Origin of the sequence: Cyanobium sp. CH-040 (assembly GCF_024346135.1) — a bacterium.
In the GTDB taxonomy this organism is placed as follows: domain Bacteria; phylum Cyanobacteriota; class Cyanobacteriia; order PCC-6307; family Cyanobiaceae; genus NIES-981.
Genome location: NZ_JAGQCJ010000007.1, coordinates 111,906 through 159,190, shown reverse-complemented (window position 1 = coordinate 159,190; position 47,285 = coordinate 111,906). Strand labels below are relative to the sequence as shown.

The window sequence follows — 47,285 nt, the reverse complement described above, 5'->3', positions numbered from 1 at the left end:
ACCTCTTCAGGGAAGACGAAGTTTTCGTGCGGCTGGTCAGCCGGTGCCATCCAGGCCCGGATGCCTTCGTTGAGAAGGATGTTCTTGGTGTAGAAGGTCTCGAACTCCGGGTCCTCGGCGGCGCGGATCTCCTGCGACACGAAGTCGTAGGCGCGCAGGTTGAGGGCCAGGCCGATGATGCCGATGCTGCTGGTCCACAGACCCATCACCGGCACGAACAGCATGAAGAAGTGCAGCCAGCGCTTGTTGGAGAAGGCGATCCCGAAGATCTGGCTCCAGAAGCGGTTGGCCGTCACCATCGAGTAGGTCTCCTCCTCCTGGGTGGGTTCGAAGGCCTTGAAGGTGTTGGCCTGCTCGCCGTCCTCGAACAGGGTGTTCTCCACCGTGGCGCCGTGGATGGCGCACAGCAGCGCACCGCCCAGGATCCCCGCCACACCCATCATATGGAAGGGGTTGAGGGTCCAGTTGTGGAAGCCCTGCAGGAAGAGCAGGAAGCGGAAGATGGCGGCCACCCCGAAGCTGGGTGCGAAGAACCAGCTGCTCTGGCCCAGCGGGTACATCAGGAAGACGCTGACGAAGACCGCGATCGGACCGGAGAAGGCGATGGCGTTGTAGGGGCGGATGCCCACCAGCCGGGCGATCTCGAACTGACGCAGCATGAAGCCGATCAGGGCGAAGGCGCCGTGCAGGGCCACGAAGGGCCAGAGACCGCCGAGCTGAACCCAGCGCACGAAGTCGCCCTGGGCCTCGGGGCCCCAGAGCAGCAGCAGGCTGTGGCCCATGGCGTCAGCGGGGGTGCTGACGGCGGCAGTGAGGAAGTTGCAGCCCTCCAGGTAGGAGCTGGCGATGCCGTGGGTGTACCAGGAGGTGGCGAAGGTGGTGCCGGTGAGCCAGCCGCCCAGCGCCAGGTAGGCGGTGGGGAACAGGAGCAGACCGGACCACCCCACGAAAACGAAACGGTCGCGCTTGAGCCAGTCGTCGAGGACGTCAAACCATCCCCGGCCCGCCGGCGCGCGCCCTACTGCGATCGTCATGGAGAGAGCGGGATACCGGGCGATGGTAACAACGTTCCCGGGCACTGCGAGCTGCTCTGACACGGGCTGAAATCCCTTGCTGGATCTGGCTTCTGCAGCCCGCCCCCGCTCCTGGAGTCGGCCCCCGCCCCCACCGGCGGGCCCCGCGCCAAGATGGCCCCCACCTGTTCAGCTCCGCCGGATGCCCCCCACCGACCTCACCGACGTGCTGGAGCAGCCGGTGCTCGGCTCCCGCCGCCCGTCCAACCTGCTCGTGGCCCTGGTGGTGAGCCTGGGCGGCGTTGGCTTCCTGCTCACCAGCCTCTCCAGCTACCTGCACCGCGACCTGCTGCCCGTCGGCCACCCGGCCGAGCTGGTGTGGCTGCCCCAGGGGGCGGTGATGGGGCTCTACGGCCTGGCCGCCGTGCTGCTCGCCACCTACCTGTGGTCGGTGATCGGCATCGATGTGGGTGCCGGCAGCAACCGTTTCGACCGCGGTGCCGGCAAGGCCACGATCACGCGGCGCGGCTTCCGCCGCCGCATCGACGTGGAGATCCCCCTGCGCGAGATCCAGGCGGTGAAGGTGGAGGTGCGCGACGGCCTCAACCCCCGCCGCCGACTGGCGCTGCGGGTGCAGGGCCGCCGCGATCTGCCGCTCACCCGGGTGGGAGAGCCGATGCCCCTGGCCGACCTGGAGCTGGCCGGGGCTCAGCTGGCCCGCTTCCTGGGCGTGCCCCTGGAGGGCGTATGAGGCGCCAGGCCTGGCGGCTGGCCGCGGTTCTGGTGGCGGCCCTCACCCTGGGCGGCTGCGCGGGCGATGGTCTGAAGAGCGGTGAGAACGCCTGCGCCACCGCCCGGACCCCCTGTCTCGACGGCAAGGCCACCGTGGCCCTCACCACCAGCCGGGGGGAGGTGCGCATCGAGCTGGACGGCGACGCCGCGCCGCTCACGGCCGGCAACTTCCTCGATCTGGTGCGCCGGGGCGCCTACGACGGCACGGTGTTCCACCGGGTGGTGCGCCAGCCCAGCCCGTTCGTGGTGCAGGGGGGCGATCCGCTCTCCGCCAACCCGGTGGTGCCCACCAGCCAGTACGGCAGCGGCAGCTTCATCGATCCAAAGAGCGGCGAGGAACGGCTGATTCCCCTGGAGGTGAAGCTCAGCGCCGAGGAGTCCCCCCGCTACGGCCAGGAACTGCTCACCCCCGGCGTGACCAGCCAGCTGGCGCTGCCCCACCAGCGCGGTGCCGTGGCCATGGCCCGCTCCGCCGATCCCGACTCCGCCAGTGCCCAGTTCTATGTGGCGCTGCAGGCGCTGCCCGAACTGGACGGCCGCTATGCCGTCTTCGGCCGGGTGAGCCAGGGCATGGAGGTGGTCGACCGGATCCAGCAGGGCGACCGGATCGTCAGGGCCACCGTGGTGAAGGGTGGCGGCTAGGCGGGAACGCGTTTCTCGGAGGCGGTGACCTTGAGGAACTCGGTGTTCACACCCGAGGCCCGCTCCAGGGCCACCTTGCCGGTGCGGGCGATCTCGAGGATTCCGTAGGGCTCGAGCAGCTGCTCGAGGGCCACCAGCTTGCCTGGGTCGCCCACCACCTCCAGGGTGAGGGCATCGTCGGCCACATCCACCACCCGGGCGCGGAACACCTGCACCAGTTCGAGGATCTCGCCGCGCTGGCGGGGCGGGGCCGACACCTTGAGCAGCATCAGCTCGCGCTCCACGGCCGGAACGGTGGAGAGGTCGATCACGCCGAGCACGTTGATCAGCTTGTCCAGCTGCTTGGTCATCTGCTGGAGGGTGCGGTCGTCGCCCTCCACCACCATGGTCAGCCGCGACATGCCGTTCTTCTCGGCCGGGCCCACCGCCAGGCTCTCGATGTTGAAGCCGCGGCGGGCGAACAGCCCCGAGATCCGGCTGAGGGCGCCGGACTCGTCCTCCACCAGCACCGAGAGGGTGTGCTTCATGACACCAGGGCAGAACCGGCAGGTTACCGCCCCGCCTCCAGCACCGGCTCGGCCGCCGGCAGACGGCTGAGCCAGCCCAGCAGGGTGCGGTTGAAGTGCTCCGGGGCCTCGTCATGGGGGCAGTGGCCGCAGTGCTCCAGCACCTCCAGCGGCAGCCCCGGCCGCTGGGAGAGCACCTGGGCGGCCAGGCGCGCCGGCACCAGCTGGTCGCGCTGACCCCAGAGCAGCAGCATCGGCCGCTGCAGGCGGCGCAGCAGCGCCGGGGCGGTGGCCCCATGGGGCCGCAGGGCCATGGCGATGCTCATCGCCCGCAGGGCGCGCACCGCCCCCGGCCGCCGCGCCGGCCGCGCGATCAGGCGGTGCAGCTCCTGGTCGCCGATCACCGGTGTGGCATAGGCCGACTGGATGCCCAGATCCAGCAGCGGCGAGTGGGCGAGCAGCGGCACCAGCAGCTCCAGCGGCAGCAGCCGGCAGAGGCCGATCACCAGCCAGCGCTTCAGCCGCCGCCGCCAGGGGGGCCGCCGCGGCGGCCGCGCCTGGGGGGCGGTGAGCAGGGTGGGGTCGGGCAGCGGCGCCGCCACCACCGCCCGCACCCAGGCCGGGAAGAACACGGCGCAGCTGAGCGCCACCAGACCGCCGAGGGAGTGGCCCACCAGCACGGCCGGCGCGCCCACCACCTCGGCCAGGAACGCCTGCAGCTGGCGGGCCCAGAGGCGGTTGTCGAGCCGCAGGGCTGGCTGACTGGAGGCGCCGAAGCCGATCAGATCGATGCCGTACACCCGCCAGCCGGCGGCCGCCAGGGCGGCGGCGTTGCGGCGCCAGTGGCCGCAGGCCGCCCCGAAGCCGTGCACCAGCAGCAGCGGCGGATGGCCGGGATCGCCGAGCACGCGCCAGTGGCAGCTCTGGCCGCGCCAGATCCACTGGCTGTGCTCACCCCACTCGGCGTTGGCAGGCTGGGGCTTGGCTCGCAAGGCGGCTGGTTCCTGGATACCCGCGCAGGCTCTCACTATTGCGAAGGCGCGGCCCGGCTGCAGCTCGGCGGCGGCTTCTTCCGTCCGGAGTCACGGCCCAGCCGCGATCTGGGGGTGCTGCTGGCCCGCGCGCTGGCCTCCACCGGGCCGCTGCGGCTGCTGGATGTGATGGCCGGCTGCGGCATCCGCGGCCTGCGGGTGGGGCTCGAGGCCGGGGCCACGGCCGTGTGGGCCAACGACGCCGATCCCGATCGCCTGCCGCTGCTGAGCGCCAACCTGGCGCCGCTGTCCGCCGCCGGCTGCGCGCTGCGCACCACCGCCCTCACCGCCCAGCAGCTGCTGGCGGGATGCCTGCAGCGGCGCGAGCGCTTCGAGCTGGTGGATCTGGATGCCTTCGGCTGCCCCACCGCCCTGCTGCCCCTGGCGCTGGAGGCGGTGAGCCTGGACGGGGTGCTCTACCTGGCCAGCAGCGACGGCCGTTCGCCCACCGGCCACGACCGGCCGGCGGCCGTGCGCCGCTTCGGGGCGGCGGCGCGGGCCCATCCCGCCTCCTGGGAGCTGGCCCTGCGCCTGCAGCTCGGCAGCGTTGCCCGCTGCGCCTGGGCCCTCGGCCGGGGCGTCGAGCCGCTGCTGGCCTTCAGCGAGGGCCGCACCTTCCGCACCGCCGTGCGTCTGCGCCGCCGCCCCGCCCGCGGCGAGGAGGGTCAGCTGGGGCTGATCGCCCTCTGCCACGGCTGCGGCGACCAGCAGGTGCAGTCGCTGCTCAGCCTGCGCCAGTGGCAGCCCTGCGCCTGTGCGCCCGGGACGGCGCCGCCGCTGGCGATCAGCGGGCCGCTCTGGATCGGCCCCCTGCAGCACCCGCCGACCCTGGAGGCCGTCCTCCGCCAGGCAGAGGCGGAGGCAGAGGCAGAGGCGGTGCCCCGCAGCGTCGCGGCCGCCAGCCGCCGGCTGCTGGCGGCGCTGCACGCCGATCCCGGGCTGCCCGCCCGCTGCTGGCCCCTGGCCGAGATCGCCCGCCGCATGGGCCGCGGCGGTCCCCCGAAGCTCACGGCCCTGGTGGAGGCCCTGCGCCGGCTGGGCCACGGCGCCTGGGCCAGCGGCGTGATGGCGGGGCAGCTGCGCAGCGACGCCCCCTGGCCGCTGATCCTGGAGCTGGCGGCCCGGCTGGGAGGTGCCGGTGCCGCAGACGCTGCTAAATAGGAGGGCCTCCCACTGCATCGGCCATGGCCTCGGAAATCTTCGGCATCGCTGCCCTCTTCTGGGTGCTGATTCCCGTGGGCCTGGTGGGTGGCGTGCTGCTGCTGCGCTTCGCCGACGCCGACTGAGCCCCCGCGCAGGTCGAGCGGATGGCGCTCTCGGCCCGACGGGCGCACCCCTAGGCTCAGTCCCGCTTGAGCGTGGTGCATGCAGGTTCTGGTCGTTGGCGGAACGGGCACCCTGGGTCGGCAGATCGCCCGGCAGGCCCTCGATGCCGGCCATCAGGTGCGCTGCATGGTGCGCTCCCCCCGCAAGGCCGCCTTCCTGCAGGAGTGGGGCTGTGAGCTCACCCGCGGCGACCTGCTCGATCCCGACAGCCTTGACTACGCCCTGGAGGGCCAGGAGGCGGTGATCGACGCGGCCACGGCCCGCGCCACCGATCCCGGCAGCGCCTACGACATCGACTGGACGGGCAAGCAGAACCTGTTCGCCGCCTGCCAGCGGGCGGGCGTGAGGCGGCTGGTGTTCGTGTCGCTGCTGAACGCCGCCCAGCACCGCGACGTGCCGCTGATGGACATCAAGGCCTGCACCGAGCAGTGGCTGGAGGCCTCGGATTTCGACTACACGATCCTGCAGGGAGCGGCCTTCATGCAGGGGCTGATCAGCCAGTTCGCCATTCCCGTGCTGGAGGGCCAGACGGTGTGGGTGAGCGGCACGCCCACCCCCATCGCCTACATGAACACCCAGGACATGGCCCGCTTCGCGGTGGCGGCCCTGAGCCATCCCGACACCACGGTGCGCCGCTCCTTCCCGGTGGTGGGTCCGAGGGCCTGGACCACCGGTGAGATCACCCAGCTGTGCGAGCGCTACACCGGCAAGGACGCCCGGGTGTTCCGCGTGCCGCCAGTGCTGCTGGGGCTGATGCGCGCGGTGACGGGGTTCTTCGAGGCCAGCCTGAACGTGGCCGAGCGCCTGGCGTTCGAGTCGGTCACCGGCGGCGGTGCGCGCCTGGATGCGCCGATGGAGGAGAGCTACGCCGCCTTCGGCCTCGACCCGGCCGACACCACCACCCTGGAGGCCTACCTCAAGGAGTACTACGACACGATCCTCAGGCGGCTGCGGGAGATGGAGGCCGACCTGGACAAGGACGCCAGGAAGAAGCTGCCGTTCTGAACCGCCCCGACGGAGAGGGGAACGGACACGGGGACAGACACGGGCACTGGTTCACCTGTACTATTGCGGTATTGATGCCTGCCGCCGATGTCGGTCGCCCAGATCAAGAACCTGCAGCGTCGTCTCGCCAACCTGGAGAGCGAGGCCACCGAGGTGCTCAATCAGGCCTGCGGCCATGAGCTCTGGCAGAGCCTGGGCTTCGACGCTCTCGACAGCATCGACGATCCCGAGCGCCGCGCCCGCGCCAACTATTACTACGGCCAGCTGCAGACGGTCCGCGAGCTCCGGGATGTGCTGGCCTGAGGGCGGCAAGCCCCCCTACCCACCGGCCCCGCCCCGGCCGGACTTCCCGCCGCCGGCCCGCCCGCCGCGGCCCGGGGAGTTCCGCTTCAGGCGCTCCAGCCTGGTGCGCTCGGCGGGCGTCACGTCACGCCAGGCGCCGGCGGCCAGGCCCTCCAGGCTGAGCGGCGGCTGGCCGTCCATCAGGTCGATCGCCACCCGCAGCAGCCGCAGGGTGGGATAGCCCACCGCGGCCGTCATGCGCCGCACCTGACGGTTGCGGCCCTCGCGCAACTCCAGCTGCAGCCAGCTGGTGGGGATGGCCCGGCGCATGCGGATGGGCGGATCGCGCTCCGGGATCGCCGCAGCCGTCACCTCCGCGGCCGGCAGGGCCTGGGCCCGGGCCGGCAGGGTGCGGCGGCCCTGCACCGCCACGCCAGCGGCCAGCTGAGCCAGGGCCTGGGGATCGGCGCCGATGTCGCCCTCCACCTGGGCCCAGTAACGCCGCCAGTGCCCGCAGGCCGGGTCGGTGAGGCGGCGCTGCAGCGGGCCGTCGCTGGTGAGCAGCAGCAGGCCCTCGCTGTCGGCGTCGAGCCGGCCGGCGGCGTAGACATCCGGTACGGGGATGAAGTCGGCCAGGCAACGCCAGCGGCTGTTCGCTTCGGGCGTGAACTGGCTGAGCACCCCGTAGGGCTTGTGGAACAGGAGCGTGCGCGCTTCAGGAGCGGCGGGCATTCCAGAGATTCACCGCACCGATCGAGATCAGCAGCAGACCCAGGTCCATCGAGAGGGGTGGCAGCACCATGGAGGACCGGACCCGCAGGATCCGCAGTGGGGAGGCCCGACCCTACCGCCCGTGCGGCGGGGGTGAGGGGGCCACCTAAGCTGGCGTCAGCCGTTACCTGGATCGAGCGCTTCGCTGCATGATTGAGACCTCTGGTGTGATCGAGAAGGAACAGGGCAATGGGTTCTACCTGGTGACCCTGGAGCAGCCCGCCGGTCACCAGTGCCTCTGCCGCGCCGCGGGCAAGCTCACCAAGTTCCGGATCAAGCTGCTCGCCGGCGACAAGGTGCTGGTGGAGATCAGCCCCTACGACCTCACCCGCGGCCGCATCACCTACCGGGAGCGCAACGCCAGCACCGGGCCCCGCCCCGGCGGCAACCGGCCGGGGGGGCCCAGGCGCCGCTGAGCGCACCTCCCGGTGCGACGGCGCCGCTGAGGTCCGCTTGTCTCAGGCGTGCACGCCCAGCAGGCTCTCAATGGCAGCCTTGAATTCGCTGCGCTGCTTCACGCCCTTGAACTGCTGCTTGAGCTCCTTGCGGTGGAACAGCTGCACGGTGGGGGTGCCGGTGACCCCGGCCTGCTGGGCGATCGCCTGATCGGCCTCGATGTCGATCTCCACGCCCTGGGCGGCGCCGCCGAGCTCATCGAGCACCCGCTTGAGCTGGGGCTTGAGCACGTGGCAGGGGCCGCAGGTGGGTGAGGTGTACACCACCAGCAGGGGCCTCTCGCTGTCGTGGTACAGCTTGCGCAGGGCGTAGCCGCCCTTCTGCCAGAGCGCATCGGCGTCGTAGTTGGCCTCGTCGCTCTCGGCGGTGCGCTTCGGTTCGCCCACCTCCTGGGGCTCCACCGCCTCACGCTTCACCTCCACCGCCAGGTTGTGGTGGCTGAGCCAGCGCTCGGCGGCCAGGGCCGCCTGGCAGCCGCTGCCGGCGGCGGTGACGCCCTGGCGCCACTCGGCGTCGGCCACGTCGCCGGCGGCGAACACGCCCTCGATGCTGGTTTCGGGCCGTCCGGGCTGGGTCACCAGGTAGCCGTGGCTGTCCACCTCCAGCTGGCCGCGCACCAGGCGGGTGTTGGGGGTGTGGCCGATGGCATAGAAGAGGCCCCTCACGGGCAGCTCCTCGGTGGCGCCGCTGATGGCGTCCCGCAGGCTGATCGCCTCCAGCCAGTCGCTGCCGCTGCAGTCCACCACCTGGCGGTGCCAGTGCAAGGTGATGGCGGGGTTGGCCAGCACCCGGTCGGCCATGGCCTTGCTGGCGCGCAGCTTGTCGGAGCGCACGATCAGGTGCACGTGGTCGCCGTACTTGGTGAGGTACACGGCCTCCTCGCAGGCGGAGTCGCCGCCGCCCACCACGGCCACGGCCTGGTTGCGGAACTGGGGGGTGGCGCCGTCGCAGATGGCGCAGGCGCTGATGCCGCTGCTCCAGAAGCGCTCCTCCTGGGGCAGGCCGAGGCGGTTGGCGCTGGCGCCGGTGGCCAGGATCACGCTCTGGGCCTGGTAGGTGACTCCGTCGGCGGTGATCCGGAAGGGCCGCTGCGAGAGATCGATGGCGGTGGCGTCGGCCAGCACCAGGGTGGTGCCCCAGCGCTCGGCCTGGGCCTTCATCCGGTCCATCAGATCCGGCCCCAGGATGCCGTCGGGGAAGCCCGGGAAATTCTCCACGTGGGTGGTGGTCATCAGCTGGCCACCGGGGATGCCGCCATCCTGGAAGCCGGTGATCAGCAGCGGATTGAGGTTGGCGCGGGCGGCGTAGATGGCGGCGGTGTAGCCGGCGGGGCCCGAGCCCACGATCACCAGGTTTTCGACCTCAGGTCGAGGTGCGTCAGGACGCGCTGCGGTCACGGCTTAAGCGGAGCGACTATGAGTTGACCCTAGGCGATCGCCGTGACCAGCCGCGGCCGGCGGCCGCCGTGAAGGGATGTGTCCGGCTCCGGCAGAGGATCGGGCGGACTCCTTTAGATTTTGTTCAGATTTCCAGGAGGCCGTCCGTCTCCAGGTCGCTGGACGGGTTGATCTGCCCAGGGCCTCCGCCGCACCCGCCCAGGTCGCGGGGCACCATCAACACGTTGGCGGCCATCAGCTCGGGGTGGTCCTCCAGGCAGAGCAGCCACTCCCGGAACTCCTCGGTGAGGGCGTAGCTCTCCTCGTACTGCTCAAGGCAGTCGAGGGTGGCCTGACGGGCAAGTGCCCAGCTCACGGCGACGGTGAGGCGGCGATTCCCGATGGGGTCCATGGTCCGCGTCTCCGCGAGTGGCACCACGTTGCCTGGCGATCCGCCGAACTGACGTAGTGGTTGACACAACGTTGTTAACGCTTGAGGGGATTTCGTTTGTGACCTGTGCATCCGGTGCGCTGTGTGCTAAGCACTGCGCCTGGCTTGGGGCAGGAACGGCGGCAGCTCGGGCCCCCGCACCCGCAGCAGGGGGCCCGCCCGTTCGTCGATGGCCTGCAGCGGCAGCTGGCCGCTGGCGCTGCCTCCGGCAAGGGGCTGCGCCTCCGTGGCCGGCCGCGGCCTGAGCAGATAGGGCTCGCTCAGCGACCAGCCGCGGGCATGGCCGATCAGCAGCGGGTCGGCCGGAGCATGCACATAGGAGGGTTCGCGGGGAATGCTCTCCAGGCGCGCCCGTTCGCCATCCATGCGCACCGCCCGGGTGATGGCCTGCAGAAACCGGCTGCGGGTCACCACCGTGGTGAGATAGGCCACCACCCGCACCCGCGGCGCGTCGAAGCCCTCGGCGCACATGTCCACGCTCACCAGCCAGTCGGCCGTGCCGGCGCGGAAGTCGGCCAGCCGCTCGGCGGCGTCTGGGTGCTGGGAGTGCACCAGCAGCACCGCGTCGCCCTGCTCCTCCAGCAGCTGCCCCAGGGCCCGGGCGTGGGCGATGTCGCGCGCGATCACCAGGCCTCCGGCGCCGGGGTGTCCCGGGCGCAGCCGCTCAAGGCGCCGCCTGGCGCCGAGCAGCACCCGCAGGGCGATGCTGCCGCCATCCCCGAGCCGGATGGCCCGCCGCAGGTTGCGCGCCCGCCAGCTCTCGCGGGTCTCGGCGGAGAGCGGTGAGGTTTCCGTGTCGCCGCAGCCCTCGCCATCGGGGCCGGGCCGGCCATGGTCCACCCAGCCGTCCTGGAAGCGGAACTCCAGCGGCCGCACGTCCCCGGCGGCGATCAGCTGGCGCGGCTCCACGCTGAGGTCGGGAACGATGTGCTCGACCACCTGATCCCCGTCCCGCACCAGCTGGCGGCGGGCGGCGCAGAAGGCCAGGTTGTCGGCCCGGAAGGGGGTGCCGGTGAGACCCAGCCGCAGGGTGGCGCCGGCGCACAGACGGCTGAAGGCATGGCCCCAGACCGCCGCTTCCGGTTCCTCCGGATCGAGTCCCAGGTGGTGCACCTCATCGGCGATCGCCAGCCAGGGGCCCGAGCCCGCGCCGGCCCAGCGCTCCTGCAGGGTCTCCAGGTGGCGGGTGGCGGCCTGGTAGCTGAGCAGCAGCCCGTGGCCGCCGGTGCCGTCGCCCAGCTGGGGGTCCCAGCAGCGCAGCTCCAGCCCCAGGCCGGCGGCGGCCAGCTGCCACTGGCGGGCGATGGAGCTGCGGTGGCAGAGCACCAGGAACCGCTCCAGGCGCCCCTCCTGCCGCAGCTGCCGGAAGCTCAGCAGGGCGCCGAGGGTCTTGCCGGCCCCGGGGCCGGCGTGGATCAGCACGTCGTGGCCGCCGCCCGCCGGGCGCACCAGGCGGGCACGCAGCAGCTGGATCAGCTGGCGCTGCCACTGGCGCGGCTCGATCCGCGGGCCGGGCTCCGGTGCGCCCGCCGGGGGCTGGAGCTGGAAGGAAAGCGGCGGATCCATGGCTGTGGCCGGGGAGGCTGGGCCCCGGCTGGCCATTGTGCGCCCGGCGGGCCGATGCGTGTTCTCACCCATGGCCCCGCCGGCTGTGCTGCCTACCGTCGGGCCAGGCGGGCCTGGGGGCCAGCGCCCACCCGCTGCCCGTCGCGGCTGCTTCTCGCCGCTGCCTCTCGCCATGGCCCGCCCGCCCGACCAGCCGCACCGCCAGCCAGGCCCGCCTGCGGAGCGCCGGCGGCGGCACCTCGAGCGCAGCTGGCGCCGGGACTGTGACATCGACCCGATGATCCTGCGCGCCCGCCAGCTGCGCCGCCAGGGGTCGCTGCCCCAGGCCGTCAGCGTGGAGCAGGAGCTGCTGCCCCTGTTCTGAGGGCGGCCTGGTCTGAGGGTGGTTCGGTGGGTAAGTGCCCACATTGGCGCCCGAACCGTTGCCGGCACCGCGTCGGCTGCCGCCTAATGAAGGGTTGACCCGTGCATGCGCCTGCGTTGACCCATCTGCTCATCCCCAGGGAATGGCGTCCTGGGGAGGCCCGCGTGGCGGCCACCCCGGAAACGGTGCAGCGCCTCAGCGCCCGGGGGCTCACGTTTTCTGTGGAGGCGGGCGCCGGGGAGGCCTCCGGCTTCAGCGACGACGACTTCGCCTGCTCGGGAGCCAGGGTCACCGAGCCCGGCAACGGTGTGTGGAGCGAGGTGGACGGCGTGCTCTGCGTGCAGCCGCCGCCAGCGGAGCTGCTGGAGCGGCTGCGCAGCGGCGCCCTGCTGGCCGGCCTGCTCTCCCCCTACCGGGCCGAGGAGCTGGTGGACCTGCTCAACCGCCGCCAGGTGTCGGCCCTGGCCCTGGAGCTGCTGCCGCGCATCAGCCGCGCCCAGTCCATGGACGTGCTCTCCTCCCAGGCCAACATCGCCGGCTACAAGGCGGTGCTGCTGGCGGCGGCCGCCCTGGACCGCTACGTGCCGATGCTGATGACCGCCGCCGGCACGATCCAGCCCGCCCGCGCCCTGGTGCTCGGGGCCGGGGTGGCGGGGCTGCAGGCCCTGGCCACGGCCCGTCGGCTCGGCGCCGTGGTGGTGGTGAGCGACGTGCGGGCCGCCGCCCGCGAGCAGGTTGAATCGCTGGGCGGGCGCTTCCTGGCGCCGCCGGAGCAGGAGCCGGCCCCGGCCGAGCAGGGCGGCTACGCCCAGGCCGCCAGCGAGTCCTTCCTGGCGGCCCAGCGGGAGCAGCTGGCCGAGCAGCTGGCCCAGGCCGACATGGTGATCTGCACCGCCCAGGTGCCGGGCCGGCCGGCGCCGCGGCTGATCAGCGAGGCGATGCTCGACCGGATGCGGCCCGGCTCGGTGCTGGTGGATCTGGCCGTGGCCCAGGGCGGCAACTGCGCCGGCACCGTGGCCGGGCAGACGGTGCTGCGCAGGGGGGTGACCCTGATCGGCGCCGATGCCCTGCCCAGCAGCGTGCCCCACCACGCCAGCGCGCTCTACGCCCGCAACCTGGCGGCGCTGCTGGAGCACCTGATGAGCCTCGGCGAGCAGGCCGAGGGACCGCCGCTGGCGCTGGATCCCCAGGATCCGATCGTGGCCGGCTGTCTCGTCACCCACGCCGGCCGCTGCCGCCGGCCGGATGTGGTGGTGGGAGCCGAGGCGCTCGTGGGGGCCGGATCATGAGCGGCTTCTCCCAGGCGCTGTGGGTGCTGCTGCTGGGCAGCCTGCTGGGGCTGGAACTGATCGGCAAGGTGCCGCCCACCCTGCACACGCCGCTGATGAGCGGCGCCAACGCCATCAGCGGCATCACCGTGCTGGCCTCGCTGACGCTGCTGGCGCGGGCCGATGGCAACCCGGCGCTGCTGCTGCTGGGGGCGCTGTCGCTGGGCTTCGCCCTGTTCAACGTGGTGGGCGGCTTCCTGGTCACCGACCGGATGCTGGCCATGTTCCGCCGTCCCGGCGGCCGCACCCCGGGAGGCCGCTGAGATGGACCCAACCCTGATGGAGTCGATGCTGAACCTGCTGCCCTACGCGGTGGACCTGGTGGCGGTGCTGCTGCTGGCCCTGGGCATCAAGGGCCTGGCCAAGGTGCGCTCGGCCCGCAGCGCCAACGGCCTGGCGGCCCTGGCCCTGGGCCTGGCGGTGCTGGGCCTGCTGATCGAGCTGCAGCCGCCGCCCCTGGCCTGGGCGGCCATCGCCGCCGGCGCCGCCGCCGGCGGCCTGCCCGGACTGCTGATGGCGCGGCGGGTGCCGATGACGGCCATGCCCCAGACCGTGGCCCTCTTCAACGGCTGCGGCGGCCTCGCCTCGCTGCTGGTGGCGGTGGGCGTGGCCCTGTTCGGCGCAGGTGGCGGCGCTGAGGCCGGTGCGGCGCTGGTGGAGCGCCTCTCGATCGCCATCTCGGTGTTCGTGGGCGCCATCACCTTCACTGGCTCGCTGGTGGCGATGGCCAAGCTGGAGGGCTGGATCGACACCCCCGCCTGGACCCAGAGCCGTCTCCGGCACGGCGTGAACATCGCCCTGGCGGTGGCCGCGCTGGTGGGGGTGGTGGCCCTGCCGGCCGACCCCGGCGGGGCGCCGCTGTGGCTGCTGCTGGTGGCCTCCAGCCTGCTGGGGGTGGGCGTGACCCTGCCCATCGGCGGCGCCGACATGCCGGTGGTGATCTCGCTGCTGAACAGCTACTCGGGCGTGGCCGCGGCGGCGGCGGGCTTCGTGGTGGGCAGCCAGCTGCTGATCGTGGCCGGCGCCATGGTGGGGGCCGCGGGCCTGATCCTCACCCAGGTGATGTGCACGGCGATGAACCGTTCGCTGCTGAGCGTGCTCTTCGGCGGTGCCCTCGGCGCCTCCGCGGGTGGCGGGGCCAAGGCTGGCGGCGAGGACGGCGGCTACAGCCGCATCACCAGCTGCAGCCCCGAGGAGTGCGCCCTGGCCCTGGAGTGCGCCGAGCGGGTGGTGTTCGTGCCGGGCTACGGCCTGGCGGTGGCCCAGGCCCAGCACGCCCTCAGCGAGCTGGCCAAGCTGCTGCAGGCCAACGGCACCGAGGTGAGCTACGCCATCCACCCGGTGGCCGGGCGCATGCCGGGCCACATGAACGTGCTGCTGGCCGAGGCCGACGTGCCCTACGAGCAGCTGGTGGAGATGGATGCCATCAACCCCGAGTTCCCCCGCACCGATGTGGTGATCGTGCTGGGGGCCAACGACGTCGTGAACCCCGACGCCAAGACCGACAGCACCAGTCCCCTCTTCGGCATGCCCGTGCTGGAGGTGGACCAGGCGCGGCAGGTGTTCGTCGTGAAGCGCAGCCTGGGGGCGGGCTATGCCGGCATCCGCAACGCCCTGTTCGAGCTGCCCCAGACGGCGATGCTGTTCGGCGACGCCAAGGCGGTGCTCAACGGGCTGCTCAGCGAACTGCGCGAGCTGGGGGTGGGCCGGGTGAAGACGGCCGCCTGAGCCCGAGGGGGCGTCGCGATGATGCTCCGATGGAGCCGTCGTGATGCCCCCGTTCCGCCAGCGCTGGCCCTGGATCGGCCCCGACCTCCAGACCCTGCGCGACACCCTGCGCCCGCCGCGGCTGGGCCCGGATGCCGGCCAGCCGCTGGCGGTGCCCCTGGACGGCACCGGGACGGGGGAGGCTGCGCCTGGCGCTGGCGAGCGGCTGCTGGTGCTGCGCGATCCGCCCCTGGGGGCGGCCGGGCAGACGGCGCCCCGGGGCCTGGTGCTGCTGGTGCACGGCCTGAGCGGCAGCGCCGGCAGCAGCGGCGTGCGGCGGCTGGGGCGCTGCCTGCAGGAGGCGGGCTTCGGGGTGTGGCGCCTCAACCTGCGCGGCGCCGGGGCCGGCCGGGCCCTGGCTCCGGGCACCTACGCGGCGGCCTGCAACCGCGATCTGCTGCCGGTGCTGGCGGCGGCGCGGCGGCAGGCCGGTGGATTGCCGCTGCTGGGGGCCGGGCTGTCCCTCGGGGGGGCGGTGCTGCTCAACGCTGCCCTGGCCAAGCCCGCCTCCCTCGATGGGCTGGTGGCCGTGAGCAGTCCGCTGGATCTGGCCGCCTGCGCGGCGCGCATCGATGCCCCCCGCAACCGGCTCTACCAGCGCTGGCTGCTGCGCGGCCTGATCCGCCAGACCCTGGCCGATCCCTTCGGCGTGTCGGCGGCAACGCACGCGGCCCTGTGCGGCCCGCACCGGCCCCGCAGCCTGCGCGCCTTCGACGCGGCGATCACGGCCCCGCGCTGGGGTTACGCCACCGTGGAGGCCTACTACCGCCAGGCCTCGGTGCTGCCGCGCCTGCGTGCCGGCGCCGCCCTGCCCCCGGCCCTGCTGGTCCACGCCCTCGACGACCCCTGGGTGCCGGCCGCCGCCGCCCGCCAGCTGGCCGCCGATCCGCCGCCGGGGCTGCAGGTGCTGCTCAGCCCCGGCGGCGGCCACAACGGCTTTCACGGCGCTGGCGATGCCGCCGGCAGCTGGGCCGACCGGCAGGTGGTGGCGTGGCTGCGGCGGCGTCAGCCGGATGCGGCCGGAGCCGGGCTGAGGCGATAGCGGCGAACGATCCAGTCCTCGATCGGCACGCCGCCGATCACGTGCTCGCGCAGGATCGGCCCGATCCGCTCGGCGGTGACGCCGCCGTACACGATCCCGTCCGGCCAGATCAGCAGCACCGGCCCCTCGGCGCAGATCCGCAGGCAATCGGCCTTGCTGCGCAGCACCACGCCCGCCGGGCGGGCCGGATCCTCCAGGCCCAGCTCGCGCACCAGGCGCTTGAGGGCGTCCCAGCTGGCGGCGCCCACGGCCGGATCGGGGCAGCAGAGCGCCTTGCTGGGGGTGGCGCAGAGCAGCAGGTGATGGGCGATCAGCCGGGGGGTGGGCTCGGACATCGGCGCGCTGCTCAGGCCGGCAGCGCCGCGGGGGCCTTGGCGTGCAGCCGGGGTGCGGCCTCGCGCACCGCCTGGCGGGCCCAGGCGTCCACGGCCAGCACGTCGTCCAGAGCGGGGTTGGCCATCAGATCCACCCGGTGGCGGTCGCACACCAGCTCGATCAGCCTCGGGATGTCGAGGAAGTGCACCTGCTCCTCGAGGAACAGGGCCACGGCCTGCTCGTTGGCGGCGTTCATCACCGCCGGCATCGTGCCGCCGGCGCGGCCGGCGGCGTAGGCCAGCGCCATGCAGGGGTAGCGCGCCGGGTCGGGTTTGCGGAAGGTGAGCGAGCCCACTTCGGTGAGGTCGAGGCGGCGCCAGGGGGTGGCGAGGCGCTCGGGCCAGCTGAGGCAGTAGAGGATCGGCAGCTTCATGTCCGGCCAGCCCAGCTGGGCCAGCACCGAGGAATCGGCCAGCTCCACCATCGAGTGGATGATCGACTGGGGGTGGATGACGATCTCGATGTGGTCGTAATCGAGGCCGAAGAGATAGTGGGCCTCGATCACCTCCAGGCCCTTGTTCATCAGCGAGGCGGAATCCACGGTGATCTTGCGGCCCATGCTCCAGTTGGGGTGGCTGGTGGCATCGGCCACGGTGGCCTTGTGCAGATCGGCCGGATCCCAGTCGCGGAAGGCGCCGCCGCTGGCGGTGAGCTGGATGCGGCGCAGGCCCGGGGTGGGGGTGCCGGTGGAGAGGCGGGCGGTTTCGGCCCAGGGGGTGCCCTGCAGGCACTGGAAGATGGCGGAGTGCTCGGAATCGGCCGGCAGCAGGCGCGAGCCGCTCTTCTCCAGCTCCGGCAGCACCACCGGACCGGCGGCGATCAGGGTTTCCTTGTTGGCCAGGGCCAGGTCCTTGCCGGCGCGGATCGCGGCCAGGGTGGGCAGCAGGCCGGCGCAGCCGACGATGCCGGTGACCACCAGATCGGCGCTGGGCCAGGCGGCGGCGGCGTCCAGGCCCTCGGGGCCGCCCAGCAGCTCCGGCAGGCGGGCGGGACGCACGGCGGCATCGAGGGCCTGCAGCCGCTCCCGCAGCTCGGCCACCTTGCCGGCATCGGCCAGGGCCACCACCTCGGGGCCGTGGCGGCGGATCTGCTCGATCAGCAGGTCGAGGTTGTTGCCGGCCGTGAGCGCCACCACCCGGAAGCGCTCGGGGAATTCCTCGGCCAGTTCCAGGGTCTGGGTGCCGATCGAACCGGTGGAGCCGAGCACGGCGAGGGCTTTCACGGCGGGGCTCCGGCAGGGGGCCTCCAGTGTCCCACCGGCGCTGCGAAAGCATCGACAGGCCGCGGCGGAAGCATCGACAGGTCTCGAGAGCGTGATCAGGGCCCGATAGCGTGATCGCAACGGGGTTCTGCCCTGCGACCCCTTCATGCACGGGCGCCCTGATCCCAGGCGCGCCCTCCCGGCGGTTGAGAACGGTGGTATGGCGCCCGGCGGGGTGCAGCCCGGCGCGGTGCAGCGTTGAATGGGGCCACCCTGGCCGACGGCGTCCATGACCCCCGACTCAGCCCTGCCGCCGAGCGCTGCCGATGCCTGAGCGTCCAGTGCCCGCATGTTCATCGCCCGCACATTCAGAGCCTGGGCGTTCGGGGCCTGCTGGTCCCGCCAGGCCCACCCCCGGCTGGCCGTACCTGATCGGCTGCGGTCTGGCGATGGGCTCGGCCGATGTGGTGCCCGGGGTGAGCGGCGGCTCGATGGCCTTCATCCTCGGCATCTACGGCCAGCTGCTGGAGGCGGTCTCCGGCTTCGATCTTCAGCTCCTGGCGCTGCTGCGGCACGGGCGCTGGCGGGCGGCGGCGGCGCGGGTGCACCTGGACTTTCTGGTGCCGCTGCTGGCCGGCCTGCTGTCGGCGGTGCTGATCCTGGTGCGGCCGATCACCTGGCTGTACGAAGTCCACCCGGTGTTCCTGTTCGCCTTCTTCTTCGGGCTGATCGTGGGCTCGATCGTGCTGATCGCCCGCCACGCGCACTGGGGTGTCAGCGGTCTGGTGGCGATGGCGGCCGGGGCCGCGGCGGCGTTCGTGTTCGTCACCCGGGTGCCGGTGACCCTGCCCCACGACCCGTTCACGGTGTTCTGGAGCGGCGCCGTGGCGATCATGGCGATGATCCTGCCGGGCGTTTCCGGCTCCTTCCTGCTGCTGGTGCTGGGCCAGTACCAGCACGTGATGGAGGCGGTGAAGGGGCTCGATCCGGCCACCCTGGTGCCCTTCGCCCTCGGCTGCGCCACCGGTCTGATCGCCTTCGTGCGGCTGCTGCGCTGGCTGCTGGAGCGCTGGCACGGCCAGACCGTGGCCCTGCTGGTGGGCTTCATGGCCGGGTCGCTGTGGAAGATCTGGCCGTTCCGCACCGTGCTGGAGAGCACCCACAACGCCAGGGGCAAGCTGATCGTGCTGCGCGACGCCCTGGCGGCTCCCCCGGACGGTGGCTCCCTGGCGGTGGCCCTGCTGCTGGGCGCCGTCGGCGTGGCCCTGGTGGTGGGTCTGGAGTGGCTGCAGCACCGCGTCGGCGTGGCCGAGATGGGCGGCTGACGGCGCGATCGACCTGGTGGCGCCGTGACGGCCCTTGCCAGGCCACGGAAACTGGTTCGATTGCGGTTGCGCTGCGATGCCCCCGTCCCCGGACGCCACACGTCTGTTCACCCGCGGCCGCCCGACTGAGCGCTGGGCCTCCTCGATGGGGTTCGTGCTGGCGGCGGCGGGCAGCGCCGTGGGGCTGGGCAACCTCTGGGGCTTCGCCTACCGCGCCTCCCAGGGCGGCGGCGGCGCCTTCGTGCTGCTCTACGTGCTGATCGTGCTGGCGGTGTGCCTGCCGGTGCTGGTGGCGGAGATGGTGCTGGGCCGCAGCACCGGCCACGCTCCGCTGATCGCCCCGGTCACCGCCGGCGGGCGGGGCTGGAGGCCCCTGGGCTGGCTGTTCCTGGCCTCCGCGGTGGGCATCCTGTCGTACTACGCCGTGCTGATGGGCTGGACCGGCCGCAGCCTGCTGCACGCCCTGATGGATCCGCTGCCGGCCGACATCGCCGGCGCCGAGGCCTATTTCAAGGGCATCAGCAGCGGCGGCGACGCGGTGCTCGGCCACCTGGTCAGCCTGGCGCTCACGGGTGCGGTGGTGGCGGCCGGGGTGCGGGCCGGCATCGAGCGGCTCACCCGCTGGGCGATGCCGCTGCTGTTCCTGATGCTGCTGGGGCTGCTGATCTGGGCGGCCTTCCTGCCGGCGGCCCGGGAGGGCTACGGCACCTTCCTGCTGCGCTGGGATGCCAGCAAGCTCAGCGACCCGGCCACGATCCGCAACGCCTTCACCCAGGCCTTCTTCTCGATCGGCACCGGCATCGGCGCGATCCTGGCCTACGCCGCCTACCTCGACCGCCACAGCGGCATCCCCGGCGAGGCGGCGGCGGTGGTGGGCATGGACACGGCCGTGGGCCTGATGGCCGGCTGCGTCACCTTTCCGGTGGTGGCCAGCTTCGGGCTGGGGGATGTGGTGAGCGGCAGCACCGTGGGGGCGCTGTTCATCGCCTTGCCCACGGGTCTGGCGTCGCTGGGCGCGGCGGGCCGGGTGGTGGCCGTGGTGTTCTTCCTGCTGGCCTACCTGGCGGCGATCACCTCGGCGGTGTCGCTGCTGGAGGTGCCCGCCAGCTCGCTGATCGACCGTCTGGGCTGGAGCCGCCCCCGGGCGGTGTGGCTGTGCGTGGCCGCCATCGCCGTGCTGGGCCTGCCCTCGGCCCTGAACGTGTCCGTGCTCGAGCGCATGGACGCGCTGTTCGGCGGCGTGCTGCTGATCGCCGGCGGCCTGGCGATGGCCCTGCTGCTGGGCTGGCGGGCGCCGCGGCGCTACCGGGCCGACCTGGAGGGCTCGGGAAGTCCGCCGCAGCTGGTGGGGGCGCTGCTGTTCGCCCTGCGCTGGGTGTCGCCGCCGGCGATCGCCGTGGGCCTGGTGGTGTCGGTGATCGACCTGGCCCGCAGCTGGGCGGGGTGAGCCAAGCTGGGACGATGAGCTTTCTGCAGCGCTGGAACTTCATCGAGCGGGCGCGGCTGGAGCGCCAGCTCTGGGACGCCTTCGAGCGGGGCGACGACCTGGAGGCGCTGGTGGCCGGCTGCCGCAGCGCCGTGGAGGCGGGGGATCAGGGCCGGGCCTTCCAGCTGGAGGTGTGGACCACCACCCTGAAGCGCATCCGCAGGATCGAGACGCTCATGCGCGATCAGCAGCGACCGGGCACATAAGCGACCGGGCGGGCAAGAAGCAGGGCCTGCAAGCGTGATATCAGGCGTTGGTTGTGAGTGCAATGGACTCCAGATCAGCCCCGGCCCGATCGAAGCGCCTGTCGTTGCTGATCAGGGCCCTGCAGCCGTGCTGGAGGGCCGTGGCCAGATGGAGCGCATCCGGTGTCTTGAGGCTGTGGCGAGCCCGCAGCTCAGTGGCCAGGGACAAGGTGGCGTCGTTGATGCTCAGCCAGTGAAAGTGCCGCAGCCAGTCCTGGTAGCGGAGGAGCAACTCGCTCTGCTGGCGAGCCAGAGGGCGCACCAGGCATTCCAGTTGCACCAGCGGGGAGATCGCCAGGACCTGGTTCCGCGCCACCACAGCGGCCAGCCCTTGCCTTGCTGCGATTCCGAAGCATGGATCCTCCTCGAGCGCATAGATCAGCACGCAGCTGTCCACATACACCAGATCCATCAATCCCAGCTGTCACGCTCGGCCTGGATCTGGGCCTCGATCTCGGCGTGGCTGCGCTTGAGGTGGGCCGGCAGGGGGTTGGACTCCAGCCAGCGGATCGGGTCAGGTGCCTTGGGCGGGCCATCGATGGGCACCAGCTTCACGGCAGGGATCCCCCGCTGGGCGATCACCACCTCCTCGCCGGCCTGAGCTGCCCGCACCAGGCGGGAGAGCTGGTTTTTGGCCTCGAGAATGTTGACCTGCATGACCAGCGACGACTCTCGACGATCTCCAGGCTAGCCAGGTTGTTGCTGACCTGGCCAGGATGCCGGCCGCGGCAGCAGCTCACCCCCGCAGCCACTCGGTGACGCCGCCGGGTCTGTCGATCAGCTCGATGCCCTGCTGCTTCAGCTCGGCGCGGATGCGGTCGGCGGTGGCGAAATCGCGGGCGCTCTTGGCGGCGCGCCGCTGCGCGATCAGGGCCTCGATCTCCGCGTCTGCGCCGCTGCCGGTGCTGAGGGGCTCGGCCTTCAGGCCCAGCACGGCTGCCAGCTCCAGCAGCAGCGCCCCGCGGGCGGCCAGTTCCGGCGTGGCGGCCTCGGCGGCGGCGGCCGGATCGCCGCGCTCGACGCGGTGGGCCAGGGAGCGCAGCGGCCGGGCCAGCTCGAACAGCACCGCCAGGGCGGCGGAGGTGTTGAGGTCGTCGTCCATGGCCGCGGTGAAGCGCTCGCGGGCGGCGGCCAGCTCGGGCGGGAGGCCGGCGGGATCGCTGGCGGGACGGGCGGGGGTGATGGCGGCCGGATCGCCCGGGGTGGCGGCGGAGTGATCGGCAGCTGAGTGATCTGCAGCTGAGCGATCGGCCGTCTGGGTGGCCAGCGCCAGGGCGGCGTTGAGGCCCTTCCAGCCGCTGGCGGCGGCCTCCAGGGCCTCGGCGGTGAAATCCAGGGGCTTGCGGTAGTGGGCCTGGAGCACGAACAGCCGCAGCGTCATCGGCGACACGCCCGAATCGAGCAGGGCGCGGATGGTGGTGAAGTTGCCGAGCGACTTGCTCATCTTCTCGCCGCCCACGTTCACCATGCCGTTGTGCAGCCAGGTGCGGGCCAGCGCCTTGCCCGTGGCGGCCTCCGACTGGGCGATCTCGTTCTCATGGTGGGGAAAGATCAGGTCGGCGCCGCCCAGGTGGATGTCGATGGTGTCGCCCAGCTCCTCGCGCACCATCGCCGAGCATTCGATGTGCCACCCGGGCCGGCCGGGGCCCCAGGGCGAGGGGAAGCTGGGCTCGCCGGGCTTGGCGCCCTTCCAGAGGGCGAAGTCGAAGGGGTGGCGCTTGCGCGCCTCCTCCTCGTCGCTCACGCGCCCGCTGGCCCCCTCCTGCTGCTCGGACAGCTCACGGCCGGAGAGCTTGCCGTAGCCGGCGTGCTTCATCACGGCGAAGTACACGTCACCGTCGGCGGAATAGGCAGCTCCCCGGGCCTCCAGCTCCTCGATCAGCCGGCGGATGGCCGCCAGCGAACCGGTGGCGCGCGGCATGCGGTCGGCGGGGAGGATGTTGAGCCGGGCCATGTCGGCCGTGAAGGCCTCGATGTTGCGCTCGCTCACCTCCTCCATCGAGCTGCCCTCCTCGGCGGCGCGGTTGAGGATCTTGTCGTCGATGTCGGTGTAGTTCTGCACGAACGTCACCGCATAGCCGCTCCAGATCAGGTGGCGGCGCAGCACGTCCCAGACGATGTAGCTGCGGGCGTGGCCGAGGTGGCAGAGGTCGTAAACGGTGACGCCGCAGCAGTAGATGCTCACCTGGCCAGGCACCAGGGGTTCGAAGGCCTCGAGCCTTCGCGAGAGGGTGTTGGTGAGCCGCAGGGTCAAGGCCGGGCGGGAGCAGCGGGCGGCTCCGCACGGTAGGGCCGGGCCTCAGCGCGAGACGGGGTTGCGGCCGCCCCGGTTGTTACCGCCATCGTTGCCGCTGGCGGAAATGATGGCCGCTCCCGCGGCTAGAGCGGCGAACCCGAGGATCGCCGGAAGCACCCAGGAGGCGGCGCCGGCCGCAGCGGCCCCCGTGGCCGCTGTCGTGGCGGCCTGGGCCGCCTGCGCGCCGGGAAGCGGGGTGAAGGGACACGGTGACGCCTTGCGCTCCCGGGCCACCGCCGGCTGGGCCAGGGCGAAGCGCACCGGCGTCTCAGGTTCCGGCACCACCCGCGGGCCCAGCTCGAACTGCACCGTGGTGATGGTTCCGGGCGGGCGTGGTGTCTGCGGTTGGATCGCCATGAAGGTGCGCTCCTCGGAGAGGAACACCTGGGTCGAGGGGAAGGGAATGCGCTCCACCTCGCGCCCTGGCTCGCCCGGGCCGATCAGTCCGTCCGCCGGTGCAGGCGCCTCCCTCAGCACGACCACGCCGGTCGCGCCTGCGGGCAGGGGGCGGCGGAAGCTGATCTCCAGCTCATCGCCAGGTGAGAGCAGCCAGGTGAGGTTGGTGGGCAGGGGAGCTGCCGCCGCCGGTGAAGCTGGTCCTCCGGGGCCGGCGGCCGGAGCTGCCGTCGGGGCCTGTGCTTGGGCCTGTACCTGAGCCTGAGCCTCGCTCAGCAGCCGGGTCACATCGGGCAGAGGTTTCACCCCCTCGGCGTCGATGCGCACCAGATTCACGCTGGGGCCTGGGTAGGCCCGCACAGGCAGGGTGTGGGTGGAGAAGGCGGCCGCCGTGGCCAGGGCCAGGGGAAGGGCGATGCGCATGCGGAGAACCAGCCCTGGAACGTGGGCGGAATCTAGGGGGATCTGCCAGTGGCGGGTGTCCGCTCAGAACGACATCGAGAAGCGTCCGTAGAGGCGCGGTTCGCAGGGATCGCTGGTGCAGAGCTCCTCGATGCCGCTGGGCACGTTGCCGAGGAAATCGGTGAGGTAGAAGCTCATCGTGAAGGGCACCTCCGGTATCGGTCGCACCGAAACGCCGGCGCCGATGCCGAAGCCGAACCACTCCAGGCCCACCGCCACCTGCGGGCCCATCTGCAGGCTGAGGGAACCGATCGGGCCCCAGTAGCAGTCGGTGCCGTCGGGGAAGCTGCGGCTGCTGATGTTGTTGCCGCTGAGGCAGTCGGTGGCGCCCAGCACGCCGTTGTTGCCGTAGCCGAAGAAGTCGGAGCCGATGCCGGCGGTGGCCACCACCAGCCAGGGGTCGGAGCGCTGCTGGAGGGGAATCGCCTGCGAGACCACCAGATAGAAGTTGCGGCCCAGATCGGTGTTCTCGTCGAGCTGGAGCACGTGCTCGCCGCCGAAGGCCAGGCCGGTGGTGGGGCCGAGGTTGATGGCGGTGCGGAAGCCGAGGCTCTGGGCGGCGAACTGGCCGGTGCCCTGGTTGCGGCCGGAGAGGCTCTGCACGGTCCACTGGAAGCCGAGGCTGCCGTTCTCCCAGCGGAAGGGGATCAGGTCGATGTAGGCCTCGGCGTCGGCGCAGTCCTTCCAGTCGCCGCCCCTGGGCACCTCGCAGCTGCGGGTGCGGCTGGTGGCCGTGATCGCCGTGCTCACGGTGTACTCGGGGTCGGCGGCGAAGGCATTGGGCACCTGCAGGCCGGTGTCGGGGTAGGCCTCGCCGTTCACGGTGATGCCGCGGGCAAGGTTGCGGATCACCGGCAGGGCGGGCGGCGTGGGCTCGGGCAGCTCCGCAGGGTCGGGTGGGCCGCTGGCACCCACCATCTCCGGGGTGATCACCTGGTCGGCCGGCACCTCCTGCCAGCGCAGGGCGCGGCGCTCGCCCAGCGGTTGCCACTGCAGCTCGCCGCCGGACGTCGGCGAAGGAGCGGAGCCGGCCGGCAGCTGCTGCCAGCGCAGTGGATCGCCCGATGGGGCCGGCAGCGTGGCCTGTGCCCGGGCCGGGGGGGCCGGCAGCTGGGGGCTGAGAACAGCCAGCAGGGCCAGGGGTGCCAGGGCTCTGGTGGGCACCGCTAGGGGCAACGCCGGGGCGGCTGAAGGCCCCCAACGTTATCCGCGCTGACCAGGCGGCGTGGGGCCAACCGCTACCACCGCAGCGCTGGATGCGTGGGAGCATGGCGCCACCGTTTCGGGTTGTGCCCCTGACCGCGCCTTCGATGCCCCGCCCCCGCCAGCCGCGGCATCACCGCTGGATCCCCGTCCCATTGGCTCTGGCGCTGAGCGCGCCCCTCTGGTGTACCGCGCTGGCCCCGGCCCGGGCCCAGCTGCAGATCATCGAGCCCCCGGTCAGTCCCGCGGCAGGCCCCCCGGCCACCCCCGGCGCACCCCGACCGGCCTCCCCCGCCGCGCCCCGCCCGGCGTCGATTCCGGTGTCTGCACCGGCTCCGATGCCTGCACAGGAGCCCATGCTCCAGGACGACGTGTACATCCTCGGGGCAGGCGACGGGCTCAACCTGCGCTTCCTGGCGGTGCCGGAGTTCTCCGGTCCGGTGGACATCCTCAACGACGGCACCGTGTCGTTGCCGCTGCTGGGCAACGTGATGCTGGCCGGCCTCACCCTCTCCCAGGCCAGCCAGTGGCTGGAGACCCTCTACCGGGCCCAGCTGCAGCGCCCCAATCTGCAGCTGAGCGTGGTGCGGCCGCGGCCGCTGCGGGTGGCTGTGGTGGGGGAGGTGGAGCGGCCCGGTCTCTACACCCTCACCACCGCCGAGGCCTCGCGTACGGAGGCGGCGGTTGCAATCAGCGGGCCGCCCACCCTGGTGGACGCGATCCAGAAGGCCGGCGGACTCACCTCCACCGCCAACCTGCGCCGGGTGTGGGTGCAGCGGCGGCTGCCGGGCAGCGACCGCCGCTTCAAGCAGGCCCAGGTGGACCTGCTGGCGCTGGTGCGGCTGGGAGACCAGTTCCAGAACCCGCTTCTGTTCGACGGCGACACGATCCGCATCGAGCGGGTGGAGGAGTCGGCCGAGCTGAGCGCCGAGCTGGCCTCCAGCACCCTCTCACCCACCGCCATCACCGTGAACGTGATCGGCGAGGTGAAGGCGCCCGGGCGGCTGCAGGTGCCGGCCAACACGCCGCTGATGCAGGCCATCCTGGCGGCCGGCGGCCCCGACACCTGGCGCGCCAAGACCTCGAAGGTGGAGGTGGTGCGCATCTTCCGCAACGGCAGCGCCCAGCGGCGCACCTATGCGTACGATCCCGGCCAGGACGTGTCGATGGAGAAGAACCCGCCGCTGGTGGAGGGTGACACGGTGATCGTGAACCGCAGCCGCTACGCGGTGAGCGCCGACGCCATCGGCGCCGTGAGTCAGCCCCTCACCGGCCTGGTGAACGTGCTCACCCTCTTCCGTCTGCTCGACGACTGACCTGCTCGACGACTCAAGCCCTGCCCTGATGACCAAGACAGCCCTGATCACCGGCATCACCGGGCAGGACGGCAGCTATCTGGCCGAACTGCTGCTGGAGAAGGGCTACGTGGTGCACGGCATCAAGCGCCGGGCCAGCAGCTTCAACACCACCCGCATCGATCACCTCTACCAGGACCCGCACGAGCGGGGCCCGGGCGGCGAGCTGCCGCACTTCCAGCTGCATTACGGCGACCTCACGGACAGCACCAACCTGATCCGCATCGTCCAGCAGGTGCAGCCCGACGAGATCTACAACCTCGGCGCCCAGAGCCACGTGGCGGTGAGCTTCGAGAGTCCGGAGTACACCGCCAACAGCGACGCCCTGGGCACGCTGCGGATTCTGGAAGCTGTGCGCATCCTCGGGCTCACCGAGAGGACTCGCATCTACCAGGCCAGCACCAGTGAGCTCTACGGGCTGGTGCAGGAGATCCCCCAGACGGAGAGCACGCCCTTCTACCCGCGCAGCCCCTACGGCGTGGCCAAGCTCTATGCCTACTGGATCACGGTGAACTACCGCGAGGCCTACGGCATGTATGCCTGCAACGGCATCCTGTTCAACCATGAATCGCCGCGGCGGGGCGAGACGTTCGTGACCCGCAAGATCACCCGGGGCCTGGCCCGCATCGACGCCGGCCTGGACGACTGCCTGTTCATGGGCAACCTCGATTCCCGGCGCGACTGGGGCCACGCCCGGGATTACGTGGAGATGCAGTGGCGGATGCTGCAGCAGGATCACCCCGAAGACTTCGTGATCGCCACCGGCCGGCAGGAGAGCGTGCGCCGCTTCATCGAGCTGGCGGCGGGCGAGCTGGGCTGGGCTGGGACCGGCGGGGAGGGGCCGGCGATCGTGTGGCAGGGCGAGGGGGTGCACGAGGTGGGCCACCGCGCCGACACCGGCGAGGCGGTGGTGCGCATCGACCCGCGCTACTTCCGCCCCGCCGAGGTGGACACGCTGCTGGGCGATCCCACCAAGGCCCACTTGAAGCTGGGCTGGACGCCCACCACCACCCTCGAGGAGCTGGTGGCGGAAATGGTGGCCCACGACAAGGAGGAGGCGCGCAAGGAGGCGCTGCTGCGCCTCAAGGGCTTCAAGGTGGTGGGCAGCCGTGAGTGAGCTGCCGCGCCCCCGGCCCCTGATCCGCCCGTCCGACCGCATCGTCGTGGCGGGCCACCGCGGCATGGCCGGCAGCGCCATCTGCCGGGCATTGCGGCGCGCCGGCTACGGCGATCCCGCCCGTGGAGGTGAGCTGCTCACCGCCACCAGCGCCGAACTCGACCTGCGCGACGCCGTGGCGGTGGAGGGCTGGTTTGCCCAGCACCGGCCGGATGTGGTGGTGCTGGCGGCGGCGAAGGTGGGCGGCATTCATGCCAATGCCGCCTATCCGGCCGATTTCCTGCTCGACAACCTCAAGATCGAGACCCATGTGATCGAGAACGCCTGGCGCCACGGGGCGCGGCGGCTGCTGTTCCTGGGCAGCAGCTGCATCTACCCCAAGTTCGCGGCCCAGCCGATCCGCGAGGAGGCACTGCTCACCGGCGCCCTGGAACCCACGAACGAGTGGTACGCGATCGCCAAGATCGCCGGCATCAAGCTGGGCGAGGCGCTGCGCCGCCAGCACGGCTTCGATGCCATCAGCCTGATGCCCACCAACCTCTACGGGCCGGGCGACAACTACCACCCCACCCACAGCCACGTGCTGCCGGCGCTGATCCGCCGCTTCCACGAGGCCGCCGGGCGCGGCGACGCGCGGGTGACCTGCTGGGGCAGCGGCACGCCGCTGCGGGAGTTCCTGCATGTGGACGATCTGGGCGAGGCCTGCGTGTTCGCCCTGGAGCACTGGGATCCCGACGCCCCCGATGCCCCCCGCAGTGCTGGTGGCGAACCCCTGAGCTTCCTCAACGTGGGTACGGGCGTGGACCTCAGCATCCGCGAGCTGGCCGAGGCGGTGGCGGCGGCCACGGGCTTCGCCGGCACGATCGCCTGGGACACCAGCAAGCCCGACGGCACCCCGAAGAAACAGCTGGACGTGAGCCGCCTGGCGGCCCTGGGCTGGCGGGCGCGCATCCCCCTGGCCGAGGGACTGGCCGCCACCGTGGCCGATTTCCGCGCGCGGCTGGCGGCCGGCCAGCTGCGGGCGGTGTGATCAGGTTCGGGGCCTGTTGGTGAGGCCGGCAATCGAGGCGGATGAAATTCAATCGAACACGTGGCCGTGGGTGTAGCGCTCCTCGTGGCCGGCGGCTTCGGTGAGGGAGGCCACGTTCTCGCGGGTGAAGAAGCCGTCGTAGCCCTTGCAGCGCTGCACGTATTCGGTGATCAGCAGGGAGTGGTCTGAGCTCTTGGAGAAGATCTGCTTGAGGTTGGGCTGATCGGTGCATTCGCCCACGATGTCGGCGAGGAAGGGAATGCCGGCCTCCTGCAGTTTGCGCACCACATAGTCCACGTTCTGCTCGCCGTCCACTTCGCCGTCGGCCACCTCGATGGCGAGGTGGTGCATGCGCCGGCCGAAGTTGCGCACGAATTCCTCGGTGGGCATCGGCAGGTTCACCAGGGAATTGAGATACGACGGCGTGTTGTTGGCGGTGAACACGCGGGCCGGCGAGAGTTTGTCGTCTGTGACGCTGGGGTTGCGGGTGACGTTGGTGGAGGAATTCATCTCGTGGATGTTGTACGCCCCCCAGAAGTAGTAGGGCACCATGGTGAGGTATTCCAGGATCGCGTCCTCCCGCTCTCCCGCCAGTACACGGGTGGCCATGTGATCGAGACCCAGAATCTTGTCCTCCAGGCCCAGGGCTGCGTGTCGTTCGGCCGCCTCGAGAATGGGGCGTTCGGTGTCGTCGTCGAGCAGCACGCGATCGCCCAGGTCGAGGGGAGCGAGCGAATCGAGCGGCAGGTCGACGTAGCCGACGCGGTTGTAGGTGTGATCGGAGAGGAAGCTGAAGATCAGATGGTCATGGGCGTAGTGCGCATGGGCATAGAAGGGATTGGCGGTGTCTCCGGGATAGAGGAAACGGATGTTCTGGGCCTCCAGGATGTCGCGCACGGAGCGGGCTGAGGTGGTGTGGAACACTTCGCCCACGTAGCGGGCGTTGGGCCGCCGCGCCGAGAGGGGATACATCGCGTTCCAGCGGGTTGTTTCGTCCTCGAAATCGGGATTGAGGGGCTCGATCACGATCAGCCGCGGCCAGGCCGGGTCGGCGGCCAGCAGGTGGATGCGGTGGGTGCGCATCAACCAGCATTCGCGGAAGCGGTAGCGGGTCATCAGCGCCAGTTCGGCCATGTAGGCCACGGCGTGGCCGTGATCCACCTGGATCACCACCGCGGCCATCGACCCCACCAGCTCGTCGATGCCGCTCTGCCGCCGCCGCTCGTAGACGCGGGGCAGAAACTCCTCGAAGAAGGCGGTGTTGCGCTTGTCTCCCTTCGGCTTGTAGGTCGCCAGATCGAGCTGCGAATCCAAGGCGGAACGGGGGGATGGGTGCAGGTTGGTTAGCACAGCCTGCTGCAGCCCGCCCACACTGCCGCTCGCACACCGTTCCGCCGACGGGCTCCACCCGGCCCTGCATCATTCGCCTCGCCGCTCCAGCAGGGAGCAGGGCAGGAAGCTGGCGGTGCTGCCGAACTTCTCCCCGTGTTCGAGAACCGGCACCTGGCGCGGTTCTCGTGCAGGATCAACGGCACGTTGCCGAAGGGGATTTCGTCGCGATCGAGACGGGGGCTCGGTGGGGAATGGTCCAGGACTCGGAGAGGCCATCCCTCCATGCGCTGTGCGGGCACGGTTGAGGTGTTGCGGGCCGCTATTCCGCGTTGCGAGCACGACAGCGACGCGGAAACGGTGCGCTCGGTGATGGACGCGCTGCAGGAGCGGGCCCGGCGGCACGGCCGCAGCATGGAGAAGGAGGTGCGGCTGATCCAGTGCCGGGCGGTGGAGAGGGGGGAGCCGCCGCCGCAGCGGCCGATGGGCCTGGGCAGCCGCATGGCCGCCCTGTTCGCCGATGCCGCACCAGCCGGACCCGGCGGTGGTGCCCTGCTGGCCACGGGCCACAGCCAGCGCCCCAGCGCTCCCGTCAGCCCGGCAACTCCTGCTTGAATCGGCAGGGCCTGAGACGCTCGAGCCCCGCTCGCGTCCGCCCCACCGCCTGCTGCACCGGTGTGCCCGCCACCGGTGCAGCAGGCGGCCGATCATGGAGCGTCGTGCCCCTGCTGCAGCGCGCTGATGCCCAGGCCCAAGGCGACCTTCCGGGTGGACTGGGTGCTGCGCGGGGAGCTGGCGCTGGGGCCGGCGCCGCGGCGGCCGGCGCACCTGCAGCGCCTGGAGGCGGAGGGGATCCGGGCGGTGCTGAGCCTCTGCGCCGACAGCGAGTGGGCGGTTCCCACCGGCCTGGAGGAGCGGTTCCTGCGCGCCCGGCTGGTGCTGCCGGAGCACCGCAGCGGCCGCGACCCGAGCCGTGCCGAACTGGAGGCCGCCCTGGCCGAGCTGGAGCGGCTGCGGCGGGAGGGCGGCGGGCCGGTGTTCGTGCACTGCGTGGCGGCGATCGAGCGCTCGCCGCTGGTGTGCATGGCCTGGCTGATGCGCCGGCAGGGCCTCAGCCGCCTCGAGGCGCTCGACTATCTGATGCAGGTGCATCCGGCCACCAGTCCGCTGCCGGGGCAGCTGCGGGCGCTGGAGTGACACCATGGGCCTCCTCGCGATCACCGCTAAAGTAAGGATTCCTTTCTGGGCCAATGTCCCCAGGGCTGATTTCCATGGTTCTGGCCAAGCGCACCAGCAAGAACCAGCTCACCTTGCCCAAGGCGGTGGTGGAGCAGGTGGGGGCAGCTGACTACTACGACGTGGTGTGCGACAACGGCCGGATCGTGCTGACCCCGATCCATCCCGGTGGGGCCGTGGCCGTGCGTGCGCGGCTGGCTGAGCTGGGGATCAGCGAAACGGACGTGGCCGACGCCGTGAACTGGGCGCGCCATCGGTGAGGCGTGCCCCAGTGCGGGCTGTGCTCGACACCAACGTGCTGGTGTCGGCCCTGCTGTTTGACAAGGGCCGGCTTAGCTGGCTGCGTCCTTGCTGGCAAACGGGTCGGATCACGCCGGTACTGGCTCAGCCCACGGCCATGGAGCTGCTGCGGGTGTTGGCCTATCCGAAGTTCCGGCTGGAGCCGATCGACCGCGATCGTTTACTGGAGGATCTGCTGCCCTGGAGCGAGAGCTGGAGTGCTCCGATACCCAGCAGCACGCAGCGCGTGCGCGACCCCCACGATCAGGTCTTCCTGGACCTGGCCCTGGCAGCGGCAACACCTGTGCTGGTGAGTGGCGATGCCGACCTGCTGGCCCTGAAGGAGTCGGTCGTCCCCCTGCAGATCGTGAATCCCGCCGACTTCCAGATCTGGCTTGGCGCCAGCCTCTGAGCCGCCAGCCTCTCCGGGCTCCCCACCCTTGAGGGCGGCGCGATCCACGCCGCTGTTGACGGATGACCGCACCCCAGACCTGGTTTCAGTGCTGAAATCTGCTGGTTGCTGAGCCAGCCGGCCCTCGCCGCGTGCCGGGCCGTGCCGCTACGACGCCACGTCTGATGCAGCCCAACCTCCGGCCCCGGCGAGCTCCTCTACCCATGCCGCAATCGATTTCCCTCCCCCAGCTCGCCCGCAGCCTGGCCACCACGCTCGGCATCCAGTGGAGCCAGGAACCGGCCTCGCGGCTGATCCGGCGCACGGCGCTGGAGCAGTGGAAGCTGCTGGCGCTGGCCACGGCCAGCAACCTGGGCCGGGCGGCTCTGGAGGGGGCGAGCCTGGCCACGGTGTTTCTGGCGGTGGATCTGCTCAGCGACCCCACCCCCGGGGCGATGACCTGGGAAACCAAGCCGCTGATCTCCCGCCTGCCGGCGCTGGTGAGCTGGCTGGAGGCACTGGAGCCCACGCGGCTGTTTGTGGGGCTGATCCTGCTGGCGGTGGCCCTGAAGCTGGGCCAGGCGCTGCTGCAGTTTCTCAACACCGTGAGCGTGGGCTGGTTCACGGCGCGCTGCAATCGCCGCATCCGTGGCCTGATCCACCGCAGCATCACCGCCCTGAGCTTCGCCTGCGCCAGCGGCTACCGGGTGGGCGACCTCACCGAGCTGGCGGGCAGTGCACCGGAAACGGTGCGGCTGGAGATTGAGGCCAGCAATGCCCTGGTGATCCAGGTGCTGATGGGCCTCACCTATCTGCTGGTGCTGATCGGCCTGTCGCCCTGGCTGCTGCTGGCCGCCGCCCTGATCGCGCTGGTGGTGTTGCTGCTGCAGAAGCAGCTGCTGCCGCGCATCCGTCGCACCGCCAACCGGCTCACGGCGGCCAGCGTGGCGATCAGCAGCCGACTCACCGAAACCATCCAGGGGTTGCGGCTGCTGCACAGCCTGGGCTGGCTGGAGGCGGCCGATGCCGATTTCCACGAGCAGCTGGGGGAGCAGGAGGCGGCGCAGCGGCGCCAGGCCCTGCTGCTGGCGGTGCTCGATCCGATCAGCGGCCTGCTGCCGCTGCTGGCCATCGCCACCATCGCCGTGGTGAGCGTGCTGGCCTTCGGCACCCGCGCTTCTGGGGTGCTGCCCAGCCTGGTGGTGTTCGTGCTGGCGCTGCAGCGGCTGAACATGGCCCTCAGCGGCATCGCCAGCGCCTACTCGATGCTCAGCACCAATGCGGCGAATCTGGAGCGGCTGAACGGCTTCCTGCGGCCCGAGGGCAAGGAGCTGCGCCGGCGGGGCGGCGTGGCGTTCGCCGGGCTGCGCGACGGCATCCTCCTGGAGGGGGTGGGCTTGCGCTATGGGGCCGACCGGCCCTGGGTGCTGCGCGGCATTGATCTGGAGATCCCGCGGGGCCGCACGGTGGCGCTGGTGGGAGCCAGCGGGGCGGGCAAGAGTTCGATCGCCGATCTGCTGGTGGGCCTCTACGAGCCCACGGAGGGTCGGCTCTTGATCGATGGGGTGGATCTGCAGGCGCTGGATCTGGCGAGCTGGCAGCGCCGGCTGGGCGTGGTGAGTCAGGACACGTTTCTGTTGAATGCCACCCTGGCGGAGAACATCGGCTTCGGATGCCTGGGGGCAAACCGCAAGGCGATCGCGGCGGCGACGACGCGCGCTCAGGCGGCCGGCTTCATCGCGAGCCTGCCCGATGGCTACGACACGCTGGTGGGCGAGCGGGGCTACCGGCTGAGCGGTGGCCAGCGCCAGCGGATCTCACTGGCGCGCGCGTTTCTGCGCGATCCGGAACTGCTGATCCTCGATGAGGCCACCAGCGCTCTGGATTCGGCGAGCGAGCGGCTGGTGCAGGAGGCAATCGAGGCATTCGAGCGGCAGCACACGGTGCTCGTGATCGCCCACCGGCTGAGCACGATCGTCAATGCTGATCTGATCGTGGTGGTGGATGGCGGGCGAATTGTGGAGCGGGGTAGCCATTCACAGCTGTTGGAAAGCTCTGATGGCTTCTATCGAGAACTTTGGCTCAGACAAAGCAGGGCAAGGAGCGTGTGTGTGGAGCTACCTCAACGGGCCATGGACTGAGCAGATCAGGCAGAACTTTTGAACGACCAATGAAAATATCGATCATTACACCATCGCTCAATGCTAAGCCGTGGATTCGAGCATGTGTTGAGAGTGTCGCCATGCAGAATGTGCCAGATTTAGAGCATATTGTGATTGATGGCGGATCATCAGATGGCACTTTAGATGAACTAAGCAAGCTTGCACTAGAATACCCACACCTTAGTTGGCAGTCATCCAAAGATAAAGGACAATCTGATGCAATGAATCTTGGATTCTCGGATTCAACTGGATTAATCATAGGCTTCTTGAATTCTGATGACTTTCTGGCCGATAGGGCGCTGCCATCAGTTTTGGAAACATTTGAGTCAAATCCTGATGTAGACATCGTCGTCGGCAATCTAGCAATAGTTAATGGAGAAGATGAGATACTTCTTCAATCGTCAGTCAGAATGATTGATCTGTTGTTTTGTCAGTCATTCAAGTGGCCGCTTAATCCATCGTGCTATTTCTATAAGCGACAGGTCCAGGAGGCTTTGGGGCCTTTCCCCATTGATGAGCACTTTGTGATGGACTACTGGTTCCTCCTACGTCCGTATAGAGATTTTCGAAGAATTAGAATTGACAGGTTACTTGGCTATTTTAGATGCCATGATCACAACAAATCGCGCGTTGATAGAAGTATACGAGATAGGCTTGAGTCCAGAAGAAGAGAGTTTCTTTTGGAGCGAGAATCGCTGCGATGGCTGCTCTTGTGGCGTCTTCTTAGTACGGCTTCTGCTGCAAAAGCGGCGACATTGAGATTGTTATACTACTGCAAAGAGTCGTTGGCAAGTATGTCATCTTAGGCGCGCCGGAAAGTTGTCTTCTTGTGCATTTTACTGTGTGATAATCTTTGCTTAAGATGAGCGGAGTAAAGTTGCCCGGCATGAAGAATCTCGCGTTGATGTATGTTCGACGCTTCGTGCTCCAAATTTTGTTTCAGCTGTCGCCGCAGAGGGCTCACTTCTATGTAAGATATGCAGTGCTGGAAAGGAATATTCAGATCGATGGAACTCTCTTTGTGCTACATAATGCCGGGCTTTTCTCTTGTTTTATGACCACAATGTGGGGGGTAATTGAAGCCACTTACCACGGTCACGCAGTGCAGCAGATTGATTCGCGTCTTGGGATTCAGGCTTTCACAAATTCTTCTAATCAATCGATCTGGAATATCCTCTTCAATGCTCCACCGAAATCAGCCAAGTCCAAGCTTGATCCACTGCCGATCAACATCAATCCATTCTACCACCATGGCACTTATGTTGACATTGTACAAAGACATCTTGGGATCGACTGGATGCGATGGTATTTTACAACGTATATGTCTCCTTCGGAAAGGGTTCTCGAGAGATCACGGTTCTTTGCTGATAAATACTCAATTAGACATGGAGATTCAGCTGCAGTCCTTATCAGAGGAACGGATAAACACACCGAAGTCACTCCAGTTGGCCTCAGTGCTTACTTTGCGATTGTTGATCATCTCTTCGCTGCTGGTGACATTCAGAAAATAATCATCCAAACAGACCAGCGCCAGTATCGCGATGCTTTTATTGCACAGTATGGAGTAAGATGTGAATACCTCTCAGAGTTGCCAGTAACCAAAGGTTCGATTGTCATGCATGATACTGTTGGGATAATTAGCGATCGCGAGAGCTTTGCTGTAGATTTATACGCCATGTGCCTGGCTCTGTCGGAATCCAAGGTTGTAATTACTTGCACAAGTAATGTTGGATTCTTTCTTTCTGCTCATGCGCTAATCCGAGGCTCCAGGGTTATTCAGCTACCCTGAGTTAGTAGTGTTGGTCGTGGAGGTAATAGCTGTCTTGATGCAGTTATTCGTGCCGGTGTCCATGCCTCATTGCGGCTTTATTCAGTGCGAGACCCTTTATCATTGACAATCTTGCTGTAATCTGATGATTGTAAGTGGACTCAAAAACCGAATTAAAGCCGCTGCCAGGGCTTATGGGTATGAGATTCTTCCAAGGTCAGAGCTTTCTCGGCTTAAGGCTGCAGCCGCTGACATTCCGCCTCCTCTAAGACTTTGGCAGGTTTTGTCTCAGCGGCAACGAGAAGCCGTTGGTGGGTTTATGGCGTTTTCCAAGGCTCAACTAGCTCAAGATCTTTTTGTGTTAAGTGAGCTAATTGACAAGCAAGGATGTTCCTACTTTGTTGAATTTGGGGCGACGAATGGCATCTCGTTAAGTAATACCTGGCTGCTCGAAACGATCCTTGGCTGGAAGGGCATTCTTGCGGAACCCGCCCGTATCTGGCATGAGCGACTCCAGTTGAATCGAACTTGCTCGATTGACCTGCGCTGTGTTTCTGATCAGACTGGAAAGGAGATTGACTTTCTCGAGGTGGACTCGCCTGAACTCAGTGCTATTGCTCAATATGCAGACTCAGGCGACTGGGCATCGCAGATTCGTTTGTCCCGGTCTACTACCTACGCAGTTGAAACGGTGAGCTTGAATGATTTGCTTGACTTCCATGAAGCGCCTCCGGAGATTGGCTACTTGTCGGTCGACACGGAAGGCTCTGAGTATGCGATTTTGTCGAGTCTTGATTATGGCAAACGGATTATTCGCGTGATTACCGTCGAGCATAACTACTGCGAACCGGCACGCACAAAAATTTATGATCTTCTCGTGTCGCACGGATATGCGCGAAAACATGAAGAGCTCTCCCGATGGGATGACTGGTATGTCTTGTCATAGGCTATTTGCTCATGCCTGTGGATTGATGGGCGGCGTTTGAAGGTGCGGATAGCATTGTGCTTCTCGGGCCAGGTGAGGTCATTGCGCCACACCCTGCCTTCTCTTCATAAGCATATTCTTAGGCCTCTAAGACACCAGGATTTATTTTTCTTTGGCCATTTTCCAGCTGGTCTTGGTTCGCAAGCTGCATTCCTGCTGCCCTTCCACGACTTCATTCATGAACGTTCGGAGCCTGATCTGACGGATTTTTTTTCGCAGGCTCCAGTTGGTCATGATGTGGAATCACGGGCCTGGACAACCACAGATCCTCTCCTTGGCTATCTCCGCCAGCTCCGCAGTATTCATCAGGTCGATCAGCTGCAGCGCACCTGGGCAGCTCAACAGGGCATCACTTTCGACTGGGTGTTGCGCCTGCGCTTCGACAATCTCTATGTGGTTCCGATCGAGCCGCTGGAGCAACTCCGGCGTGATGTGCTCTATGTACCCGCCCACGACAGCTGGGGAGGGCTCAATGACCGCTTCGCCATCGCCTCCCCCGATCTGATGGCGATCTATGCCAACCGATTCAATGTGATCGCTGAGTATCTTCGTGAGGGCCTTCTGATCCACCCCGAAACTCTGCTTGCCGAGCACCTCGCGAGGCACCATGTTTCCACTGGGCACACCCGTGTGGTGCATCATCTCTATCGGCATGGCCATCTCTGGAAGGCCTGCTTCAAACCCGGAGAGGGCGACGATCCGAGCTATGCCCCCCCCCAGCCCGGCATGCGTTGGCGATTCCAGATCAAGATGCGCATAGGTGAAGCCGCCTATCAGCGGCTTGCATTGCTCTGGTGGCGCTTGGGCATCTGATGCTGCCGCAGATGATCCTGGTGAAATCAAGCCGTGGTGCTGGCCTTGGTGATGCGCTGCGCGTTGTGCTGGCCGCTATCGCGTATGGAGCTGCAACCAAGCGTAGAATCCTGGTGGATTGGAGCGATGGGTCGTTCGGTCCTGTTGGAAGCAACATGTTTCCGGAGCTCTTCCAGCTCCAGGACGGACTCGCTGCAGGCGAATTGCCCGTTGATTTCTGGAATAGGAGGGATGCACACCCGCCGGTCTGGAGCGGACGGCTTGGTGATCCAGTCCATCAACTCTATCTTGAGCAGGGATGGAGCCACTGGGAGAGAGCCCGCACGAAGGCGTTGCTCTCGGCTGATCTTGACCAGGATGCCTATCCCCAGGATGTGATCGTGCTCACAGACTTCACTGGCCTGCCTTCCCATCTCGCTACCGACCCCTTGAGCGGGCCTTTCCACACCATCCTCCAGCCTTCCCCCGGAATCGCTATGGAGGTGAGCCGCTTTGCCGCCGAACACTTCCAGCCACGCATGATCGGCGTGCACCTGCGAGACACAATGGAGCCCGGAGCAGCGGAGAAGGCCCGACGGGATAGCGCTGTGCTTCGTGTGATCCGCCACCTGCGACGGCGATGGCCGGATTCGACGGTTTTTCTGGCCACAGACAATCGCGACACTGAGGCACGGATCCGTGATTGCGTGCCGCGTCTGGTGGTGCGGCAGAAGTTGCTGCCTGCACCTGGCCTGCCGGTGCATCTCAGCGACTTTGGCCCCAGTGCCGCCGAGAAGACGCGTGATGCGGTAATTGATCTGCTGCTGCTGGCGTGCTGCGATGCGTTGGTTCATCCCTCCAACTCCTCATTCAGTGTGGCGGCCTCGATGCTCTCCTCGGCCCCTGCCGATCTTCGCTTTGCGCTTCCTCCAGACCCACTCCCATGGCCGCAGCGCCTGGGGCGTCGTGCGCTTGGCATGCTGCAACCGTGGCGATGAGGGCATCAACCGAGGTGACGCACGATCAACGGACGATCGTTTTCCTGTGCCATCGCCCGCTGAAGTCTCAGATTCGTTTCTACGAGCAGTTTGTCGATCTGGGTTACAGGGTTGATGTTGTCGTTGATGACCCCAACTGGGATGTCACGTCTTCTTCCGACTTGCGGATCGTTAATCTCCTAGATCAACGTTGCCACGATGCTGGTTTTCATCACTTCAATCCAGCTGTGCGCAAAGGTCTCTATTGCAGCGCCTGGGATAAGGCGCTGTTTCATCTCACTCACAGCGCTTCTCCTTTCCGCCACTGCTGGCTGATTGAGGACGATGTGTTTCTGGCTGATCCTGGGGCGCTCCTGAAGCTTGATCGGGCCTATCCCGATGCCGATCTGCTCGTTGGATCCGCTCGCACGGTTCACCATCCTTCTGAAGCAGCAAGCGGGGAGGATGGATGGCCCTGGTTTCATTGCGTTCCGGTGCGCCAGCTACCGTTGCCCTGGGCCCATGGCATGGTGTGTGCAGCACGCATCAGCCAGCGGTTGATCGCCGCCGTGGCTGCATTCGTGGACCAGCACTCGGCCACACTGGAGCGGCGTAACGCCGCTCGGCGACGAGCAGCCGCTATGGCGGCCAGGTTGCGGCTTCCGCAGAGCTGGGTCAATCGAATCGGCCGAGAACGATTCCCCTTCATCGAGTTCATCTTTCACACCCTGGCCCTGCACCATGGCTACCCCGTGGCCGTTGCCGACGAGCTCAGCGGGATCCTGTGGCGTCGCGACTGGTGTTTGGAGGAGATGCGCCCCGATCACCTCTATCACCCGGTGAAAGCCATCGCAGACCACCCCTGGATTCGTGAGCAGCTGCTTCTCCAACATCCAGAGCGTTGACGCCTCGCCGTGTGCTTTTCCTGGCGCCCTCGGCCTATTGCCTCGGTGGAGTGCAGGTGTGGCTCAACGATCTGGTGGCTGCTCTTCAGGCTGAGCCGCGTTGGCATGTGAAGGTTGCGCTCCCCTCCGGTGCCTGGCATCGCCTGGATTGCTACCTCAAGGCCTACCCCCGCCTTCCTGCGGTTCCGCTCGAGAATCCCACCGGCAGTGCCGAGGGGCGAAGGCGCTCCATCACAGCCTTGCTGCTCCGGGAGCGTCCCGATCTGGTGGTGGGGGTGAACATCGCCGATCTCTATGCCGCGGTGCGGCGGGCTCGATCACGCGGATTCAACGGCCGGGTGGTTCTGAGCCTCCATGCTCTGGCCGGTGATCTGATCGCTGATGCGGCAGCCGAAGCGGATCTGCTCGATGGGATGATCGCCACCAACAGGCTGAGCTGCCGCCTGCTTGAGCGATGCACGGCAATGCCGGCAGCCCGTGTGTTGTATGCCCCCTATGGCGTGGCCTGCCCCTCGCCCGTGCGTGCCGGTGCTGCGGCTGTTCTGCGCACACAAGCTCCGCTGCGCATCGCTTGGCTGGGCCGTCTTGAGGCAGCTCAGAAGCGCGTCACCGACCTACCCGGCATCCTGAGGCAGCTGGAGGCGGCCGGGGTTGCCTTCCATCTCACCGTGGCCGGTGATGGGCCTGAGCGTGACGACCTGATCCAGGCTCTTGCGCCATGGCTGGAAGCCGGGCTTGTGTCGATGCCAGGTGCGCTGTCCGGCCTCCAGTTACTGCATGAGGTCTACGCCACTCACCAGGTGTTGCTGATCACCTCCAGCTGGGAAACCGGGCCGATCGTGGCCTGGGAGGCGATGGCGGCTGGGTTGGCCGTGGTGAGCAGTGCCTACCTGGGCTCCGGCCTTGAGGGAGCTCTGGAGGATGGACGCAACGCCTTGCTGTTTCCGGTGGGGGATGTGGCGGCTGCCGCGGGGGCTCTGAAGCGCGTCGTGGATCCCGACCTTCGCGGCCGACTGGTGAGCGAAGGCAGCCGGCTGGTGCAGGAGCGCTATTCCGCTGAGGTATCGCATCGTGCCTGGTGCGAGGCGTTCGAGCAGGTGCTGGCTCTGCCTGCCAGGAGCTCAGCGCATCCTGAACCCCCACTGCCTCCCTCCGGCCGCCTGGAGCGCCTGGTCGGCCCCGGATGGGCCGAGACGCTGCGGCGGTGCCTGGGTCGCGGCTTTCGCCACACCTCTCCTGGCGGGGAGTGGCCCCACACCGCCCATGGAGATGCAGACGAGCAGGAGTTGTTAAAGCTGGCGGCGGAGCTGGATCGCGATGCGTGAATGGCTGGGCGTGTGGATCAAGGACCGCTGGCGCTACGAGCGGGCTCTACTCAGTTCAGACCACCGCTATCTCGCGCTGGCCAACCGTCGCGAACGGTTGGATCCGGCTCCTGACGGCATCGGCTTTGTCTGCGTCTGGGAGTTCACCTCCCGCTTGCATGCACCCACCATCCAGCCGCGGCTGGGCCAGAGACTCCTGCGGCGTTGTCTGAACGACGCGCCCATCCGTCTCATCCATCTGCCCCCGCAGCCCACCGATCAACCCCAGATCAGTGTGCTGATCGGCCATCGCGGCCTTGAGCGCCTGCCGTTGCTGCTGGCGACCCTTGAGTCGCTTGCTGCCCAGACCGATGTGGCCTTCGAGTGCGTGGTGATTGAGCAGGATGAGCAGCCCCGGATCGCCCAGTTGCTGCCGGGCTGGGTGCGCTACATGCACACGAAGCCGCCTCGCCCAGGCGCACCCTATAACCGCTCCAGGGCCTTCAATGCCGGAGCACTTCAGGCAAGAGCTCCGGTGTTGCTTCTGCACGACAACGACATGCTGGTGCCATGTGGGTATCTGAGGAGGATTCTTGAGAAGGTGGCGCTCGGTTACCAGGCTGTGAATCCGAAGCGTTATGTCTTCTATCTCTGCGAACGCCACACCGTTGCTGTGCTGGAGAAGTCAGCCGCGCTGGACGCCTGGCCCGCGGAGAGTATCGTCCAGAACCTCGAAGCGGGTGGCAGCGTCGCCATCACGCGCCAGGCCTATTGGGAGATTGGTGGGATGGATGAAGACTTCGAGGGATGGGGTGGCGAAGACAATGAGTTCTGGGACCGCTGCCAGATTCTCCAATGCTGGATCTGGGGCTATGAGCCGCTCGTGCATCTCTGGCATTGCCATCAGCCGCTTAAACATGCCGCCTGCAACCCTAATCTGGAACGATCCAGGCAGCGCTTAGCCGAGGAACGGGTTCGCCGCGTTGATCGACTAAAATGTAATCGGAGCTGATTGTCTCCATGCACTCACTTGTAGTGTGTAGAAGGAAATTGTCGCTGGCGCGGAGGTTGGCGATTCGCCTGACATTGGCAAGACAGGCTTGGCGCTTTGCACTCTGGAATACTCCAAGATGCAATGGCTACGTACTGTGCCGACCCCGTGGTGGGTTTTCAGATTGCTGCGCACAGATTGCTCGGTGCATGCTTTATGCCCGTGATTTTCGAAGAATTCTTCTCATCGACGGCTCCAGAGCGGGACAGCTTCGGAAGTTGGATCGCTATTTTGAGACCAACTCGCAATCTTTTCCTGTAATAATAATCGGAGCCGATTCCGATATCTATGACAACTTGGATGGGCTTAGCGTATATCCTGGAGCTGTTGCAGGAAACTTGCGTGGGCATGCATCCGTGTACGACACTCAGCGTAAACTGCACATTGATCCAGAATCACGAGTTCCAATTTGCTTTGATTATGTGAGCTATCCTCATGATATTCTCGTTCATGCTCAATGTGGTGGTGGTGCTGGATGGGCTGCTCTCCAGCTTTTTCGTCTGACGCATTTCGCGCGCACTATTGTTAGCGACCGATTACGTATGCTACCATCAAGATATAGGGCTATTCATATAAGAAACACGGATAAACGCATGGACGTACTTGCATTTTTGGATGAGATTGCGCCCAAGGTTGCTGGAATGCCGCTTCTTGTATCCACAGATAATGCCGCGTCAGTTGACTTGTGCAGGTCACGGCTTGTTGGCTGTGATGTATTTACGGTATCTCAAGTGCCTGATTCTCACGGCAATAGCCTTCATGACAATCCAGATTACGCTGGCTTGGGCCTGGATATTGATATTCTCGCCGATCTCATTGCAATGTCTAAGGCATGCGAGCTGATTCTTCCTGCTAAGGGTGGTGAGCCCTTGTCTGGATTTAGTGCGATCGCTGCAGATCTTCATGTTAGGCCTTCAGTTCTTGGCCATATGCTTCGCTCATGATAGGGAAGCCATTCTCGGAACCATATGCAGGCTTGTCTATTGAATTCACTTGGGCGAATGTTCGACTACGTCGCCCTGTCTTATCGTAGAAGCGGCTATGAAATACTGCGTGCATCTAGTATTCACAGCAATTTTCTAGCAGCGATTCGTTATCTTCGAAGAAGGCGATAGCCAATGACTTCTCTGGGTCTGTGTCAGATGTATTTGGAATGAACCTGAAGAAACGGCTTAGCGCTGTTCACATAGCTCTTTCTATGGCATTGCAGGACCGCTGTGCCAGAAGTAGTCAGGTCCATGGCCATTCTGATCTCAGCGAAGACCACAGTAATGCCGTTGAGCTATATCAGCAGCCAATTGCTATTGGCCAAGCCGGTAACGACCTGATTGCAAATTATATCTCTTCAGGCTTGCCTTGCTTGATTACGAGGCTTGGGTTTAATGAGCTCAAAGCGCTTCGTTTCTACCTGGAAACCCGCATCAAGAACCGTTATGTCCCATATTCGTCTTATGTGAAGAATTCTCTAAGGATTAATGCCGGCCTTTTCCCGTCTACCAACCATGTGATTGACCTTATGTGTCAAACATATGTCGAAGCACTTCCCTTGGCTGATGCGATTGGCGTCTGGTTTAATCCCTATGAAAGCAATATCTGCAATACCCTGGGGCATTGTGCATCACTCTGTGAGCTTCGATCCCTTGAATCGTTCCACTTTAAGCGCCCGTGGACTGCATGGCTTAAAGGAAAGCGAGTTCTAGTCATCCATCCTTTTGAGGATACAATTAGAACTCAGTATGGCCGGCGATCCAAGCTATTTCGTGATCAGGACGTCTTGCCTGCCTTTGACCTGAGGACTCTAAAGGCTGTTCAATCAATAGCAGGCGGCAAGCCGTTGTTCCCTTCGTGGATGGATGCGCTTGATGCTATGTGCTCAAAGATTCTAGACATTGATTTCGATATTGCAATTATTGGAGCCGGTGCCTACGGCCTTCCCCTGGGCGCCTTTGTGAAGAGACTGAATAAGCAGGCTATCCACATGGGCGGTGCTACGCAGTTGCTTTTTGGCATCCGGGGTCGGCGATGGGACTCAAGAGAGGCCTATTGCGATCTTTTTAACGATGACTGGGTTTACCCTGCGCCTTCTGAGACGCCCAAGGCAAGTTCCTTGGTTGAAGACTCCTGTTACTGGCGTTAGTACATGGCTTTGATGTCTCCACGTGAAGGCCTGGTCACTACAATCATTCCTTTCTTTAACAGGCCTGGGCTTTTGAAAGAGGCGGTAAATAGTGTGTTGGCTCAGGTTTATCGCCCTATTGAAATCATTCTTGTTGACGACGGCTCTACCGACGATTCTTCGGCCATCGCCGAGATCTTCACTCAAGCTCATCCTGGTTTGGTCGCCTTGATCAGACAACCAAACAGAGGACCTGGAAGTGCTCGCCAAGCAGGCCTCGATCGTGCCTCCGGTGAATTTGTGCAGTTTCTCGATAGCGATGATATTCTGCTCCCGCGCAAGTTCGCTCTGCAGGTGGCAGCCCTACGGGCTTCTCCGAGCGCTGAGATTGCTTACGGCCATGCCTTTGAAGAAAATCACCGGATCGATCCACCCAGTTGTTATGGCCCAATAAGGGCTACCGGCGTCCCACAAAGCCTTCTCTTCCCACGTCTACTGATCGAACGTTGGTGGCCTACCAGTACACCCCTGTTTCGGCGAGACCTGCTTAGCAAAATAGGGCCGATTAAGCCTTGGATCACAGAGGAGGATTGGGAGTATGAAGCTCGCGCAGCTGCACTCTCTCCAAAGCTAGTGTTTGTTGAGGAGAATCTCTCCGTTACACGCATCTTCGCTCACACAACACGCCTGAGTGATGCTGGATCCAACGATCGGCGCAAACTGAGGCATCGCGCCCTTGCCCGCCAATCGATCTTTGCGAGCGCCCTGAAGGGCGGTGTTTCTGAGGCAGCTCCTGAGGTGGCCTTTTTTTCCCGTGCTGCCTTCCTCCTCTCCCGCCAATGCGCGGAGGCGGGATTGAATAGCGAAGCGGCGGATCTGCACGCTCTTGCCTGCCGAGCGGCCCGGCACCAGGGTTTGCCCTGGTCTCTGAGGGCCTATGGCTGGCTTGCAAGGGCTGTCGGCTGGCACACGGCCGCGCGATGGAGCGTGGCTGCCCGGGGGCGTTGGCTCTCATGGACGCGGGCGTGAGTGCCCCTCAGGTGTCGGTGGTGATGGCGGTTCGCAATGGAGGGCCATCGCTTGCGGCAACGTTGGAATCGGTGCTCAGCCAGGGGGACGTGCCGCTTGAGTTCGTCGTCGTTGACGATGGGTCCACCGATCACACGCCGGAGCTTCTGGCACAGCATGCGGCCCGCGATTCCCGCCTCCACGTGATCACCACCGCGCCCCGCGGGCTCACCCAGGCTCTGATCAGCGGCTGCGAGGCGGCACAGGGTCAATGGATCGCTCGCCAGGATGCCGGCGATCAATCGATGCCGGGGCGCCTTGCCCGCCAGCTCGCGCTGGTTCGGGCAGATCCCAGCGCGGTGCTCTGCTCCTCGGCCGCGCGCTTCGTGGTGCCGTCCCGGCCGGGTGCCGGCGCCGAGGAATCCCCTCTGGAGCTGTTTGTGAGCCGGATCCCCGAGCTCCGTCTTCAGAGTGGACTGGAGGGCCCTTCCCATCACGGTTCGGTGATGTTCAGCCGCGCGGCCTACCGCCAGGTGGGTGGTTATCGCGCTCCTTTCTATTTCGCCCAGGACATCGACCTCTGGAGCCGGCTGGTGGAGCTGGGGCGCCATCGTGTGCATCCCGAGGTGCTCTACCAGGCCGATGCCAGCCCTGGCTCCATCAGCGGTCAGCACCGCCGCGAGCAGCTGAACTTTCACGCGTTGATCAGGCGCGCCAGCGCCGCCCGTCGCCGCGGGCTCTCGGAAACCCCCTGGCTGGCGAAGGCGGAGCGGCTCAGCGCGCGATGCCCTGACAGCAGAACCGAGATCCGCCGCAAGGCCCGTGGCGCCTACTTCATCGCCGCCTGTCTGCGCGGGCGGCACCCCCAGGCCTGCCGGGCCTACCTCCGGGAGGCTCTTCGCCTGGATCCCCTTCATCTGCGGGCCCGGCTGCGGCTGCTGTTCACCTGATGGAGCTCAGCATCGCCATCCCCACCTATGGCCGCGAGCAGGTGTTGCTCGACACCCTCACCGCTCTTCTGTCCCTCGATCCCGCGCCCGAGGAGCTGCTGTTGATCGATCAGACGGCGCGGCATGAGGCTGCCACCACCGCGCAGCTGCGGCACTGGCAGGAGCAGGGCGTGCTGCGCTGGATCTCCCAGGGGGAGCCAAGTATCACCGCTGCCATGAACCGGGCGCTGCTGGAGGCACGCGGAGAGCGCATCCTCTTTCTCGATGACGACCTCATCCCCGATGCGGGGCTGCTTCAGGCCCACCGGCGGGCCGCTGAGGCCTGGCCCGGCGCCCTGATCGCCGGCCGGGCGTTGCAGCCCTGGCATGGCGGCCGGGCAGAACCCGAAGGCCTGGAACCCTTCGGCTTCAACACCCTGCGGCATCGCCCCTGCAAGCACTTCATCGGCTGCAACGTGTCGATGCCCAGGCGGCAAGCCGTGGCGATCGGCGGTTTCGACGAGAACTTCACGCGGGTTGCCTATCGCTTCGAAGCTGAGTTCTCCCACCGCTGGCTCCGGGCCGGCCATGGGATTCGCTACGAACCGGCTGCCCTCGTGCACCATCTGCATGCGCCCCGCGGTGGCACCCGCAGCTACGGCGATCATCTGCGCACCAGCCGCCCGGATCATGCCGTGGGCCGCTACTACCACCTGTTGCGCACCGAGCTTCCGGCGGTCGCCCTTGTGCAGGCCTGCGCTGAACTGGGCCGCTCGGTGCGCACCCGGCATCACCTCAGCCACCCCTGGTGGATCCCGCTCACCCTGCTGGGGGAGCTTCGCGGGATGGTCTGGGCGGTGCGCCTCTGGATGCGCGGACCCCGGCTGCTGCGATCCAGAAGCCGGAGGCTGCTGATCGTCACCACCCATCCGATCCAGTACCAGGCACCGCTGTTCCGCCGGCTGGCTGCCACGGCCGGCTTGGAGGTTGAGGTGCTGTTTCTCTGCCTTCCCGATGCTCAGCAGCAGGGCGTGGGCTTTGGGAAGGCCTTTCAGTGGGATGTGCCGTTGCTCAACGGCTACCGCTGGCGGGTGGCCCGCGGTGTACGGGGCAGCGGTGATCTCAGTGCCTATCTGGGGCTGTGGCTGCTCAATCCCCTGGGGGAGCTGGTGTGCACGCCGGATGGCAGGCCTCCCGATGGGGTGCTGATCACTGGCTGGCAATGTCTGGGCATGCTGCAACTGCTCGTGGCTGCCTCGCTCCGGCGCCTGCCGATCCTGCTGCGAACAGAAGCGAACGATCTCCGCAGGCGCAATTGGCCGGTGCGTCAGCTCCACCGTTTCCTGGTGGGCCGGGCGCAGGCCTGGCTGGCGATTGGCGTTGCCAACGCCCGCTTCTATCGCGCCCATGGTGCCGTGGAGGATCAGATCTGGCCCTCTCCCTATTTCGTGGACAACGCCTTCTTTGCCGGCCATGCGAAGCAGCTGGGGCCCCACCGCGAGTCCCAGCGGCGGGCGTGGGGGATTCCGGAAGGCGCCTTCTGCTTCCTGTTCGTGGGCAAGCTCCAGGCCAAGAAGCGGCCGATGGATCTGCTGCTGGCCCTGCAGCACCTCATTGAGCAGGAGCAGCCACCGGCTGTGCATGCGCTGATCGTGGGCTCAGGGAAGCTTGAGCCGATGTGCCGTGCTGCTGTCAGCCAGCATCGGCTTCCGGTGAGTTTTGCCGGATTTCTCAACCAGGGTGAGCTGCCGTCCGCCTACGGGGCTGCCGATGCCCTGGTGCTGCCCTCCGATTCCGGTGAGACCTGGGGGCTTGTGGTGAATGAAGCGATGGCCTGCGGCCTG

The 47,285-nt window shown here is 67.5% G+C and carries 51 protein-coding genes (1 of these 51 only partly in view); 36 read left to right on the top strand and 15 right to left on the bottom strand.

Translation table 11 applies throughout. The features are described from left to right. On the bottom strand, positions 1–1,034 hold a 1,034-nt coding region (psbD, locus tag KBY90_RS08705), incomplete at its 3' end, for a photosystem II D2 protein (photosystem q(a) protein) (protein WP_254968170.1). A 181-nt stretch (positions 1,035–1,215) separates the two neighbouring features. Between psbD and KBY90_RS08700 the strand changes: the two genes are divergently transcribed. After that, the gene (locus tag KBY90_RS08700; protein WP_254968169.1) at positions 1,216–1,764 is read left to right on the top strand and encodes a photosystem I assembly protein Ycf4; all 549 of its coding nucleotides are present in this window, start codon (positions 1,216–1,218) and stop codon (positions 1,762–1,764) included. Next, positions 1,761–2,447 carry a peptidylprolyl isomerase gene (locus KBY90_RS08695; protein WP_254968168.1) on the top strand — a complete coding sequence of 229 codons (687 nt, stop codon included), beginning with the start codon at positions 1,761–1,763 and terminating at the stop codon, positions 2,445–2,447. The genes KBY90_RS08700 and KBY90_RS08695 overlap by 4 nt, the downstream gene beginning before the upstream one ends. Here KBY90_RS08695 and ilvN read toward each other — a convergent pair. Together ilvN and KBY90_RS08685 are read right to left on the bottom strand one after the other, a co-directional pair. After that, positions 2,444–2,974: an acetolactate synthase small subunit gene (ilvN, locus tag KBY90_RS08690; RefSeq protein ID WP_254968167.1), complete on the bottom strand. Its 531-nt coding sequence runs from the start codon at positions 2,972–2,974 to the stop codon at positions 2,444–2,446. The genes KBY90_RS08695 and ilvN overlap by 4 nt on opposite strands. Positions 2,975–2,997: 23 nt before the next feature. Next, positions 2,998–3,945, bottom strand: a complete 948-nt coding sequence (locus KBY90_RS08685; protein WP_254968166.1) for an alpha/beta fold hydrolase — start codon at positions 3,943–3,945, stop codon at positions 2,998–3,000. 114 nt (positions 3,946–4,059) lie between these two features. On the opposite strand from KBY90_RS08685, the gene KBY90_RS08680 reads away from it, so the two are divergent. The 4 genes from KBY90_RS08680 to KBY90_RS08665 all read left to right on the top strand — a co-directional run bounded on the left by KBY90_RS08680 (position 4,060) and on the right by KBY90_RS08665 (position 6,618). Beyond that, complete coding sequence (locus KBY90_RS08680; RefSeq protein ID WP_396122555.1) at positions 4,060–5,145, top strand: N2,N2-dimethylguanosine tRNA methyltransferase; 1,086 nt, start codon at positions 4,060–4,062, stop codon at positions 5,143–5,145. A 23-nt stretch (positions 5,146–5,168) separates the two neighbouring features. Continuing rightward, complete coding sequence (gene petM, locus KBY90_RS08675) at positions 5,169–5,270, top strand: cytochrome b6-f complex subunit PetM (RefSeq protein WP_254968165.1); 102 nt, start codon at positions 5,169–5,171, stop codon at positions 5,268–5,270. A gap of 79 nt (positions 5,271–5,349) precedes the next feature. Then, complete coding sequence (locus tag KBY90_RS08670; RefSeq protein ID WP_254968164.1) at positions 5,350–6,315, top strand: NAD(P)H-binding protein; 966 nt, start codon at positions 5,350–5,352, stop codon at positions 6,313–6,315. 87 nt (positions 6,316–6,402) lie between these two features. Further along, entirely contained in the window at positions 6,403–6,618 is a 216-nt protein-coding gene (locus tag KBY90_RS08665; RefSeq protein ID WP_254968163.1) for a hypothetical protein, read from the top strand. 15 nt (positions 6,619–6,633) lie between these two features. Here the strand turns inward: KBY90_RS08665 and KBY90_RS08660 are convergent, their stop codons facing one another. Beyond that, complete coding sequence (locus KBY90_RS08660; protein WP_254968162.1) at positions 6,634–7,329, bottom strand: pseudouridine synthase; 696 nt, start codon at positions 7,327–7,329, stop codon at positions 6,634–6,636. 188 nt (positions 7,330–7,517) lie between these two features. Here KBY90_RS08660 and infA point away from each other — a divergent pair, with 188 nt between their 5' ends. After that, positions 7,518–7,784, top strand: coding sequence for a translation initiation factor IF-1 (gene infA, locus KBY90_RS08655; protein ID WP_254968161.1), 267 nt, complete (start codon positions 7,518–7,520; stop codon positions 7,782–7,784). A gap of 42 nt (positions 7,785–7,826) precedes the next feature. Here infA and trxB read toward each other — a convergent pair whose 3' ends face one another. The 3 genes from trxB to KBY90_RS08640 form a co-directional block, all read right to left on the bottom strand. Then, the gene (trxB, locus tag KBY90_RS08650; RefSeq protein WP_254968160.1) at positions 7,827–9,173 is read right to left on the bottom strand and encodes a thioredoxin-disulfide reductase; all 1,347 of its coding nucleotides are present in this window, start codon (positions 9,171–9,173) and stop codon (positions 7,827–7,829) included. A gap of 172 nt (positions 9,174–9,345) precedes the next feature. After that, positions 9,346–9,612, bottom strand: coding sequence for a hypothetical protein (locus KBY90_RS08645; protein WP_254968159.1), 267 nt, complete (start codon positions 9,610–9,612; stop codon positions 9,346–9,348). Positions 9,613–9,738: 126 nt separating this feature from the next. Continuing rightward, a complete protein-coding gene (locus tag KBY90_RS08640) occupies positions 9,739–11,217 on the bottom strand; it encodes a DEAD/DEAH box helicase (RefSeq protein WP_254968158.1) in 1,479 nt (492 codons plus the stop codon). A 172-nt stretch (positions 11,218–11,389) separates the two neighbouring features. Between KBY90_RS08640 and KBY90_RS08635 the strand changes: the two genes are divergently transcribed. From KBY90_RS08635 to KBY90_RS08615, 5 genes are all read left to right on the top strand, one after another. After that, the gene (locus tag KBY90_RS08635) at positions 11,390–11,581 is read left to right on the top strand and encodes a hypothetical protein (RefSeq protein WP_254968157.1); all 192 of its coding nucleotides are present in this window, start codon (positions 11,390–11,392) and stop codon (positions 11,579–11,581) included. Positions 11,582–11,697: 116 nt separating this feature from the next. Next, positions 11,698–12,870, top strand: a complete 1,173-nt coding sequence (locus KBY90_RS08630) for an NAD(P) transhydrogenase subunit alpha (RefSeq protein WP_254968156.1) — start codon at positions 11,698–11,700, stop codon at positions 12,868–12,870. Then, a complete protein-coding gene (locus KBY90_RS08625) occupies positions 12,867–13,172 on the top strand; it encodes an NAD(P) transhydrogenase subunit alpha (RefSeq protein WP_254968155.1) in 306 nt (101 codons plus the stop codon). Before KBY90_RS08630 ends, KBY90_RS08625 begins: the two co-directional genes overlap by 4 nt. Positions 13,173–13,197: 25 nt before the next feature. Then, entirely contained in the window at positions 13,198–14,637 is a 1,440-nt protein-coding gene (locus KBY90_RS08620) for an NAD(P)(+) transhydrogenase (Re/Si-specific) subunit beta (protein ID WP_396122557.1), read from the top strand. A gap of 43 nt (positions 14,638–14,680) precedes the next feature. After that, positions 14,681–15,718 carry an alpha/beta fold hydrolase gene (locus KBY90_RS08615; RefSeq protein WP_254968154.1) on the top strand — a complete coding sequence of 346 codons (1,038 nt, stop codon included), beginning with the start codon at positions 14,681–14,683 and terminating at the stop codon, positions 15,716–15,718. On the opposite strand, the gene KBY90_RS08610 is transcribed toward KBY90_RS08615, so the two are convergent. Both KBY90_RS08610 and KBY90_RS08605 read right to left on the bottom strand, forming a co-directional pair. Further along, complete coding sequence (locus KBY90_RS08610) at positions 15,682–16,053, bottom strand: ferredoxin (RefSeq protein ID WP_254968153.1); 372 nt, start codon at positions 16,051–16,053, stop codon at positions 15,682–15,684. The two genes, KBY90_RS08615 and KBY90_RS08610, sit on opposite strands and share 37 nt — an antisense overlap. An 11-nt stretch (positions 16,054–16,064) precedes the next feature. Beyond that, the gene (locus tag KBY90_RS08605) at positions 16,065–17,315 is read right to left on the bottom strand and encodes a 1-deoxy-D-xylulose-5-phosphate reductoisomerase (protein ID WP_254968152.1); all 1,251 of its coding nucleotides are present in this window, start codon (positions 17,313–17,315) and stop codon (positions 16,065–16,067) included. A gap of 428 nt (positions 17,316–17,743) precedes the next feature. On the opposite strand from KBY90_RS08605, the gene KBY90_RS08600 reads away from it, so the two are divergent. The 3 genes from KBY90_RS08600 (at position 17,744) to KBY90_RS08590 (ending at position 20,311) form a co-directional block, all read left to right on the top strand. Continuing rightward, positions 17,744–18,619 carry a DUF368 domain-containing protein gene (locus KBY90_RS08600; protein ID WP_254968151.1) on the top strand — a complete coding sequence of 292 codons (876 nt, stop codon included), beginning with the start codon at positions 17,744–17,746 and terminating at the stop codon, positions 18,617–18,619. Between the two features lie 76 nt (positions 18,620–18,695). After that, positions 18,696–20,066 (top strand): sodium-dependent transporter, encoded by a 1,371-nt coding sequence (locus tag KBY90_RS08595; protein ID WP_254968150.1) that lies wholly within the window; start codon positions 18,696–18,698, stop codon positions 20,064–20,066. A 14-nt stretch (positions 20,067–20,080) separates the two neighbouring features. After that, positions 20,081–20,311: a hypothetical protein gene (locus KBY90_RS08590; RefSeq protein ID WP_254968149.1), complete on the top strand. Its 231-nt coding sequence runs from the start codon at positions 20,081–20,083 to the stop codon at positions 20,309–20,311. Between the two features lie 40 nt (positions 20,312–20,351). Here the strand turns inward: KBY90_RS08590 and KBY90_RS08585 are convergent, their stop codons facing one another. The 5 genes from KBY90_RS08585 to KBY90_RS08565 form a co-directional block, all read right to left on the bottom strand. Next, positions 20,352–20,762 (bottom strand): type II toxin-antitoxin system VapC family toxin, encoded by a 411-nt coding sequence (locus tag KBY90_RS08585; RefSeq protein WP_254968147.1) that lies wholly within the window; start codon positions 20,760–20,762, stop codon positions 20,352–20,354. Then, positions 20,762–21,007: a type II toxin-antitoxin system Phd/YefM family antitoxin gene (locus KBY90_RS08580; RefSeq protein ID WP_254968146.1), complete on the bottom strand. Its 246-nt coding sequence runs from the start codon at positions 21,005–21,007 to the stop codon at positions 20,762–20,764. The genes KBY90_RS08585 and KBY90_RS08580 overlap by 1 nt, the downstream gene beginning before the upstream one ends. Before the next feature lie 79 nt (positions 21,008–21,086). Further along, positions 21,087–22,604, bottom strand: a complete 1,518-nt coding sequence (gene cysS, locus KBY90_RS08575) for a cysteine--tRNA ligase (RefSeq protein WP_254968144.1) — start codon at positions 22,602–22,604, stop codon at positions 21,087–21,089. Between the two features lie 45 nt (positions 22,605–22,649). Next, positions 22,650–23,465, bottom strand: a complete 816-nt coding sequence (locus KBY90_RS08570; protein WP_254968143.1) for a hypothetical protein — start codon at positions 23,463–23,465, stop codon at positions 22,650–22,652. Between the two features lie 63 nt (positions 23,466–23,528). Next, on the bottom strand, positions 23,529–24,668 hold the full coding sequence (locus tag KBY90_RS08565) for a hypothetical protein (RefSeq protein ID WP_254968142.1): 1,140 nt from the start codon (positions 24,666–24,668) through the stop codon (positions 23,529–23,531). Between the two features lie 395 nt (positions 24,669–25,063). On the opposite strand from KBY90_RS08565, the gene KBY90_RS08560 reads away from it, so the two are divergent. The 3 genes from KBY90_RS08560 to KBY90_RS08550 are packed head-to-tail and all read left to right on the top strand — an operon-like array spanning position 25,064 to position 28,209. Continuing rightward, complete coding sequence (locus KBY90_RS08560) at positions 25,064–26,023, top strand: SLBB domain-containing protein (RefSeq protein WP_254968141.1); 960 nt, start codon at positions 25,064–25,066, stop codon at positions 26,021–26,023. Positions 26,024–26,051: 28 nt separating this feature from the next. Continuing rightward, positions 26,052–27,179: a GDP-mannose 4,6-dehydratase gene (gene gmd / locus KBY90_RS08555; RefSeq protein WP_254968140.1), complete on the top strand. Its 1,128-nt coding sequence runs from the start codon at positions 26,052–26,054 to the stop codon at positions 27,177–27,179. Next, the gene (locus KBY90_RS08550; protein ID WP_315858718.1) at positions 27,172–28,209 is read left to right on the top strand and encodes a GDP-L-fucose synthase; all 1,038 of its coding nucleotides are present in this window, start codon (positions 27,172–27,174) and stop codon (positions 28,207–28,209) included. The genes gmd and KBY90_RS08550 overlap by 8 nt, the downstream gene beginning before the upstream one ends. Before the next feature lie 48 nt (positions 28,210–28,257). Here KBY90_RS08550 and KBY90_RS08545 read toward each other — a convergent pair whose 3' ends face one another. Next, positions 28,258–29,523 (bottom strand): hypothetical protein, encoded by a 1,266-nt coding sequence (locus KBY90_RS08545; protein ID WP_254968139.1) that lies wholly within the window; start codon positions 29,521–29,523, stop codon positions 28,258–28,260. A gap of 324 nt (positions 29,524–29,847) precedes the next feature. On the opposite strand from KBY90_RS08545, the gene KBY90_RS08540 reads away from it, so the two are divergent. The 18 genes from KBY90_RS08540 to KBY90_RS08455 form a co-directional block, all read left to right on the top strand. Next, positions 29,848–30,153 (top strand): FitA-like ribbon-helix-helix domain-containing protein, encoded by a 306-nt coding sequence (locus KBY90_RS08540; RefSeq protein WP_254968138.1) that lies wholly within the window; start codon positions 29,848–29,850, stop codon positions 30,151–30,153. Positions 30,154–30,279: 126 nt separating this feature from the next. Further along, the gene (locus KBY90_RS08535; protein WP_254968137.1) at positions 30,280–30,735 is read left to right on the top strand and encodes a dual specificity protein phosphatase family protein; all 456 of its coding nucleotides are present in this window, start codon (positions 30,280–30,282) and stop codon (positions 30,733–30,735) included. Between the two features lie 74 nt (positions 30,736–30,809). Continuing rightward, positions 30,810–31,034 (top strand): AbrB/MazE/SpoVT family DNA-binding domain-containing protein, encoded by a 225-nt coding sequence (locus tag KBY90_RS08530; RefSeq protein WP_254968136.1) that lies wholly within the window; start codon positions 30,810–30,812, stop codon positions 31,032–31,034. Continuing rightward, positions 31,031–31,465, top strand: a complete 435-nt coding sequence (locus KBY90_RS08525; RefSeq protein WP_254968135.1) for a putative toxin-antitoxin system toxin component, PIN family — start codon at positions 31,031–31,033, stop codon at positions 31,463–31,465. Before KBY90_RS08530 ends, KBY90_RS08525 begins: the two co-directional genes overlap by 4 nt. A 203-nt stretch (positions 31,466–31,668) precedes the next feature. Continuing rightward, a complete protein-coding gene (locus KBY90_RS08520) occupies positions 31,669–33,585 on the top strand; it encodes an ABC transporter ATP-binding protein (protein WP_254968134.1) in 1,917 nt (638 codons plus the stop codon). 29 nt (positions 33,586–33,614) lie between these two features. Next, entirely contained in the window at positions 33,615–34,412 is a 798-nt protein-coding gene (locus tag KBY90_RS08515; protein WP_254968133.1) for a glycosyltransferase family 2 protein, read from the top strand. Positions 34,413–34,492: 80 nt separating this feature from the next. Beyond that, positions 34,493–35,395 carry a hypothetical protein gene (locus KBY90_RS08510; RefSeq protein WP_254968132.1) on the top strand — a complete coding sequence of 301 codons (903 nt, stop codon included), beginning with the start codon at positions 34,493–34,495 and terminating at the stop codon, positions 35,393–35,395. Between the two features lie 124 nt (positions 35,396–35,519). Beyond that, positions 35,520–36,320: an FkbM family methyltransferase gene (locus KBY90_RS08505; protein WP_254968131.1), complete on the top strand. Its 801-nt coding sequence runs from the start codon at positions 35,520–35,522 to the stop codon at positions 36,318–36,320. An 81-nt stretch (positions 36,321–36,401) separates the two neighbouring features. Then, positions 36,402–37,172, top strand: coding sequence for a hypothetical protein (locus KBY90_RS08500; RefSeq protein ID WP_254968130.1), 771 nt, complete (start codon positions 36,402–36,404; stop codon positions 37,170–37,172). Beyond that, positions 37,172–38,149: a nodulation protein NodZ gene (locus KBY90_RS08495; RefSeq protein ID WP_254968129.1), complete on the top strand. Its 978-nt coding sequence runs from the start codon at positions 37,172–37,174 to the stop codon at positions 38,147–38,149. The genes KBY90_RS08500 and KBY90_RS08495 overlap by 1 nt, the downstream gene beginning before the upstream one ends. 14 nt (positions 38,150–38,163) lie before the next feature. Next, complete coding sequence (locus tag KBY90_RS08490; protein ID WP_254968128.1) at positions 38,164–39,033, top strand: hypothetical protein; 870 nt, start codon at positions 38,164–38,166, stop codon at positions 39,031–39,033. 107 nt (positions 39,034–39,140) lie between these two features. Next, positions 39,141–40,358 carry a glycosyltransferase family 4 protein gene (locus KBY90_RS08485; RefSeq protein WP_254968127.1) on the top strand — a complete coding sequence of 406 codons (1,218 nt, stop codon included), beginning with the start codon at positions 39,141–39,143 and terminating at the stop codon, positions 40,356–40,358. Further along, positions 40,351–41,349 carry a glycosyltransferase family 2 protein gene (locus tag KBY90_RS08480; RefSeq protein ID WP_254968126.1) on the top strand — a complete coding sequence of 333 codons (999 nt, stop codon included), beginning with the start codon at positions 40,351–40,353 and terminating at the stop codon, positions 41,347–41,349. The genes KBY90_RS08485 and KBY90_RS08480 overlap by 8 nt, the downstream gene beginning before the upstream one ends. 188 nt (positions 41,350–41,537) lie before the next feature. Further along, positions 41,538–42,332: a hypothetical protein gene (locus tag KBY90_RS08475; protein WP_254968125.1), complete on the top strand. Its 795-nt coding sequence runs from the start codon at positions 41,538–41,540 to the stop codon at positions 42,330–42,332. Positions 42,333–42,541: 209 nt separating this feature from the next. Continuing rightward, positions 42,542–43,525, top strand: a complete 984-nt coding sequence (locus tag KBY90_RS08470) for a hypothetical protein (protein ID WP_254968124.1) — start codon at positions 42,542–42,544, stop codon at positions 43,523–43,525. Positions 43,526–43,528: 3 nt separating this feature from the next. Continuing rightward, positions 43,529–44,533 (top strand): glycosyltransferase family 2 protein, encoded by a 1,005-nt coding sequence (locus KBY90_RS08465; RefSeq protein ID WP_254968123.1) that lies wholly within the window; start codon positions 43,529–43,531, stop codon positions 44,531–44,533. Next, positions 44,485–45,462 (top strand): glycosyltransferase family 2 protein, encoded by a 978-nt coding sequence (locus KBY90_RS08460; RefSeq protein WP_315858717.1) that lies wholly within the window; start codon positions 44,485–44,487, stop codon positions 45,460–45,462. The genes KBY90_RS08465 and KBY90_RS08460 overlap by 49 nt, the downstream gene beginning before the upstream one ends. Beyond that, positions 45,462–47,285 carry the 5' portion of a glycosyltransferase gene (locus tag KBY90_RS08455; protein ID WP_254968121.1) on the top strand. The gene runs 249 nt beyond the window's last position, so 1,824 of the gene's 2,073 nt are visible here — the first part of the coding sequence; the start codon lies at positions 45,462–45,464; the stop codon falls past the right edge of the window. Before KBY90_RS08460 ends, KBY90_RS08455 begins: the two co-directional genes overlap by 1 nt.

Coding starts and splice junctions, on each gene's coding strand:
- KBY90_RS08700 (WP_254968169.1), top strand. CDS start 1,216: ATGCCCCCCACCGACCTCACCGACGTGCTGGAGCAGCCGGTGCTCGGC.
- KBY90_RS08695 (WP_254968168.1), top strand. CDS start 1,761: ATGAGGCGCCAGGCCTGGCGGCTGGCCGCGGTTCTGGTGGCGGCCCTC.
- ilvN (WP_254968167.1), bottom strand. CDS start 2,974: ATGAAGCACACCCTCTCGGTGCTGGTGGAGGACGAGTCCGGCGCCCTC.
- petM (WP_254968165.1), top strand. CDS start 5,169: ATGGCCTCGGAAATCTTCGGCATCGCTGCCCTCTTCTGGGTGCTGATT.
- KBY90_RS08670 (WP_254968164.1), top strand. CDS start 5,350: ATGCAGGTTCTGGTCGTTGGCGGAACGGGCACCCTGGGTCGGCAGATC.
- KBY90_RS08665 (WP_254968163.1), top strand. CDS start 6,403: ATGTCGGTCGCCCAGATCAAGAACCTGCAGCGTCGTCTCGCCAACCTG.
- KBY90_RS08660 (WP_254968162.1), bottom strand. CDS start 7,329: ATGCCCGCCGCTCCTGAAGCGCGCACGCTCCTGTTCCACAAGCCCTAC.
- infA (WP_254968161.1), top strand. CDS start 7,518: ATGATTGAGACCTCTGGTGTGATCGAGAAGGAACAGGGCAATGGGTTC.
- KBY90_RS08645 (WP_254968159.1), bottom strand. CDS start 9,612: ATGGACCCCATCGGGAATCGCCGCCTCACCGTCGCCGTGAGCTGGGCA.
- KBY90_RS08640 (WP_254968158.1), bottom strand. CDS start 11,217: ATGGATCCGCCGCTTTCCTTCCAGCTCCAGCCCCCGGCGGGCGCACCG.
- KBY90_RS08635 (WP_254968157.1), top strand. CDS start 11,390: ATGGCCCGCCCGCCCGACCAGCCGCACCGCCAGCCAGGCCCGCCTGCG.
- KBY90_RS08625 (WP_254968155.1), top strand. CDS start 12,867: ATGAGCGGCTTCTCCCAGGCGCTGTGGGTGCTGCTGCTGGGCAGCCTG.
- KBY90_RS08620 (WP_396122557.1), top strand. CDS start 13,198: ATGCTGAACCTGCTGCCCTACGCGGTGGACCTGGTGGCGGTGCTGCTG.
- KBY90_RS08615 (WP_254968154.1), top strand. CDS start 14,681: ATGCCCCCGTTCCGCCAGCGCTGGCCCTGGATCGGCCCCGACCTCCAG.
- KBY90_RS08610 (WP_254968153.1), bottom strand. CDS start 16,053: ATGTCCGAGCCCACCCCCCGGCTGATCGCCCATCACCTGCTGCTCTGC.
- KBY90_RS08600 (WP_254968151.1), top strand. CDS start 17,744: ATGGGCTCGGCCGATGTGGTGCCCGGGGTGAGCGGCGGCTCGATGGCC.
- KBY90_RS08595 (WP_254968150.1), top strand. CDS start 18,696: ATGCCCCCGTCCCCGGACGCCACACGTCTGTTCACCCGCGGCCGCCCG.
- KBY90_RS08590 (WP_254968149.1), top strand. CDS start 20,081: ATGAGCTTTCTGCAGCGCTGGAACTTCATCGAGCGGGCGCGGCTGGAG.
- KBY90_RS08585 (WP_254968147.1), bottom strand. CDS start 20,762: ATGGATCTGGTGTATGTGGACAGCTGCGTGCTGATCTATGCGCTCGAG.
- KBY90_RS08580 (WP_254968146.1), bottom strand. CDS start 21,007: ATGCAGGTCAACATTCTCGAGGCCAAAAACCAGCTCTCCCGCCTGGTG.
- KBY90_RS08570 (WP_254968143.1), bottom strand. CDS start 23,465: ATGCGCATCGCCCTTCCCCTGGCCCTGGCCACGGCGGCCGCCTTCTCC.
- KBY90_RS08560 (WP_254968141.1), top strand. CDS start 25,064: ATGCTCCAGGACGACGTGTACATCCTCGGGGCAGGCGACGGGCTCAAC.
- gmd (WP_254968140.1), top strand. CDS start 26,052: ATGACCAAGACAGCCCTGATCACCGGCATCACCGGGCAGGACGGCAGC.
- KBY90_RS08535 (WP_254968137.1), top strand. CDS start 30,280: ATGCCCAGGCCCAAGGCGACCTTCCGGGTGGACTGGGTGCTGCGCGGG.
- KBY90_RS08530 (WP_254968136.1), top strand. CDS start 30,810: ATGGTTCTGGCCAAGCGCACCAGCAAGAACCAGCTCACCTTGCCCAAG.
- KBY90_RS08520 (WP_254968134.1), top strand. CDS start 31,669: ATGCCGCAATCGATTTCCCTCCCCCAGCTCGCCCGCAGCCTGGCCACC.
- KBY90_RS08515 (WP_254968133.1), top strand. CDS start 33,615: ATGAAAATATCGATCATTACACCATCGCTCAATGCTAAGCCGTGGATT.
- KBY90_RS08510 (WP_254968132.1), top strand. CDS start 34,493: ATGAAGAATCTCGCGTTGATGTATGTTCGACGCTTCGTGCTCCAAATT.
- KBY90_RS08505 (WP_254968131.1), top strand. CDS start 35,520: ATGATTGTAAGTGGACTCAAAAACCGAATTAAAGCCGCTGCCAGGGCT.
- KBY90_RS08495 (WP_254968129.1), top strand. CDS start 37,172: ATGCTGCCGCAGATGATCCTGGTGAAATCAAGCCGTGGTGCTGGCCTT.
- KBY90_RS08480 (WP_254968126.1), top strand. CDS start 40,351: ATGCGTGAATGGCTGGGCGTGTGGATCAAGGACCGCTGGCGCTACGAG.
- KBY90_RS08475 (WP_254968125.1), top strand. CDS start 41,538: ATGCTTTATGCCCGTGATTTTCGAAGAATTCTTCTCATCGACGGCTCC.
- KBY90_RS08470 (WP_254968124.1), top strand. CDS start 42,542: ATGAACCTGAAGAAACGGCTTAGCGCTGTTCACATAGCTCTTTCTATG.
- KBY90_RS08465 (WP_254968123.1), top strand. CDS start 43,529: ATGGCTTTGATGTCTCCACGTGAAGGCCTGGTCACTACAATCATTCCT.
- KBY90_RS08460 (WP_315858717.1), top strand. CDS start 44,485: ATGGAGCGTGGCTGCCCGGGGGCGTTGGCTCTCATGGACGCGGGCGTG.